This is a genomic window from Moorena sp. SIO4A1, from assembly GCF_010672065.1.
Taxonomy (GTDB): Bacteria; Cyanobacteriota; Cyanobacteriia; order Cyanobacteriales; family Coleofasciculaceae; genus Moorena.
In genome coordinates this window covers 1-57671 of record NZ_JAAHHX010000008.1, presented here as the reverse complement: position 1 = coordinate 57671, position 57671 = coordinate 1, and the positions used below count along the sequence as shown (strand labels likewise).

The window sequence follows — 57671 nt, the reverse complement described above, 5'->3', positions numbered from 1 at the left end:
CGCTATGGCTTGACTGTCCTGGCTATTAAGGGAGATGCTGAATTTGAGATTAACCCTGACCCTAATCAACCTCTGTACAAAGATATGCTTATGGTTATTATTGGCTCCAACCCTGATATTGACCGCTTACCCATTTAAAGCTTAGGAATCCCTCTGTCTGGTTCAGACTTTTCCGGTTCCATCTGTTCAGTTTCAGTGGACTCTACCTTAGGAGTTTCTTGGGATTCTACCTCCAGAATTTCAGGAGACTTCATCTGTGGAATTTTAGGAGAGTCTACCTCAGGAGTTTCTTGAGTATCAACCAACTTGTCTTGTGCTTCTAGCTGCTTGATGTACTCATCAACCTCTGTCACCTTCTCCTCATTACCAGCAAAGGCGAATAACTCTCTAGCTTTGACCAAAGAAGAGAGAGCTTCCTCTCGCTGTTGAGACTTTTCTAAAACTACACCCAAGTTGTAATGACCTTCTGCTAATGCCGGAGACAGGCTAAGAGCTTGCTGATATTCAGCCATGGCTTCCTCATACTGTTCTTGCTGTTGTAGAGCAACACCGAGGTTGTAGTGGGTCAAGGCGTGGTAAGGATCGAGTTGCACAGCTAATTTGAGTGTGGTAACTGCTTCGGCGTACTCACCATTCGCTGTCAGTGCTGCCCCTAGCTGTCGGTAAGCATCCACATTTTCCGGTTCCAGTTCCGTCACCAAGCGAAACCGAGTAATCGCTTCCGCCAACTCCCCTTTCTCAAACAAAATTACCGCTAATTGATACTGAGCCGGGGCCAAGTTCGGGTCAACCTTAACTGCTTCCCTAAAGGATTCCTCTGCCGCTGACTTTTCCCCTTGCTCCACCAGTAATAGTCCCAACTGGTAGTGTGCTTTTACCAATTTAGGTTGAGTGCGAACTGCTTGTCTGAGTGCAGTAGTTGCTGGTCCAATCTGGTCTTGCTCGACTAAAATCAGTCCCATGTTATAGTAGGCTTTGCCATAATCTGGGTCTAGGCGAATGGTGGCTTGGTAGTGTTCGATCGCCTGTTCTTGATTACCCTGAGATTCCAGAGCTAACCCTAAGTTATAATAAATATCGGCTGATTCAGGATTGAAAGACAACGCCTGTCGATAAGCAGCGATCGCACTATCGGGTGCCCCTTCCTTGTAAAAAGCAATGCCTAAGTTGTAATAAGCTTGTGACAAGGTTGGGTCAAGGGCAATAGCAATTTGGTATTGTTCCAATGCCAGCTGGTTCTTACCCTGCTGCAAAAACGTATTCGCCAACAAGTAACGTCCCATGGCCATATAGGGGTCAAACTCAAGGGCTTTACGAAAAGCGCGCTCTGCCCCAGGAAAGTCCCGACGTCCGTACAGTTTCACGCCAACTTGAAAGTATGAAGCCGCATCCAGGTTATTGGAGTATGGACCTTCCATCAACTGCTTGGTTCCTTTATACTCAGGAATCTCTTTACCTTGAGCTTGACCAACACTTGTCAAACCAAAACTGATGATAGTGGCAGCTAGCAGCGGTATCGTTCTCATTCACCCTTTTCCTATATGCTGAGACATTTTTGGTATACTACAGGATAATATTTTTTTACTAGAATAATTCGCCGCTTATCAAGCCCATCCCCACAGGAAATGACCCTAGCTGCTGCTCCGATATGCGATCGCAAAGATCAAGCCCTATCCTTAGTCGATTCAGTCATTGCCCAATCCCAGGCAGAAGGGGTATTCGTCAGTCTCAGCCTTGGTGACGAATTTCTTAGCCGCTTCTCGGAAAATCAGATTACCCAGAATATCAGCCGCCAACGCTGCCAACTTACCATTACCAGTTATTTCGGTAAGCGTTGTGCCTCTGCTACCACAACAGAACTAGACCCAGAGGCAATAGCCCAAACTATCCAACGTTCAGAACAACTGGCTCGCATTGCCCCAGAAGATCCTGAATGGGTACCCCTACTGGAAGCCCAGGATTATGAGCAACGCACCCCAGCCTTCGATCAAGCCACTGCTACCCTTTCCCCCTTGGAACGGGGAGAAATGGTCAAGGGAGTATGTACCTTAACTGCTAAGGCAGGAGTCGAAGGGTCTGGTAAGCTTAGTACTCAAGCCTTTTTACGAGTTGTGGGCAACTCCCAAGGGTTACGAGCGTTAGACCAAGGTACAGAGGCAGATTGTAGCGTTACAGCCCGTATAGACGATGGTTCGAGTTGGAGTCAAAGCACTGCCTTTGCCGTAGAGCAGTTACCGATTTTAGAGAAGTCATCGATAACAGCTCTAATTGAACGAGCTAAAGCCTCACGTCACCCCCGTAAGGTGAATCCAGGTACCTACCCAGTTATATTTGATGGTGCTGCCTTTGCGGAATTGCTGTCTTGGGTAATCTGGAATATGGATGCTCGGGCAGCCGATGAAGGACGCTCCTTTATGTCCCATAGTGATCAAACCGGTAAGCCTACTGGTAACCGCTTGGGTCAGCCAATGTTTAGCCCGATAGTGCAGGTACAACGCCACCCTGCTCATCCCCTACTTCAATTAGGCACTTGCTTTCGGGATGGATTGAGTAATCGCTATACCGAGGTGATTAAGGACGGTATTCCCCAAATCCTTTACTATAGCCGCTATTGGGCAGCTCAGAAAGGCAAAGATCCCACCGGACTATTGTTTCCCATTGTCATGTCCGGTTCTAGCCAAAGTCTAGCTGACCTGATTGCCCAGACAGAGCGAGGTATTTTGGTAAATCGTGCTTGGTATGTGCGCTATGTTAATCCCAAAACCCTAGAAGTCACAGGTATGACCCGTGACGGCACATTCTGGATTGAAGACGGTCAGATTGCCTACCCGATTAAAAACCTGCGCTTTAACCAAAGCCTGCCTCAAATGTTAAAAGAAATCGATGCCCTAAGCCAAGTACAGCGCTACGGTAACATCGTAGTTCCAGGAGTTCGGGTCAAGGCATTTAACTTTGATAGTATCACTGACAGCATTTGAGGCAAATCATGAATGATGAAATATGAAGAATTAAATAAGAAAGCTGTCATGTGAAATGTGAAAGCTCAAATGTGAAAGCTCAAATGTGAAAGCTCAAATGTGAAAACTTTACCTTTTACCTTTTGCCTTCACTTAACCCATTACCCATTTAGCCCTTAGGTGTTTCTGCTTTGGGGTCATTTACTACAGCAGGACAACGGATGGTAAAGCTGGAGCCAACACCAATCTCGCTTTCCACCATAATTTGACAACCCATCATGTCGCAGAAGCGTTGGCTGATGGAAAGACCTAAACCCGTTCCACCATACTTTTTGGTGGTTGAATTATCTGCCTGGGTAAATGGTTGAAATACTTTGTTTAGCTGTTCTGGAGTCATACCAATGCCAGTATCAGCTACTGAGAAGATCAACCAATCATCAGATTCGAGATTCGCTAAGGTATTGGAGGAGGTAGGAATATCGATTGTGGTGTAGGAAGCACTTGAGGATCTCGAATAAGGTTGGGATAACTCCAAGATGAGTTCGTTCTTGCCATTCCTATGGTTACTTCCTTCACGCTTAATGCTAAAAGTAATCGTGCCTGTCTCAGTGAATTTGGCAGCATTACTTAGCAAGTTTAACAGAACCTGCTTGAGCTTAGTCCGGTCAGCCACCATTGTCCCGAGAGAGTCAGCACTGCTGATCTTTAGACTATTGTTCTTTTTCTGCATCAGTGGCTTAGCAAGGCTTTCCAATTCCACTATCAGGGTGGTAACATCAAAGCTCTCTAAGTAGAGGTTCATCTTGCCTGCTTCAATCTTTGAAATGTCTAGAACATCACTGATCAGTGTGAGCAGGTGCGTACCAGAGTTCCAAATCTCCTTTAAGTCAGAGACGAACTCGTCATAGCCTAACTCCTCGGCATCTTCCCAAAGCAACTGACTTAAGCCCAGAATACCGTTCAGGGGTGTCCGTAGCTCATGGCTCATACTAGCCATAAACGCACTCTTGGCATGGTTGGCTTCTTCAGCCGCTTCTTTTGCCTGTTGCAACTCAATCTGAGCCAACTTGTTATCCGTAATATCCCGGACAATGGTCAGCACTTCTTTATCTCCACTGACCACAATCCGTGCTTCAAAATGGCGGCGTTGGCCATTAATAAACCTCTCATGTTCAAAGATTTGGATCTCCCCAGTTTCCAAAGCTTGCTGAACATTGCTGATATAAAGTTGAGCTATCCCTTGTGGTAATACATTATACACCGTTTTACCCAAGACTTGATCTCCAAACCCAAAAGAGCTATGATTCCTTGCCGCTTTATAATCTAGAAATGTACCATCGTGACTAAAGTGCAACATTAAATCCGGGATAGCATTGAGCAAGGCTCGATTTTTCCCTTCACTTTGGCGCAGAGCTTCAGCTCGCTGTTCCAAATTTTCAATGACTTTTCGCAGCCGGGAAGTCATCCGGTTGAAGGAATCTGCCAACATCGCTAGCTCATCCTTGGTGTGAACAGTAATCTTCTGGTTCAAGTCCCCAGCAGCCAAACGCTTGGTTGCAGCAGTCATCTGTTGCAATGGTTCAGTGATTGACCGACTCAGCAGCAGTGCCAACAGGGTACCGGCAGCCGCTGCGGTTACTGCCACCACTAGACCTTGATTACGTACCGCAGCAATTTTATTATTCAGGGGAGCTGTAGACAGTCCGACACTAATCGCTCCCACTGTCTGATTCCCGAGAATCACTGCTTTCCCAACAGTAAGTTGGTCAGCATCCCACTCAACATATATCTTATCAGGTTTTAGCCTTAGCAGCTCCTGGCCAACAGAGTTACTCTCGAGACTATACACCTGACCGTCTACCGAATCGGCTTTGGCTACGATCCGTCCATCTTTTTGGTATATGAAACCCTCCTCCACTAACCCCTGATCCCCCAGCTGCTCCATGACCTGCTCCAAAGCATCAGCATCTGCAAGGTAGAGCGCATCAGCAGTCACTAAGATCAGAGTATTAAGCAATAGATTCGCCTGTTGCTTGAGTTCTTTACGAAAGGTTTGTTGCTCACGGTGCAGAGATAGCATGGTGACACTAGCCACTGCCACAATGACCAAGCTAGTCATAGTCATTGTCAGTTTAGTGGCTAATGGCCATTGTCTCCAGCTAAATCTGCCCATGCAATTTACCGATTCTCAACAATGTTGTATAATTGTTGCATCCTTTCCAACCCCTGTAGAGTTAGGAATTCATCAAACTTAGCAGTCTTCTGGAACTTAGTCAGCACTTCTTTGCCCTTGGGGTCGTTATGCATGGTAGTCAGAATACTCTTGAGCTGAGCCATTAACTCAGGATCCATATTGCCTGGAACCATCACGACTTGCCTAGGCACCTTGTCCGTCTCAGCCAAAATAGTCATGGCGTCCCGGACATCCTCCGGGACTTGCTCGAAAGTCTGGTTATCCACTGCACCAGCGTCTGCCTTTGAGCTAATCACCCATTGGATAGTATTTTCATCATCATCACTGAAGATATACCCCACCTCATTAGCTGCAACTACATCACTGGCTGATCCCTTTTCATTAGGCTTCAAACCTGCTTCAATCAGATAAGCCATAGGTAACATATAGCCAGAGGTCGATTGTCTATCATCAAACGCGACCTTCTTACCCTTTAGATCAGCTAGGGATTTAATCCCTCGGTCTTTCATAGTAAAGATAATCGTGTGGTACTCAGCATCACCCCGTTTCCAACGGCGCAAAATTGGTTGAGCACCAGACTCTTGATTAATCCTCATCGCTGGGTAGAGACTATCGAAGTATAGGTGTACCTCCCCTTCTTTGAGCCAGCTGATCATGGTAGGAAAATCGGAGGCAATTTTTACTTCGCCAGTGTTAATATCGAACTCACTCAACTTCTCAGCCAGGTAATTTGCCAGGGGCTGGAAGCGGCGGATCTTTTTGGCTGGATTCTTTGAAATATCACCTAATACAATCACCTTAGTGTCTTCAGAAATTGTCGATGGCTCTAAGCTAGGGTTTGATTGTTCGGCTGGTTGACTACAGCTCACTAAGGAAGTGAGCATACCAACGAGCAGAACTTTTCCTAACAGCTTGGTTAACATAGTGTCCTACTCTCAATTACAGTTAGAACCGATGTCTTCACAGGTAGATACTAGGATTAGCCATGTCAGGATGGCTACCTTAGCAAACTTAGCAAAGTTTTCAGTGAATCTACCTCAGAATAGCGATTTCCTGCAGGACAATCTACCTCAACACAAAAGCCCATAGGTAAATTCACTGATTCGGTTATCCCCTTGAACTGTAGATGCCTTACTAATTCCTTGGGTTAGGTGAAGATCAATACAGGAAAACTTAATCCTAGAACACCCTAGTGCAGTTGGGCTAGAGCGAGTTACATGCTTACAGGGAATGACACGCTCGCCTGATGGACAAAGGTAAAAGGTATTCCTATTACCCCAAGCCCTTTTCCTTGTCCTTTTGGTGAAGCCTCCGAAAAATCATCTCTTTGAGAGTACCTTAGTTTCACCAGTTTCACCTCCCCATAGACACCCTGTCCTAAAGCAGAACTTGCATAGCTCGAAGCTCCGGTTTCTTGAGAAGTCATAGATTACCTCCCGGTTAGACAATGACTCTTGAGCATCGGAGTAGATGCATTTAGTGTGGTAGAACCTAGGAGCTATTTTATATGGTATCACTTTATGTCGTGACCTAACATTATCTACTTACTAGCAATTGGTTATATATCTTAATATTTATGGGCTCTGAAGGTACACCTTATAGTAGAGTATATCGAATTGCATTATTGTATTTTTTTAGAGTTTATAATTGTTTTTTTTGTTGCTTTAGTTTTAAAAAAAATCTAAGGAATCTATTACCATTAACAATAGGAAGCTAAATATCAAATAATAACGACATAATAAACTTAATATTAAATTGTTTAATATTAAGTTTATTTTTATTCGTTCCAGTATTAAGTTTAAATTGAATAATTCTACTTGGTAGTATAACTAGATCGACGCTATAAATTTGGCGTAACAAGGTTAACTACCCTAACTACTATTGATAATGGCGGCATTTCACACTCTGCTATACATTAATAAGATTTAATATATTGTTTAAAAAAAAATAAACAATAGCTAGTTGGTTATATATAAAACTATAAAAAAAACTAGTAATTATGATTAATATTCAGAGTTATAATAATTTTTTTATATAAAAACTTAATCAGATATCCAAAACTATGGTATGATTTGTTAATCATATTCTGCAAATTCCCGCCAAAATGGCGTGAAACAAAGTTGGATTAGGTTTTAAATTAAAGTGATCCCATCAGGCTTTGGTGATTCCTTATTTAAAGATTGATTAAATACTTTGTGAAGTTTCAGTAAAGATTTGGTGAAGTTTCAGTGAAAATTACTAGAACTACACGAAATTGAGCACTGATTTAAAAAATTTCTCATAATTGCATCATAAATTACATGATAACCATTTCATTTAAAGTATTAGCTAGGTATTCCTATACCTAGACGGGGCAAGGAACACCATGGTAAAAGATCAGAGTCCATCTATTTCTCATAGAAAAATGCCTAATATCATACAAGCAACCATTAACTCAACATTGCTGTTGGGTATACTTACATCACCTGCCGCCGCCTTCTCCCTAAACATCACACCGATTTCTACCTTTTCCACGGGAATCTTCGATGATGGGGCGGCGGAGATATCGACTTTCGATCCACTCAGCCAAAGGTTATTCGTTACCAATGCTAGTAGCAATCAAGTGGATGTCCTGGACTTTGTCGCAGGCAACCTCTCGTTATCCACCACCATTCCCCTGGAATCGTTTGGGGCAACACCAACGAGTATTGCCTCTACCAATGGCTTACTAGCGGTTTCCGTAGCCAATGAAGTGCGAACTGATCCAGGAACAGTGGCTTTCTTTGACACCAACGGTAACTTCAAAACATCGGTCACGGTTGGTGCCTTGCCTGACGCGGTAACCTTTACCCCAGATGGCACAAAGTTACTGGTTGCCAATGAAGGAGAGCCAGCCTTCTCAGAGACTTTAGGTCAGATCGTTAATCCAAAGGGGTCGGTTAGTATTATCGACCTTCTTGACTCGAAGCATCCTACTGTCAGGACTGCAGACTTTAGTTCGTTCTCAAAGCAGTATCTCCAAAACCAGGGAGTTAACCTCTTTGTCGATGCATTGGAAGAACTTGAGGCTTCATCCCAGGAGGAATTCGGTATTGAGGATTTATTCCAGTCCCCGATTACCCCTGATCGGGATCTCCAACCGGAAAACATCACTGTCTCAGACGATGGTAAAACTGCCTGGGTAGCACTCCAGGAAAACAATGCTATTGGTGTTCTCAATCTAGAAACTAATGAGTTCACTAACGTTGTGGGTCTCGGTGTCAAAGATCACAGTCAGCCTAATAATGGCTTAGATACCAGCGATAGAGACGATGCTATCAATATCCAAAACAGGCCAGTGTTTGGGTTATTCCAGCCAGACCAACTTGATGTCTATACCGTTGACGGCATAACTTACTTGGTGACTGCTAACGAAGGCGATTTCCTCCGCATTGAGGGTGACTTAGACGGTGAAGAAGTAAGGTTTTTCCAGGAAGATGATCGGATAGATGACTTAGTCTTAGACCCAACTGCCTTCCCTGATGCGATCGCTCTACAAGAAGATGATGTTCTTGGACGTTTGCAAGTGTCAACGATCAATGGTGACCCTGATGGAGACGGTGACTTTGACGAACTGTTTGCCTTTGGAGGACGCTCCTTCTCAATTTGGAAGGTAATAGAGGATGACTTAGAGCTAGTTTTTGACAGTGGTGATGCTTTTGAACAAATAACTGCTGACCTATTTCCAGATTTCTTCAACGCTGAAGCTGAGGAAAACAACTTTGATACCCGCAGCGACAATAGAGGTCCGGAACCCCAGGGGATAACAGTGGTTGAGTTATTCGGTCGCTCCTTTGCCTTCATCGGTTTTGAGCAGATTGGTGGCTTCATAGTCTATGACGTTAGCGATCCTGAAAATCCATTCTTTGTGAATTACATCAACAACCGCGACTTTCTAGGGGATCCTGAGGCTGGTACAGCAGGGGATCTTGGTCTTGAAGGATTGCTGTTCATATCAGCAGAGGATAGTCCCAACCAAACACCGATGCTAGTTGTTAACAATGAGGTCAGTGGCACAACTACTGTCTACTCAATCGAACAAGTACCAGAACCAAGTTCGATATTGGGTCTGTTTAACGTTATTGCTTTAGGGTGTATGGCTTGGAAGGGAAAGCTTTCAACAACATGTAAAGAGACTAGCCTTTAAAGGGAAGGGAGACTGGGGGAATAATATCTCCTCCAGTTTAATCACTTGCTATGCAGGTAAATCTTTAATTGTTAATTGTTAATTGTTAATTGTTTATGTAATTATTTAGGTGTAGGGGTTGACAAACTCTGTAACGTGTGAATTTGGCAGCAAAAATCAGCAAATTTGGATTGTTTAATACAGTTTGAGTCAGGCCGCTGGCAAAATGCACAAAATAGCTTCACAAACAACCCCAAAACCTGAATAATTACATTTTCAATTTTCAATTTTCAATACACATCACACCCTTTAATCTAATAAATTTAATCTAAATTTAATCTAAATTTAATCTAATCAATGTATTCAAACTGTTTTATTTGGTATTATTCCATCATCCCATCACCCCATCACCCGCTACAAGAATTGTCGATTGAGGGGGCAAAAAGTCATGAATTGGGTTATGAATTAGGTCAAGGCCAAGGAATCTGGGGATTAGCGGCCAACTCGCTAGCCACTGCTGCTGCGCCATATTGATTCAGATGACTGGGATCAGCAAAATACTGATTTTGGTTTAGCCACTGCCTGCCCATATCGATAAAGATAAATCCTTCACCAGTTTGTTTGAGCATCCACTGCTGCAATTTCTGTTCACGATTCAGACGCACTGGATCTAAATAGTCTTTGGTAAGGGGTAAGTTAACCACCACTAAGGGAATATTTTGTTGCCGCAAAAAGCTTTTAATAGCATTGACAGCAGTAGTCTGTTTACCGGCAAAACTGAAGGGCTGATAATCGGCATCATATCTCCCTGACACTCGTGGATGGCTCCGATAGTAAATTTTGGGGTTAAAGGTTCCATTCATAGGGATAAAACCATTAGCATTGATGGCAAAAGTACTATAGCCAGTGTTGGCGGTAGTTGACTGTTTGGAAACCAGTTGCAGGTTGCAGGTTGCAGGGTCTAGGTTGCAGGGTCTAGGTTGCCGATTTGAAGTTAAGGTCGCTGTTGCCCAAAGTCTAGTTTCCGGTGCCCATTTTTGATAAATTTTAGTAGTAACACTGGAAATAGTAGACTCAGAAATAGCTTGGCAAGTATTGGCAGATTCCTTTTGACTTTTAGGAAGTGTGGGGCGATCGCCTGCCAGCAAACGTTTATATCCCTCAGAGGCGACAAGGGATTGATAGGTGCGGTCTACTCGTCCACTATTGAAGGCACGCACCCCATCAGCCCAGATCACTAACCGTGGCAATTGTTCTGGAGTCAGGAGCTGACGGAGTTGGAAGTCAACAAATTGAGCTGTGGCACCATTTACCCCAAAATTGAACACCTTTAGCTCTCCTTTGCCTAATATCCCTAAGGATTTTTGGAGTTGCTGAGGATCAAGCCCTTGCAATGCCCGCGAACTACCTACAATTAGAATGTCAGGCGTACCAACGGCAGCAATATAGGATAGATAAAGCCGCAGCTGCTGATCAAATATTTCGTTATCAAAACTAGAGAAGGGCAAGGATGAAGTGGTTGCTACTGCTTCAAGGTAAGCTAACTCTAGGTTCTTGATATATTCAGCAATTTTTTTTTGAGCAAAAATCCGTTTAGGACTGTCTGCTGGGATAGTTTGCAAATCCTCAATGGCTTGAATCCACTCATTGATCACAAAATCCCAATCTTCTGTTGATCGAGCCAATTGTGCCATAGCAGTTGCTCTTCGTTCTTTTTTCATACCCTTGGTAATCGGATCAATAGAAGAGCAGGCTGGGGGAGAACCCTGAGCGACTACTTGATTCCCAGGGGATACTGCTACTGAGGGGAGTAGTGTGTTTGCTGCATGGTAGAGTGGCGTAGTCTTCCAAAAGCCAGCGGCAAGTAGAAGTGATGCTATGGTAGCGCTACTGTAGAGTCTAAACCAGAATTTCGGCATGGTTGTGATGGGGTACGCTCAACTTACTTCAATCAGTTCAAAGTCGAACTATGTTGACACTCTACCCTTCTTAGAAGGAAGAGGATTCTTAGTGAGAGCGAGTCCAATATTATCTATCTTAGCACAACTTTGATACCAATGTATTAACGGAGTTTGCTCAGCTCATTCTATCTATAATTATCTATAATTAGGATAAGGGTGTTTACTTAAACCGTTCTGCTTCAGCCAATTCCTAGTAAGCTAGTTTTTAGGTTTCACCACATAGTTGAATTAAAACAGTTCTGTCTCTAGGACCATCTAATTCAAGGAATAAAACAGATTGCCAGGTGCCCAAAGCCAATTTGCCATCAATAATAGGAATATATTCGCTGTTGTTTAGCATCATGGCCATTAGGTGAGAGTGGGCATTGATCGGCTCATCAGGAGGTACAATCCTTAAGTGCAGGTCATTATGGAGATATTTACCATCTTTAGGGGCTAGCTTGTCTAGATGGACTTTAATATCTTCGAGTAATCGTTCTTCGTATTCATTAATGGCTAACGCAGTAGTTGTATGTCTGGAAAAAACTAAAGCATGACCGTTTTTAAGCCCAGTAACCTCTAGTAATTTGCTGATGTAATCGGTGATATTGTAGATAGCGATAGGTTCGTGGGTTTTAAGTTCGATTATTTCACTCTTGACCAGCATGACTGCACACCAATAAACTAATAACGTTGACAATTAAACTAAAATACCAGAAATTTTGAAGATGAAAGAGCAATTGCTCCGTTGGCTTAACCAAATTTTAATGCTCGATGTTTTTCTAGTCTTATTGAGCTTTTTTTGGTTTGCGATCGCATTGGTTGGTCGTTCGGTTGGTATTCCCTTGGGACTGGAACTATGGTACAGCCTTTGGGAACCAGTATTTACTCCCGCCATTGGTGTGCTGATGGCTGGGGCTATTGTGAGTGGGCTAATTAACCAGATTTCTAAGCGTTTGACGTCGAATTGAGTAAATAAGTGCGTAAGTGTGTAAATGCGTAAGTGCTTAAAAATCACCAATAACTATATAAATATGGATAGAAGATGGACACTGATTGGTAAGCATTCAGCCGTCAGCCGTCAGCCGTCAGCCGTTGGCCATAGGCCACGCTACGGGAACAGCTTATTTTATTCAAAAGCACTTCAAGTAGCGTGCGCGTAGCCCATAAGCTGAAAGCTGACAGCTGATAGCTGATAGCTGATAGCTGACGGCTGATAGCTGAATACTTACACTGATTCATCCTTAATCCTTGATGCTTCATGGTTTATCCTTAATCCTTGATACTTCATTCGATAATTTTTCTAGGGAAGAGCCATGTTGCTTAAAGCTTTGTTGGTCTTAACCATGATTGTCATAGTCGGTTTGGCGAACCCAAGCACTGCCCAAGCCGCTGACTACCCCAGTCTTTGGGATAAATTAGCAGAACTAAAGTCCCATGAGTTTGTGGATTTAACCCATACCTTTCATCCCCAGATTCCCCACTGGCCAGGCTTTGATCCTGAAACACGCACCACAACCTACTACTACGATGAAATGGTTGGCACCAAGGGGTCTGGATTTTGGGCACAGCGCTATAATATTCCAGGTCAATGGGGTACCCACGTTGATCCGCCAGCTCATTTCGTCAGGGGCAAACGGTTTCAGGATGAAATCCCGGTCACTGAAATGGTGCTACCTCTTGTGGTAATTGATGTCAGCGACAAGGTCAGTCACAACCCCGACTATCAAATTACCCTGGAAGATGTACAAGCTTGGGAACAGAAATACGGTTTAGTGCCAGAAGGGGCATTTGTAGCAATGCGTACGGATTGGTCTAAGGCTTGGCCTAGTATGACCAAAATGCGTAATGCTGACGCTAATGGTATTGCCCATTATCCTGGCTGGAGCGCTGAAGTACTCAAATATCTTTACGAAGAACGCTACATTACTGCTTCCGGTCATGAAACAACTGATACTGACCCTGGAATTGCCACTAGCCAAGGGGACTATTCCCTAGAAAATTATATTCTCAGCCAAGACAAGTATCAGATTGAGTTGCTGACTAACTTGGATCAGGTTCCGGAATATGGTGCGATCGCAATAGTAACTTTTCCTAAGCCCCTGAAGGGTTCTGGTTTCCCAGCAAGGGTGTTCGCAATTATTCCCTAGTAAGGCAAGAGGCAAGAGGCAAGAGGCAAGAGGCAAGAAATTATATAGGAATTTTTGGTGGCGATGCAGCGCGGTCTTGAGGAACTGCCCTGGTTTCCCCCACTCGCGCTTTGCATCAAGACAAGGTCAAAAACTCTAAGCCCTATATATATTTAGGAAGCTTTGGTAGATTCATGTTCTTGATGCAGCGCGGTAAAATAATTCTATGGGAAGAGATTATTGGTGACAATTTAAGTTTGTTTGCTATTTGTAAATCATGTTGTTACAAAGTATTAGTAAATCTCAAAGCGAAGGACACACTAGCCTGAGCTTGGTTTATATTTAGCCTAACAGCGAGACAGTCGGACTATTGAGTGAACCCAAAATAGCCATACCGAAGAAATCAGCTTGGTGCTGCCCCTATTGAGACGCAGCAGCCAAGTTATTGAACAGTTCAAATATTATCTAGAGCGGAAAACAGAAATTAATCGGAGAAAACATGAATATATTTTCCAACCCCTTAAAGTTAAAGTTCATAGGGGTATCTTTGTTGGTAAATCAATTACTGTTGATGGTGTCGTCTATAGCACTAGCTTACGATAATAATGTAGACTCAGACAAATTGCAGGTTATCAAATTAGAACCAGGTATGCAAGTTACCATAAACTATAAACTTGGAATGCCTGGGGGGAATAAGCTAGAAGAGCAAGCTTTTTCAGTTTATAAGCTTTCATCATCTGATAAGTCTGATGGTGATGATGCAGTTCGTCTTTGGCGTAGGAGTGATGAGATGAATTACATTCCATTCTACTATTCTAATGACGAGGATAAACCAAACTATTTAGCCATTGCCTATCATGCTTGGTCACCAAGTGGTTCAAGGTGGTTTAATTTAGCTGCGACAAACAAAAAATTAGTTGGACAAGAAGGGAATAAAAAAACTATCCATATTAGCTATCCCAAAGGTGGAGCAGCGAATCCTTCCCTCACGATAACCCTCGAAAGGGATCCACTCAAGATATATTAATGGGGCTGAGAGGGTTGAACTCTCAGCAATCCGAATGCACTCAAATTGGCTGCGGGCAAACTATATGCTTTTAGGTTCTTGCCGACGAGTTGGCAAGTCCTTTGCCTGTCTGAGTACGGGTAATAACTTTTTGAATACCCTTAAAGAACAACTCAGCCAAAAAAGTCAAGAATATTTTTCCTTAACTTGTCACCAATGGAAGAGGTTATCTACCGAGAGGCAGATCTAACCTAAGAGCAGTAGATCGATTTCTGAATTTAGAGGACACAAAGATGAAAGGAATTTTCGGTGCTCTACTACCAGGACTGATCACAACCGGTTTTGTAGGCGCAACACTACTACCCGCTGCACCGGCAGCTGCTGATGATTTATTAAGAGATATCGGTATTGGTGCTGCTGCTGGTGCGGTAGTTGGAGAATTAAGTGACAACGGCTCACTGATAGGTAATAGTGCCAATGGCGCTGCCGCTGGTGCTGCTGTCAATGCTACTAAGCGCAATAGAACTAGAGCTCGGCGTAACAGTGCTGGGAGTCTAGTTCAAGATGCAGGGTTTGGTGCTGCTGCTAGTGTTGTCACTGGCGTGATCATTGACAATGGTTCAGTGGTAGATAATGCGGTTAAAGGTGCTGCTACTGGTCTAACCATTAACCTTCTAGACCGTTAAGAATTTTCACCCAAAGGAAAAACCAATGGGATGGGCTCTGCCGATCGCATTCGCCTCCTACCGATTAGGATTGACTATCACCACTATCCAAACCAAATCCCCCACCCCCAGGGGTCTCAATCACAAACACATCACCTGCATTCATTTCCACTACCCCAGTACTACCCAACTCTTCAACAGTTCCATCCTTCCGTTCCACATAATTTTTTCCCAAAGCACCCGCTTCACCACCATTTAACCCAAAAGGCTTGACCACTCGACGTCCAGATAGAATTCCTGCGGTCATAGGTTCTAGGAAACGAATCTGGCGAATTACGCCATTACCCCCACAATGAACGCCCTTACCCCCACTATCAGGGCGAATCCCAAACCTTTCCAAAAGTACTGGAAATCGCCATTCCAAAACTTCTGGGTCAGTTAAGCGAGAATTGGTCATGTGAGTATGTACCGCATCTGTGCCATCAAAATCAATCCCTGCCCCAGAGCCTCCACAAATGGTTTCATAGTATTGATAGCGCTCATTGCCAAAGGTAAAATTATTCATAGTACTCTGAGATGCCGCCATCACTCCTAAAGCACCATAGAGCGCATCGGTTATTGCTTGGGATGTTTCCACATTTCCTGCTACCACTGCTGCTGGATAACGGGGATTGAGCATAGAACCTTCCGGAATAATCACCTCCAAAGGCTTCAGACAACCGGCATTGAGGGGAATATCATCATCGACTAGGGTGCGGAAGACGTATAGCACTGCTGCTTTGCATACCGCTGACGGTGCATTAAAATTACTGTCTAACTGACCCGAGGTACCGGTAAAATCAATCTTGGCACTACGGTTGTTCCGGTCAATAGTAATCGTGACCTGAATCTTAGCACCCCCATCTAACTCATAGCTGAAACTGCCATCTGTGAGCACATCAATCACCCGGCGCACTGACTCCTCAGCATTATCTTGGACATAACCCATATAGGCTTGCACTGTCTCTAATCCATAGTGGGCTACCATCTGCTGTAACTCTTGTACACCCTTCTCATTGGCAGCAATCTGTGCTTGTAAATCAGCTATATTCTGAGTCAGATTCCGGACTGGGTATTTACCCCCTAACAGGAGTTGGGTTATTTCATTGTCTCGGAATTTACCATTCTCAACCAGCAGGAAATTGTCAATTAATACCCCTTCTTCCTTGACACTGGTACTATTAGGAGGCATGGAACCGGGAGTGATACCACCGATGTCAGCATGGTGTCCTCGGGAAGCGACAAAGAATAAAGGGGAGAGGGGAGAAGGTTCCTTTAGCCCTAGGGAAGAGTTGAGGAAAACTGGAGTAACAAGGGTGACATCTGGGAGATGAGTGCCACCGTTGTAGGGATTGTTGAGAATATAGACATCCCCAGGTTTGAGACTATCACCATGGGCATCAATCAAGCTGCGGACACTTTCACTCATTGACCCCAAATGCACTGGAATATGGGGGGCATTCGCTACCAATTGCCCTTGTTGGTCAAAAATCGCACAGGAAAAGTCTAGCCGTTCCTTGATATTGACTGAATAACTGGTATTTTCGAGAGTTGTCCCCATTTGCTCTGCTATGGAACGGAATAGATTGTTAAAGATTTCGAGCATGACCGGGTCAGGATGGGGTGAAGCTTGGACGGTATTTGGTGGCAGCTGATCTATAGTGCTATTTGTCAAGCTTTCCAGATTGTCTTGCTGCTCCGCCAAACCAGATTTAACTAAAATCAAATGATTCCGTTCAGTCACCTCTGCCTTCCAACCAGGCTCAATCACATTAGTTCCAGTTGCCTCAATAATTAAAGCCGGACCAAACACCGAATCCCCTGGTTGCCAATCCTCTCGCCTAAACACAGGGGTATCCCACCACCGATTAGCGGTATACATTTGCACTGTGGCAACGGGAGCACACATTTCCCCACTGTGACGAGACCGTATCGGTTCTGTTGGGATAGCCATCCGCTTTACTAACTCTACCGAAACCGCTTCGACCATTAACGTTTTCCCTGGCACGATAAATCCATAGCGTTGTTGATGCAATCCCTCAAACTCTTCCGTGATCTGATCAATCCCACCAAACCCAACAACCAAGGCTGAATCGGTGCCCTCATAGCGCAAATGGACTCGCCGAATCACTTCAACCTCGTTACTATTCCGATCCTGGGTATGGTTGTGTTTCAACTCTTCTATGCCCTGAGCCACCAACTTGGCCAAAATTCCCTCTAACTCCAACCCCTCTACTAACTCAGCTTCAACTGACTGTTCTTTCAATACCCTGATATCGGCTAAACCCATGCCATAAGCGGACAATACTCCAGCAAAGGGATGAATGAACACTCGCTTAATCCCTAAGGCTTCGGCAATTAAACACCCATGCTGGCCACCAGCACCCCCAAAGCAACATAGGGTATACTCGGAAACGTCATAGCCCCGTTGTAGAGAAATCTGTTTAATGGCATTGGCCATCTTCTCGACTGCGATCGCTAAAAATCCTGCTGCTACTTCCTCTGGTTTTCGGTTATCCCCAATCTGTTCGACCAATCCTTCAAACCTCTGCCTTACCACCTCAGCATCCAACGGCAAGTTACCATCCGCTCCAAACACCTTGGGAAAAAACCCTGGCTGCAACTTCCCGACCATCACATTGCAATCGGTCACCGTCAACGGACCCCCCTTACCGTAGGAAGCAGGACCTGGATTTGCCCCAGCTGACTCTGGTCCTACCCGATAACGGGCACCATCAAACTGGACAATGGAGCCACCACCAGCAGCTACTGTATTAATTGCCATCATTGGCGTGCGCAGCCGCACCCCAGCAATCTCAGTTTCAAAGGTACGCTCGTATTCCCCGTTATAATGGGCTACATCTGTAGAGGTGCCACCCATATCAAAGGTAATGATCGTCTCAAAACCAGCAATTCGACTAGTCTGTACTGCTCCGACAATACCCCCAGCCGGTCCTGATAAAATACTATCCTTCCCTTGAAACTGTTGCGCGTCCGCCAGTCCTCCGTTTGACTGCATGAACATCAATAGTCCAGAGGTTTTGCCCTGTAAGCCTTCAGGCTGAGTAGGTTCAAGGTTATTTTCCAAAGCTTCACCGCTCAACCCACCAAGCTGCAACTGTTGTTCTACCTGATCTACATAGCGACGTAGAATCGGTGATAAATAAGCATCAACCACTGTGGTATCCCCCCGACTGACTAATTTCATCAAAGGAGTGACTTGATGAGATACTGAAATTTGGGTAAAACCAATCTCTGATGCGATAGTGGCTATCTCCTGTTCATGAGTGGGATAGCGATAGCCGTGCATTAAGACAATGGCGCAGCTACGAATACCGTCATCATAAGCAGCTTGCAAGGATTGGCGGGTTTCAACCAGATTGATGGGGATTAGCTCTTCACCCTGGGCGCTGTACCGTTCTTCTATCTCAATCACCCGTTCATAGAGCATTTCAGGGAGCACAATTTCACGGGCAAAGATATTGGGGCGATTTTGATAACCGATGCGCAAGGCATCTTGGAAGCCCTTAGTAATCACTAGGACAGTGCGATCGCCCTTCCGTTCCAATAAGGCATTGGTGGCTACTGTCGTTCCCATCTTGATCGCTTCAATGGCATCACTGGGTATCGACTTACCAACAGGGATGTCTAAAATCTCTCGAATTCCCTGTACTCCAGCATCTTGGTACCGTTCAGGATTTTCTGAAAGCAACTTATGAATTATCAACTGCCCATCCGGGCGTTTTGCCACAATGTCAGTAAAGGTACCACCTCGATCAATCCAGAATTGCCAGCGTCCAGTGGAAGTAGTAGTCATATTTGCCCGATTTTTAAGACAACACTAAAGAGATGGGGAAGATGGCGGATAATTTTCCAATAGTTTTCATTGTCGCTCTCGCCCCGTAGGGCATCCATTACCTCCATCCCGTAGGGTGTGTTAGGGGTGGGCTAACCCTAATTTTCCGCCTCTGAGCGCCTAGTTGAAATAGCCCACCCCGTAACGCACCACTTTTTTAATTAATTTCAATAATATACAGTTTAAATGCACAACAGCTTAGAGGTTGTCTGAGAAGTCTAATTTGCTACATCCAAGCCCCCTAAATCCCCCAATTTTGGGGGACTTTCAGAAGCCAATTGACTCTTGTTCCCCCCAAAGTTGGGGGGCTAGGGGGGCAAAATGCAGTATCAAAAAACTTTTCAGATATCCTCTTATAACGGATAAAATGCCATAGGTGAAATCAACAAACGTTTAGACAGCTTTTGGATTTGTCCAATTGTCAATTCTTGTTGACCACTAACAATTAAATTACAGGTTGCTTCGGAACCGAAAATCTCTATTATTTCTTGAGATTGAAGATAATGCTCCTTCAGAATTACTCGCAATAAATCGGTTCCATAAATGTCAGGTATTAACTGATCACTATTGTTGCGGTTGTGTTGAAAAAACCTTTTCAGTCCCTCTTTGGCAATATAACCCAAAAACATAAACCCTAGACGTTTAACAGCTTCAATCAACAATTCATTCCACATAATTTTTATCTCCTGTATAGGGAATAGATAGTAACCAGGAGAAGAACTCTAATTCCTTCTCTTGGTTACACTTAGATTTATCTTGGGAAGAAGGCAGATGGCGAACATTTGAAATAATCTGCCAGTTTCTGGATATGTTCCACGGTTAGATTTCTTTTGCCACTTAATATCATTGAAACAATTGATTTCGTCTTAAAAATGCTAACTAGGTCTTGCTGACGCAATCCATGTTCCTTGATGAGTAACTTGAGTAAGTCAATCCCGTGAATATCTGGAATTAATGGTTTCTTCCTCTGATAGTCGTGCAATAGTACAGTCAAAGTAGCAAGGTAACTATCTTGTTCTTCAGTTAACTCGACCGATGCCTCTAGATCTAGAAGCAAGTTAATGAGATTTTTGGCCGCCTCTTCCTCCGCCTCAGACATAATGGGAAGAAGTGGGTGTTCTTTTACCAAATCAAGATAGCTTTTTGGAATGGTTTCATAGGTTCTGTCTATCATAATCCGCGTTCGCAATAATATTGCGAACAACTATATGCTTGTATTTGAAGTTGATACGAGCTTTAAGGGTATAACGACCGCATCCAATCGTAAATAAAGCGTTACTTTCTTTACCTTCAAGATAGGGAAAAGATTGACCCATTTGCTCAAAGCTAGACCACTGTCCTGTTTCTACAAGCTTGAACCAGGCAGCTATATATTCCTTTGATTCCGGGTGGTTGTGCCAAAACTTAGCGATGTCGAAAGTAATTACAGTATGCATGTCAATATCTCCAATTAAGGATTGAGAGATCCTTGCAGGGAGCATTAAGACACTCATAACATTACAAGCAAGGGCATCACCAGTTGTCGCAGACCACTCGTAATGCCCAATATACAAAGAATTTGAGTATAAGTTTCCATAAACTGACTTCCAATTGACATCCAGTTATGGAAATTTAATACTAAAATCTTTGCTTTCTTGAACATTACGAGTAGTCTCAATGCAGTCCTGTTCATAGATACCTCTCTAGAACTAAATTGAGTAAGTCGTTAAGCAGGTGCAGAAAATTAATTGCACATTTTACAAAACTCAAAGCCCTACAATGTAAGGCTTACAGATTTGTTTACCTGCTTATGTTCGTCAATCTACTTTATACCTCTCTAGAACTAAATTGAGTAAGTCGTTAAGCAGGTGCAGAAAATTAATTGCACATTTTACAAAACTCAAAGCCCTACAATGTAAGGGTTATAGAGATTGAGACTAGGTAATTAATTCTGCGCTCGGTGCTTATGTAAACTAAGTTAGCAAATTGCGAACTTGTTGTCAACCACCCCTTCAAATCCTTGCCCGACTCAAGCAATATCGAGGGTAAGCGACGCGCTACGATAAGCGAGCCTGGGAACTTTAGCGCTCAGCAATTTATCTGGCTGCTGCCCTAATCTGGCTTAATTGATCACATGTCCTAGGAGTAGGATGCTCACTGCTAGCAGAACATCTAGGAAAATCAAATCAGAAAGACAAGCCCAGTTGAAAGCCAATTGAAAAGTTAATTATAATTGCACAATGCTATTATGATCAGGAATATCAAGACCAAATTATGTAAGCATTCAGCGATCAGCGGTCAGTGGTCAGTAGTCAGCGGTCAGCTTATTTTATTCAAAAGCACATCAAGTAGCGTGTGTATAGCGCATAAACTGATGACTAATAGCTGTTCGCGTAGCGTGCGCGTAGCGCATTAGCTGATAACTGATAGCTGAATGCTGATAGCTGAATGCTTACCAAATTATTCACTTACCGATGACTTGAATTAATTAATTCTTATAACTAGAAGTCTCAACAATACATTGCTCTTCGTTTGTATTATAATCCTCCTCATCAAGCCTAAGACTGAGAAGACTAGACTCGTGAAAGCAAAAGCCAAACCCAAGAAACTACTAGGTTTTTTATATACTTGCTTATTCCTTGGTTTAGGAATACTCCCCACAGTAGTCAAACCAAAGCCAGCCAAGAGTGCAGAATACATTTACTTTAACTATGGTCCGTTAAAATTGTCCCTTTCCCGGGAATCCCTGGAGATTTTCGCCAATGAGGGCAGAATTACTAAGGAATTTGAGTTCTACGCCCAAATGCTGAACCCAGAAGCCTTGGAACAGTTGCGGATGCTACTCCAAAAGCGGATTAAAATCAGTCCTGTTGCCATATCTCGCTTAGGTAAATCCCCCATGGGAGAAGCCTTTCTGGAAGGTTTGGGAAAGATGATTAAAACGCACCCTGGTCGCAATGGTTTACATAGTCTTAGGGGAGCGCTGGTTTTGGCAGCAGCTGACTCCGAAGGTCTAACTCTAATGAATATAGTGCGTCAGTTTCCCACCGAGGGGATGTTGATTGATACCGACTATATCTTTAATGTCCAAAAAGAGCTAGCTACCCTATTTCGATATCGAGATGCAGCCGTGAATGCGATCGCAAACCAAGCCACCCGAGAAGCCGCTGCTGAGAATACCATTGATGTCTCCCAGTTAACAGACTTACAACAACCTGGTCCTTATCAATTCACAGACCAAGTCATCACCCTTTCCGGTCGCCGCCGTCAATCCCCTCTAGGGTTATCCGGAGAAACCAAGTTTGAGGTTGCTCTGTACTTACCCAAAGGCAATCCCAAACCAGCCCCCTTAGTAGTCATGTCCCATGGCTTTGCCTCAGATCGCAACCATTTCACCTATTTAGCTTCAACCGCGAGAAGCCTCACAACGAACATGCGTAGCATAAGTGTGAGATGAATCGCGGACAGAGTTTTTTTACCAAGCAGGGAACTCAAAATCGTTTATATCGTCTATAATGAAAGTAGTAGGGTAAATCAAATTAAGAGCTAACCGCCACCTACGTGCCTAAAATAGAACTCATTATATTGTTCCGGTGCGGAGGGGCATCCCGTATCGTTAATAAAGCTTACCGAGTATCCGAACCGTTGGGTGGAGTTGGTAAGAAGCCCACACTATAATCTTTGATTCAGTGTGGGAGTATGTCACATATTCGATATGTGCTCGATGAGCTCGAAGACCTCTCTAAATCTGACCCTAATTTTGCTAATCAGCTGAATCTGGAACAGGTTGGTGTGATTGGTCATTCCTTCGGGGGTTACACAGCGTTAGCCGTAGCAGGTGCAGAAATTAATGATTTAAGACTGCGCCAAGTGTGTCCTGATCAAGACCCAACCTTCAATCTCTCTGTACTGCTCCAATGCCTTGCCAATCGCTTACCCCCGTTTAATTATGACTTGCAGGATCCACGGGTCAAAGCTGTAATCGCTGTTAATCCTATTACCAGCACAGCCCTTGGTCCAGCTAGCTTGGCTAAAATTCAAGTGCCAGTCATGATTATGGCAGGTAGCCACGACATCGTAGCACCCACTGTCCCAGAACAGATTCACCCCTTCATCTGGCTCAATACCCCAGAAAAATATCTGGCAATGATTGTTGATGGCAACCACTTTTCCACTAGTGGTGCATCGGGCGACGATTTTGCCCTGTTTCCTAGAGAATTACTTGGTTCCAATCCTCAGGTCGGACTTGCTTACCTAAAAGCCTTAAGCTTAGCTTTTGTTAATACTCATATTCGGGATTTACCAAACAGAGAATTAACAAGCGAGAGTTAGCTACCTAATTTATTAGGTAGGCGTGGAGCGTACCGGGATTTATCCCGGCTCTCGTGTTATTTGCCCTTCTGGTTTTCAATATACCTTTTCACTGTTTCTGTGTTTGCGTTTCCGGTAGTTGAACAGAAATAACTAGGAGACCAAAGAGTTGGGAGCTTTAGTAATTCAGGGAATTCTCTTCTGAGATGATGAGAAGCTCTTCCTTTTACCCTTTTTATTATTACCGATGGAGCATAAGTAGGGTCAACCTCCAAGAACATGTGGACGTGATCTGGCATTATCTCGCTTTGCGATAAGTCTCCAATTATTATCTTTGCAGAGTTCAAAAATAATTTCTTGCAATCTCATTTTTATGCTTCCGGTTAGTACTGATTTTCTCCTTTTTGGACACCAGACAAAGTGGTAATTTAGTAATGTCAACGAGTGAGGGGTTGTCCTGAAAATATATTGATTTTTACTGGTCATATCCGTTGACAGTAGCTGTATATTAAATATATAATATAAACAATGAGGTGACAATAAGATGTATGGATGCCAGCAGCACTTAATAACTACGACGGTTGAAAATCAGGCAGTTATAGAGTTCATCTGTTCGGAAGCTAATAAGCTAACAAATTGTGGCTTGTATTATTGCCGTCAAATGTTGTTCAAAAACGGCAAATACCTTAAAAACGCGGAACTGGACAAAATAATGAAAACCAACGTCCACTTTAAAGCGATGAGGTCTGCCTGCGCCCAACAGACGTTACACGGAGTTATTGAATCTTTCAAGTCTTACAAAGCCCTCAAGAAACTGTACGACAAAGGGCAGTTAACAAATAAGCCTAGAGTCCCAAAGTATCGCAAAAAGGGAGGTCTAGCTGTAGTTAGCTATCCTGCTCGATGGGTAAAACGCTGTCTAGGTCAACTAAAATTCACCTTAGGGAAACAAATCAAAATCTGGTTCGGGATTGACCATTTTCTGCTACCCATGCCATCCAATATTGACTTCCAATTAATCAAAGAGTATCGATTTGTCCCAAGAAATGGCTGTTTTTATCTGGAATTTGTATATGAAAGACCAAGCCCCGATCCGGTGTTGTCAACCGACAATGTCTTAGGTGTTGATCCAGGTCTCAATAACTGGTTGACTTGCGTTTCCAATATAGGGAAGTCATTCATTGTAGATGGCAGGAAAGTTAAGTCACAAAACCAGTGGTACAACAAGCGTGTAGCTGCGATCAAAAAAGGGAAACCTCAGGGCTATTGGGATGATCGGTTGGCCTCATTGACTGAAAAGCGCAACAGGCAAATGCGCGATAATGTAAATAAAGTCGCTAGATTCATTGTGAACTGGTGCAAAAGAAACCAAGTCAGCACAATCGTGTTTGGCTGGAACAAGCGTAATAAAGATCGTATTAATATTGGCAAAAAGAACAATCAGCAGTTCGTTCAAATCCCTACTGCTAAATTAAAAAATAGGATAGAACAACTGTGCATTGAGTACGGTATTAAATTTGTTGAGACCGAGGAAAGTTACACCAGCAAAGCTAGTTTTTTAGATCGTGACTTCCTACCTGTGCTCGGCGCGAAACCTGTTCGCGTAGCGTGCGCCAAAGCGCAGGGGTGGGCAGCAAGCGGAAAAAGAGTAAAGCGTGGACAATATCTGTCAAGTAAAGGTAATTTGATTAACGCCGATTGCAATGGGGCTGGTAACATCCTCAGAAAAGTAGAGACACAGCTAGGGTTTCCCCTAGCCGAGGTCTGTAGAGCAGTTTTGAACCTGCCACAACGATACAGATTAGACTCTTTATCTAAATCGTATCGTGAAGCAACTTCACGGAGCGCGGTTTTAACCCGCGAAGTGAAATCAGCTTAGAATCCCTGTGTTTTCAAACCAGGGAGAGTTCAATATCGACCTTACCTTAGTGTTACCTATGCCAAATTGCTCTCTGAGAATTCTCTAGAGTTACATTTAGTCAAATCTTTAACTCCAGAACAACTAGAGGAATCCTTTGGCAGTGAAGCTCCCGAAAGTATCATACCACAACTTGCCATTGAGCCAATACCGAAGCGTTCAGAAACGGTTTTAGACCAAATTAAACGAACTGGCACCATAAAAGTTGGTATTAGAAAAGATGCTGCTCCTTTCGGCTACATTGATGCCAACGGAGAGTGGAAAGGGTATTGCTTTGACCTACTCAATTCCTTAAAAGACAAAGTTGCACAACAACTCAATAAACCCATAGAACTAGACGTTGTTGCCATTCAATCAACCTTATAAAATCGCTTTGCTATTGTCCGAGATGAAGCTGTACATTTGGAGTGTGGCCCTAATACGATTAGGAGTGAGATTGATGGAATAAAATTTTCAACACCATTTTTTATTACTGGCACACACTTTTTAGTCGATTCTAAACAACCGAGAGTCTTCAATCGTTACGAAAGCCTTGACAGTTTAAAAATTGGAGTACTTCCTAGTAGCCTCACAGAAAGATTTATTGACCAAACCTATCCTAATGCTCAAAAAATAGTTTTTCCTGGAGACATAGGTAGGTCTCAAGGAGTCAAAGCATTAGTCAATAGGGATATTGATGCCTTTGCCAGCGATGGCATTTTATTAATTGGAGAAGTAGCCAGACAAGGACTCTCCTCATCCCAGTACACCTTATCTCCAGCTCAGCCACTGACCTGTGATTTCTATGGCATGATTCTCCCTAAGCATGATCCGCAATGGCAACGTATTGTCAACTCCTTGATTGAAGGGGAAAAAGCTAAAGAAATTTGGGGGGGATGGTTTACAAATTTGTTTCCCTATGTTTTATTAAATCTAGAGTATTGTATTGATAAGTAAAATGTAAGCCATTAGCTAAGCATTCAGTCGTCAGCGGTCAGCGGTCAGCCTTCGCGTAGCGTGGCCAAATATCTTTGCCTGATAGCACCTCAAGTAGCGTGAGCTTTTAGCTGACGGCACCTCAAGTAGCACCTCAAGTAGCGCATATGCTTACGACTAAATTACAGACAACCTTGCTGAGATACTGTACCATCTGGCATAGTCGCATTACACAAATTAGCCCCAGTCAAATTAGCCCCAGTTAAATTAGCCCCCGTTAAGTTAGCCTCTGTTAAATTAGCCTCTGTTAAATTAGCCCCACTTAGATTAGCATTTTGTAAGTCAGCATAGCTTAATTTGGTTCTATACAAATAGCTATTACTTAAATCAGAGCTAGCCAGGCTCGCACCGGTTAAATCCCCTAAACTTAATGTGGCTCCTTTTAAATTAGCCTCATATAAGAGAACCACAGGAGCAAAAACCTTATCTAATTTAGCATTTTCCAATGTAGCCGATGTTAAGTCAGCATCAAATAAACGAGCAGCTACTAAATTAGCATTTGTCAGGATGGCTCGTTGTAAATTAGCGAGAGTTAAATCTGCTCCCTGGAGATTCGCATTGGTCAGATCAGAACTTACTTCTTCGGTCGCCCGTCGTTGGTAAGATTGAAGTTTAGGGTTCAGTAGAATACTATTTAGATAAGCCCCTGATAAATTAGCCCCTCTTAAATTAATACTTCTCCAATTACAGTTACTAAAATTACCAAAGCTCAAATCACGACCACTTAAGTCATTGCCTAGAACGCAATTGGAAAAAGTGTTCGATTGGGCTTGAACTGGCAACCCTAGACAACCGAGAAATAACAGAGAATAAACTAGAGTTGAAGACACTAGAGTTATCGTTTTAAGCACCATAATCATATTGAGTAGTTAGGGTTGAATCTTGATAACATCAATTAATACAGAGTCAAATCTATAGCCATCCCTGTCGGAGTTGTGAGAGTAGTCAGTTGGAGCAACGGATGGTTAACGGATGTAACCAATGGAAGTATGGAAAAATAGAGAAGTCTCGCAAGATGGCGAAGAGGTTATCCAGAGTAACACGGATTTCTCTGAGGTTTGACTTCGGATTGATATAATAGTATACAGTAATTTCGATGTGACAGTAGTATTGATCGGAACGTCGCACCAGGGAATAGGACACAAGTAGAGTTTTTGAGCTAAATTGTACACTCGTCAACAGTAATTGACCATGAATCCAACTCGCCAACTAATCCAAAACATTTTCAAATGGATAGTAGCCTCTGTCCTAATCCTGAGTCTCTTCGGATGTGCCGCCCTTCTAGACCAGTTAGGAATCGGGAATTACACTGTCAAACGGGTATCTGACGGGGATACCATTCTCGTCGCTGACAGGTTTGGCAAGGATGTCAAAGTTCGGTTTGCCTGTATCGACGCTCCAGAAATTGCCCATTCCAAAAAAGAGAAGCAAAGCCGCAAATTGGTAGACAAAAGTCAATTCAAATGGGGAAATAAAGCCAAGGAGCGACTTCAGGAACTGGTTAAACAAAGCGATAATCAGGTGGTTTTGACCGTTACTGATACTGACCGCTATGGGCGCAGCGTCAGTGAAGTACGCTTAACCGATGGCACCTTTGTCCAGGAAGTCCTAGTTAAAGAAGGACTAGCACAGGTATATCGCCCCTATCTGAAAGATTGCCCCAGTGCGGAAATGGTCGATAGTGCTGAAGCCAATGCCAAACGATATCGGCGAGGGTTGTGGCGAGACCCTAAGTTTGTTCCAGCTTGGGAATATCGTAGTTTAGCAAAAACTAAATCCTCCTCCTCCTGAGTCGGAGAGTTTTTAGTCCTGTGAGTCTTTAGTTCTTAGTAGCTAGCCAATAGCTGTTTAACAGTCTATTGGTAGTTACCACTAACGAAGGAGTAATTTGGTCATAAATGTTGCAAAATGTTAAGTAAGTCCAGACATTGATCAAAACTAAAATTTAAAACTAATGGTACTCTTCGGATTTAAGAAAAAGCTGACTGTGCCTACTGCTGAGGAAGCCTTACCGGGACGCTCAGAACTCATGCCAGTACCCGAGCGTCACTACGTCAACGGCAATCCTCTCAAACCCCCTTACCCTGATGGATTGGAAATGGCGATGTTTGGCATGGGATGTTTTTGGGGAGCAGAACGCCGATTCTGGCAACAGGAGGGAGTGTTCACTACCGCAGTAGGTTACGCTGCTGGAATTACCCCTAACCCTACTTATCAAGAGGTCTGTACAGGCATGACCGGCCACAATGAAGTGGTGCTGGTGGTATTTGACCCAAACGTAATCAGTTACGAAGCACTCTTGAAAGTCTTCTGGGAAAGCCACAATCCCACCCAAGGCATGCGCCAAGGCAATGATACTGGTACTCAGTACCGTTCAGGAATTTATACCTATTCTGAAGACCAAAAGAAGCTAGCCGAAGCCTCACAAAACGCTTTTCAGCAAGCCCTGAAGGTCGCCGGTTATGGTAATATTACCACAGAAATTATAGATGCTCCTGAGTTTTATTACGCAGAGGGCTATCACCAGCAGTACCTGGCTAAAAATCCTAATGGGTATTGTGGTTTAGGTGGCACAAATGTGAATTGCCCTGCAATTTCATAAGTCATCACTGCTGTGGTTAACAGTAATTAGTCATTGGTCATTTGTAAGTACCAAGAGACTTTGGTGGGTGACAAATGACTAATGACTAAATGCAGCAATTTAGTTTTCTGAGGCTAACTGATGCAACAGGGATGGGGGACTGTATGAGGAACAACAAAATGAATCATAAGCTAAAAACGTTGACTATAGGTTTTATAGTCGGTTTAGGATTAATCATTATTCCTAATTTACTATCCCCTTTCCTGTTTAATCCTCCAGTTTCAGCGTCATCTGCCCAGGAAAAGATTGAACGAGTAGAACTAATAGATAATCTTGGGAATTATCATTACCCTATTTCCACTACCTCAGACTTAGCTCAAAAGTATTTTGATCAAGGTTTAATTCTTGCCTACGCTTTTAATCATGCTGAAGCTGCTCGTGCTTTTAAAGAAGCAAGTAGGCTAGATCCTAATTGTGCCATGTGCTACTGGGGATTAGCTTATGTTCAAGGACCAAATATCAATGCACCAATGGCAGATGAACAAGTATCAGAGGCTTGGCAAGCAATTCAACAAGCGATCGCACTAAGTAACAAGGCATCTCCAAAGGAACAGGCTTATATTAAAGCTTTAGCACAGCGTTATTCGGAACAACCAATGGCAGATCGTTCCTCCCTTGATCTAGCTTATGCTCAGGCAATGAAGCAGGTTGTTCAAGATTATCCTGATGATTTAGATGTCGCAACTCTATACGCAGAATCCCTAATGGATACCATGCCTTGGGACTATTGGCAAGATAATGGGGAACTCAAACCAGAAGCCAAGCCAATTTTAGCAACATTAGAATCAGTTTTAGAAAGAAATCCTAAGCATCCGGGAGCTACTCACTTCTATATCCATGCCACTGAGAAAGAACAACCCAAATTAGCCATAGAAGCTGCTGATAATCTCCGCAATCTCGTTCCCGCTTCAGGACATTTAGTCCATATGCCCTCTCACATCTATATTCGAGTCGGACGTTACCAAGATGCTGTTATTGCTAATCAAAAAGCAGTTATGGCGGATCGTAACTATCTGGCATCCCCCCATCCTCAAAGTATTTATACTATTGGTTATGTTCCTCATAACTACCATTTCCTCTGGTTTGCAGCGGTAATGAGTGGACAAAGTGAAATAGCAATGGAAGCAGCACAACAAACAGCAGCAGTTGATTCAAGTCTGATTGGTAATCCAAGTTTATCTGGTATAATACAACATTTTTATGTTGTTCCACTTTATACAGAAGTGCGCTTTGGAAAATGGGATAAAATCCTAGAAACACCTGCACCAACAACTGATATGAAATATGCTACGGGTGTTTGGCATTATGCTAGAGGTATGGCTTTCACGTCTCAAGGTAAGAAAGAAGAAGCTAATCAAGAATTAGCTAAATTACAAGCTTTAATGGCTGATCCTGATTTAGAAGAATTGAAAATCTGGAGTTTTAATTCTACTGCTAGTGTTCTTAAAATTGCCGTTGAAGTCTTAACCGGTTCAATTGCTACTCTTGAGCAAGATTACACGACAGCAACTAGTCACTTAAAAAATGCTATTGCTCTAGAAGATAAGCTGGTTTATACTGAACCACCAGATTGGTATTCTCCTACCCGTAATTTGCTAGGCACAATCCTGCTACAAGGCAATCAGCCAGAGCAAGCAGAACAAGCTTTTCGTGATGATTTAGATATTTATCCCGAAAATGGTTGGTCATTACATGGTTTAGCAAAAAGTTTGCAAGCACAAGGAAAAACAGCAGAAGCAGAAACTATACAACAGCAATATCAACAAGCGTGGCAATATGCTGATATTGCTAAATAACCATAAAATAACCTCAGTTCCATTGCCTCAACTAGAAAGCTTCTCTAATAAATCCTTTAGCACTGGTGGTAACTTGCGCATAATCTTACCCTGCTCTCGGTCAACGGCTACTAGAATCACACGACCGGTTACGTAAAGTTCTTTGCCATCATGGGATTGAATTTTATAATTCCAGTTCATACGGACACCTTTCATTTCGGCGATGCCTGTCTTGACAACTACTGCTGTGCCCATTGGCATTGCCCGGTGATACCGTAAAGAAAGTTCTACTACTGGTAAATCGCATCCTAGCCTGACGAGATCACTATAATCCATACCCATCGAGCGTAAGTACTCCACCCTCGCTTCTTCCATCCAGCGAATGTAGGTACCATGCCAGACTATACCAGCATAGTCAGTGTGGTGGGGATGGACTCGCACTGGATAGTCAAACCATTTTGCCGTGGTGGCGGTTAGCTCATGGCTTTCCATGGTACTACCCAGCTCTATTTGAGCTGAGGTTTGGGGTGTTTCTGACATGGATCAATTTAATCGTTACTGGTATTTCACTAACTTTATAACCATAGCCAGATCAAAGTAGGCGATCGCGTCCGTGTCAAAGAGTCAATCAGTGTTTACCATCATCCTACTGATTGTAATCAGACCCTATCCTTATATCATGTCGGGATAATTACCCTTAAGAAAAATCTCCCTATCTCCCTATCTCCCAATCTCCCCACATTCCCCTCCTGGGAGGGGTTAGGGGTGGGTCCCACCCTCTCCTTAATTATGGGTATTCAACCTGACATGATATTAACCCTGTGTTGGGAGGGTTAGGAGTAACCTGGTCAGGATTTGCTAACCAAGCTGATCACCTGCTGAAAGCGATCGCACTCGGTCCCATTCAGGGTATCTGCTCATTGGTCGCCATGGTTTCTTCTGATGCTACGAGTAGGGTGCATTACTGACGCACCCTACGTTTTAGGCACTTTTCCGGCTTTTTATGCCAAGTCTGACCAGAGCTTTTTTTTTAGTTTTGTAAAGATTAGACAATCCACTGCGTAAAACTTGGATGGGCTTCAGAAATGTAAGTAGAGGTTGAATTCGAGTCAGCCAATGACCGAAACACCTCAGTATTAACATTACAAACTTCAAGGTTCAAACCAGGAGACTGATCATGTTTCGTAGTAAAGTAGCGATCTCGTCTGTAGTTCTATCTTTGGGTGTAATCAGTCACTGTCTACTCGACCCGAGTAAATTATGAAATTCTGGATGATGACGGCAGTGTAATTGGCACCAGCTCCATGTACACCAATCCCCCTAACCTCAGTGCTGGAGAAAGTGCTACTTTCGAGACGGAAATGTGGGGTGGTCGGGAATTAAAAACCACATCCGTTGACTGGGATCGTAAACCGACTCCATGATTTCGATATCAATTCACGCTTTTGAGGCACAAATTGCTGAGCAACTGAACCTAAGTATTTGGTCTTTAACTGAATTATTACCACTGAAACCCACATAATAATGTTATCAATAAATTGAAAATTGAAAGTTTTAAATTAATAACTAACAATTAACTATAGCGGTTTGCATAACTATCAGGTACACAGGATTGTTTTCCCTGTTCCCTGCTCCCTGTTCCCTGCTCCAGAAAAACCCATAACTATGTACTTAAAAAATCGCAAACCGCTATAAAAATTAACTAACAATTAACTAACAATTAACGATTTACCTGACTACGAAGTGATTAACAGTCGGAGATATTATACTCAGATTTGAGTGAACAATCAACCCACCCCTTGAGCGTAAGCAGAAGGGGTGGGTTTTTCTTGACTTTAATTACAATAGTAAGAGAGTAGCCAAAAAATAAAATACCAGTTTTTAGCTTGTAGGGTGGGCAACAACAGCTTGTTTCTTTTGATTATTCTAAATTATATTACTTTGCCCACCCTACTTTAATTGGTATTTTTTTTACACGCAAGTTCCATTAGCTAGCTGCTGACTATCCTAGACGTAGTAGGAGAAGTTGAGATCTGGAACCGTATCGATAACGACAATCTGACCAAGTGAGTCATTCTCGATCGTCCACAGGCCATTTTGTCCAGTGACAGAATTACGGAAGAAGAAATCATCAATACCATCTCGGTTAGCGTCATAGGCACCACGGAATTCCCAAGGACCGTCTGCTGGTCGGGCATCGATCAGCACTGGCTCCTGGAAAACAGTACCATCAAGCTCCCAGTAGGCAAACTGTTGGGTATTCATATTTTGCCAGATAGCATCTGCGTCACCATCGTCATCCATGTCTCCAGCCGCAACTAACTGCCAGGGATCATTAGGTGATATTATTATCTTGTTAAGATTGGTATCCGTAATAAAGGTAGCATTCTGAAATCCGTTTTGATCTATCTCCCAAACAGCAATTTCTCCGCTGGATGTGTTGTACCAGAAAATTTCTTCTGCACCATCACGGTTAACATCTCCGGTGCCACGGATTTCCCAGTTGAGGTCTGATCCTGGTTGACCTGCTGGTGCCTGAGTAATTATTGCATCCTGGAACTCGGAGCGTTCCATGTTCCAAACCCCAACAGCGCCAGTCATCTTATTACGCCACAGAGGATTCCTGATACCATCCCCTAAATCTATAACACCACGGGCTTCAAATCCAGCGTTCTCTGGTACCAACACCTCCTGACCACTTTGATCTGTAATGAACGCTGTCGTCTCAACGCTAGTGCCCTGGCCATTTAGAGTCCACAAAGCAACTTGTGCATTGACAGGATTATGCCAGAACAGATCCACACTGGGGGCTCGGGTAATTTCAATGGCATCAACTCGCCCTCGCTCGAAATTCAATTCAGGATTATTGCTATCTGCCAGTACCGAGATTTGTATTTCATCCCCTGGAGCAAGGTCTATGTTTTGAAAAAGGGGTTTATTTGGATTATCCTCAGCACTTAGGGTGCCGCTTGAATTGCCACCCCTCAGAGGGACATAATTCCTTGGCTCAGCTGTTGGATCAGGTGTATTTGCAGGTATGTTTAGATTAAAAACATATGTACCAACTTCCTGTCCATTAACACTAAATGTCAGTGGAGATTCCCCATCCTCTTCGTCAAAGTAGGCAATACGAATATCATACTTACCAGCCGGTCCATCCTGTGCTGTCCATGTAAATGTCAGCACACCGGGTTCTCCTTGCGGGTTATCAAAGTTTGAGATCTCGACGGCTCGACCCCCTGAAGCAACGAGATCAATATTGTTGAAACCGGTTATGCCGTAGTTTTGTCGCGTAACGCGAGTGCCTTCTGCTTCAATCAGAACCATAAGATAGTTTTTTCCCAAAAGTTAGTTATCTGTGTTTACACTGGTTGGCTTTTCTTTTCAGTCCTGATGCACCAAAAAATTTTTAATTACTCCATCCCAACTAACTAAGTTATGGGATGTGTCACTTACAAAAGCGATGCAGAGGTGCGACCCGTGGCGAATTTAATTACGGGTCAAACGCACCATTACGGTCTTGGGGAGGCAGTGCGGTCTTGGGGGTCTCCCCCACTCGCGGTCTGCCGTGGTTTCCCCCATGAGCGACTGCATCAAGACACTGGAATTACTCAACGTCCCTGCCATGAGATGAGATAAGAGTCTGTGCACTTTATATGTGAACTTTTGGGGAAAAATTTAATCATGCTTATCGATGTATCTAGGGTACAGTAACTTTCTAGATACATGTTTTTAGATACCTATTTCTAGATATATCGATAAGGGTAAAACACCCCCTTTAATAGTTCAAAGATGCCCTGCTCAAATTTATCCAGTGAAACTGGATAAATTTTTTGAAGCCTTTTCTAGATTTTGACTGGCTAACGATACCCTGATAAAATTCCAACCCTAAGAGATGACCTAGTCAAAAAATTAGTTTTGTTCCAGGCTTCATATTTTTTTTTTGGCGTTTTGACTGAAAAAAAATCCTACCACTAGTATAAATGCCATAAAATTCCGTAATTGTCACTATGGAATTAGATATTTTAATTAAAATTTAATAAATATTTATTAAATTTTTACTGAGTTGGTACTAAGCAAAAACTAATTATTATATAACATCAGTGAGCTAAGAATTATGAATGAGTAATTTTCCCCTGCCTCAGAGCAGTTAGGGGTTATACCAAATCCGGGTTAAAGAATTACCTTTTTCATTCAGTCCCTCTTTCATTCAGTCATTGAGGTGTGCACACAAGTTTTTGCCCCAATCAATTTACTGTGGTGCAAAATTTGAGATTAGTAATAAAATTAACTAATTTACCTGGGGGGGTGACATGCAAGCTGAAATCCTTACTGGGTAATAATTTCAGCCCATAAGTTACTTAGCGATGCAGAGGTGCGACCCGTGGCGAATTAAATTCGCCACGGGTCGCACCTAAAAGATACATTCTGTTTTGGGCGCGACCTTGGACTATGTTATAAGGGTTTGAGCTTGCCATTAAATGAAAGGAGGGTTAATTTGGGACTGTATCTTCCCTGAGCTCATTGGCATCAAAGCCTTATATACTAAGCTTTTTAGGGCTCATGTCACCCCCTCAGCTAATTTACAATAAATAATGTTCAAATGTAGCCAGCTAGGTCTTGACTTGACGAAATCTCCAAAAAGCATCTATGGAAATCAGCTCAATCAAAGAATCATCAAAATTTTTCTGACGATTAGATGCGTTTGCCCTAAAACTCGGAGATATTAGACTCAGATTGAAGTGAACAAACAGCCCACCCCTTCTGCTTACGCTCAAGGGGTGGGTTTTTCTTGACTTTAATTACAACAGTAAAGCTAGCTGCTGACTATCCTAAACGTAGAAGGAGAAGTTAGTATCTTCGACCGGAGTGATCCCGACAATATTATCATCACTCACTGAGTTATTCTCGATCATCCAGATGCCATTGTCTCCAGTCATGGAATTACGGAAGAAGAAATCATCAATACCATCGTTGTTAGCGTCATAGGCACCACGGAATTCCCAATCACCGTCTGCTGGTCGGGAATTGATCAGCACTGACTCCTGGTAAACAGTACCATCAAGACCATCAAGCTCCCAGTAGGCAAACTGTTTGGTAGTCATATTTTGCCAGATAGCATCTGCGTCACCATCGCCATCCATGTCTCCAGCCGCAACTAACTGCCAGGGATCATTAGGTGATATGGTCATATGCTGATTATTGCTATCCGTAATAAACCTAGCATTCTGAAACCCGGTTTCATCTATCTCCGAAACAGCAATTTCTCCAGTAGATGTGTTGTACCAGAAGATTTCTTCTCCACCACCACCGTTAACATCTCCCGTGCCACGGATTTCCCACTCAAGGTTTGATCCTGGGCCATCTGCTGGTGGGTCAATAGTTATTGCCTCCTGCAACTCGGAGCCTTCCATCTTCCAAATAGCAAAACCGCCGCTCACCGTATCACGCCACAGAGGACTCCTGTTACCATCGCCTAAATCCACAACACCACGGGCTTCAAATCCAGTGTTCTCTGGTACCAACAACTCTTGACCACTTTGATCGGTAATGAACGCTGCGGTCTCGACGCTAGTGCCCTGTTGATTTAGAGTCCACACACCAACTTGTCCACTGACAGGATTATGCCAGAACAGATCCAAACTGGGGATAATCTCTTCAGCTGGGGTAATTTCAGCTGGGGTAATTTCAGCTGGGGTAATTTCAATGGCATCAAGTCGCCCTAGCTCGAAATTCATTTCAGGATTATTGCTATCTGCCAGTACCGAGATTTCTATTTCATCCCCTGGAACAAGGTCTACGCCCTTAAAAATGGCATTTGGATTAGCCTGAGCAGTTAGTGTGCCACTGGAATTGGCACCGCTTAAAGGGACATAATTCCTTGGCTCAGCTGTAATCCCAGGTAAGTTTAGATTATAAACATAGGTACCAACTTCCTGTCCGTTGACGCTAAATGTTAGTGGAGAGTTACCATCCACTTCGTCAAAGTAGGCAATACTAATATCGTACTTACCAGCCGGTCCATCCTGTGCTGTCCATTCAAATCTAAGTATACCGGGTTCTCCAACCGGGTCATTAAAGTTTGATATCTGGACAGCTTGACCGCCTGAAGCAACGTTCTTAATAATTGTCTGGTAGTTTATTAGCGTTACGCGATCGCTTTCAGCTTCAATCAGAACCATAAGATAGTTTTCTCCCAAAAGTTATCTGTGTTTACAGTGGTTGGCTTTTATTTTCCGTCGTAATGCACCAAAAAATTTTTAATTATTCCATCCCAACTTAGTAAGTCACGGGATGTGTAACTAAACTGGCATTACTCAATGTCCCTAGGATGAGATGAGATAAGAGTCTGTGCACTTTATCTGTGAACTTTTGGGGCAAATTTAATCATGCTTATCGATGTATCTAGACTACAGTACCTTTCTAGATACATGTTTCTAGATATATGGATAAGGGGAAAACACCCCCTTTAATAGTTCAAAGATGCCCTGCTCAAATTTATCCAGTTCCAGTGGATAAATTTTTTGAAGCCTTTTCTAGAGTTTGACTGGCTAACCATTCCCTGATCAAATCTCATCCCTAAAAGATGACCTAGTCAAAAAAGTAGTTTGGTTCTAGGCTTCAGATTTTTTTTTGCGTTTTGACTTAAAAAAAATCCTACCATTAGTATAAATGGCATAAAAATCCGTAAATGTCACTATCAAAATAGGGATTTTCATGGAAATTTCATAAAAATTTATAAAATTTTTACTTACTTGGTACTGATCAAAAACTAATTATTATATAACATCAATCAGCTAATAATTATGAATGAGGAATTTTACCGTGCCTCAGAGCAGTTAGTGGGTAAGCTATCAGCTATCAGCTAATGGGCTACCTCCCAGCGTCGAAGCCTGTGCCACGCACGCTACTTGAGGTGTTTTTGAATAAAAGAGGTAAGCATTCGAATAATGCTGAGTTACGGAAAGCTGAAAAGGTTAACATAAGGGTATTTAATATCAGTTTAAAAATTCACTAATGTACAATAAATAATGTTCAAAAGTAAATCTCAAAACCTAGCCAGCTAGGTCTTTATTGGACGAAATCTCCAAAAACCATCTGTGGAAATGAGCTAAATGAAACAATGATGAAAATTTTTATAGGAATAAAAATCTGTTGCTCTTGAAATCTAGGCTATCCACTATTACCGAGACAGTTACTCATTGGTAACGGCTAATGGGTAATAGGTAACTGGTCGGGGTTTGACCTATTACCTATTACCTATTACCTATTACCTATTACCTATTACCTATTACCTATTACCTTACCTATTACCCGTGTTCCTTTCTTTACCTCAGGTAATTACAGTGGGAACCTCCCGTTCTGTAAACTTCCGAATCTGGGCAATCTCATGAGCAAGGGAAATCAGTGGTTCCAATGCTTGTTGAGTATCCACGTCATGCTTAGTGGAATCTGGCTCATAGCTCTCTAAATAGAGCCGTAGGGTTGCCCCTTTTGTGCCAGTGCCAGATAGGCGGAATACAATCCGAGAGCCATCAGTAAAGCCAATCCGAATCCCCTGCTTTTGGCTGACACTCCCATCTACTGGGTCTGTGTAACTAAAGTCATCACCATACTCTACCTGGTAAGAACCAAATTGCTGTCCTTTCAGGTCTGGGACACTTGAACGCAGACGCTCCATCAGTTCCTGAGCTCGTGCCCCATCTACCTCTTCATAGTCATGGCGGGAATAGAAATTACGACCATAGGTTTGCCAGTGGCTACGGACAATCTGCTCCACTGATTCACCCCGCACTGCCAGGATATTGAGCCAGAATAGCACTGCCCACAGCCCATCTTTTTCCCGTACATGGTTAGAACCAGTGCCAAAACTTTCTTCACCGCACAAAGTGGCTTTACCTGCATCCAATAAATTGCCAAAAAACTTCCAACCTGTTGGGGTTTCATAGCAATCAATACCCAACTGAGCCGCCACTCGGTCTACAGCAGCACTGGTGGGCATGGAACGGGCTACCCCTGCTAAACCTTGACTATAACCAGGTACGAGATGGGCATTGGCGGTTAACACGGCTATGCTATCACTGGGGGTAACGAAGAACGAGCTTCCTAGGATCATATTGCGATCGCCATCCCCATCGGAAGCAGCCCCAAAGTCCGGGGCATTATCACCATAGAGAATATCCACCAAGTCCTTAGCATAGACTAAATTAGGGTCAGGATGACCACCGCCAAAATCTTCTAACGGTATACCATTAAGTACTGTACCTTCTGGTGCCCCTAGGCGTTGTTCAAAAATAGCATGGGCATAGGGACCAGTTACCGCATGTAATGAATCCATACACATCCGGAATTTCCCAGAGGTTAGTAGCTGGTGAATGCGGTCAAAGTCAAATAGGGACTCCATCAATTGAGTATAAGGCTCAACTGGGTCAATCACTTCAACGCTCAAGGTTCCCAGAGTAAATGCACCTGGTCGGTCTAGATTGACATCCGCAGCGTCCAGGATTTTGTAACTATCGATGACTTTACTCCGAGCATAGATAGCTTCCGTCACCTTTTCCGGTGCTGGTCCACCATTATTGGTGTTATATTTGACACCGAAGTCACCCTTTGGACCCCCAGGATTGTGGCTGGCCGAGAGGATAATGCCACCTAATGCCTTATGCTTGCGAATAACACAAGATGCTGCTGGGGTAGACAGAATACCACCACAACCGACTAACAACCGACCTAACCCATTGGCGGCTGCCATTTTGAGAATGGTCTGAATTGCTTGCCGATTGTAGTAGCGACCATCACCCCCTACAACTAGGGTTTGACCTTCACAGCCTTCTAGGGAGTCAAAGATAGACTGGATAAAGTTTTCTAGGTAATGGGGCTCCTGAAAAACGGTGACCGACTTACGAAGTCCGGAAGTACCGGGTTTTTGGTCTGTAAAGGGCTTAGTAGAGACAGTGCGTATGTTCATTACAAGCTAGCTACAGGTTTTACTGCTAATTCTTTATTGTTAACTGTTACCTGTTCATTGTTAATGAAAAATTCAAAAGTCTTTGATAAATGACTCGTGAATTTAGTGATCCCTGGTCTAGCAAAGCACGAACGCACTATCAATCCTTACCTACGCACATTTTTGTTTATTTGTCAATGCTTTACTTTAATCTATCTAACCTACAAGCGATTAGCTTTGCACAAGGTTAGCTAATCGCTGATTAAGAACTAAATTTTCATCTGACCGCTAAACTTATAATCCAACAGCAAGTCACTAGGTTATAGCTAATGAGCCTTGGGCTGAATCCTGACACTAAATTTATCGGTCGAAGCCATATTTTTCGCGGATATGGGTATTAAAATACTGACCGATAGAAGGATTATCTTTCAAACCATTGTAGATCTCCTCTGGTACATCTCGATACTTGTAGATACTACCATTATTAAATTCAAGCCGAAGAATTTTTTTGTCTACATCGTAGTCGAAGGATTTAATCACAGCACTGGTACTTTTCAGCAATGGGAAAGCAATCACATCCCGAATACTCGGTGAATTAGTCAGTAGCATCACTAAACGGTCAATACCAATACCTAAACCACCAGTGGGAGGCATACCATACTCCAGGGCAGCCAGAAAGTCTTCATCAACATCTTGAGCTTCCAAATCTCCTGCTGCTTTCTTGGCTGCTTGTGCTTCTAGTCGTTGCCGTTGATCTATAGGATCAGTTAACTCAGAATAACTGTTTGCTGTTTCTCTTCCCACTATAAACAATTCAAACCGTTCCACTAAACCTGATTTTGAGCGATGGGGTTTAGTGAGGGGAGAGATTTCCACAGGATAATCCAGAACAAAAGTCGGTTGGATTAACGTTTCTTCTACCTTTTGCTCAAAGGCTTCATTGAGCAATTTGCCAATAGAATAGCAATCATTGGGAACCTCCACACCAGCATCTTTGGCTGCTGCTTTTGCCTGCTCAATGTTGGTAAACTTATCAAAATCTAAACCAGTTTGGTCTTTGACTAACTCGTGCATCGTTACTTTACGCCAAGGGGGAGTTAGATCAATTACTTCACCTTGGTAGTTAATGCTTAGTGTACCTAACACTTCCTTAGCAGCATTACTGATCAGATTTTCCGTCAACACCATCATCTGATTATAATCGGCGTAAGCCTGATAGATTTCAATCATGGTGAATTCCGGATTGTGACGAGTGGAAATTCCTTCATTGCGGAAGACACGCCCCAACTCATACACCTTTTCAAAACCACCAACAATTAGTCGCTTCAGATGCAACTCCGTAGCAATACGCAGATACAAGTCCATTTGTAAGGTGTTGTGGTAGGTAATAAAAGGACGGGCATCTGCACCACCAGCCTCACTCTGAAGTACCGGAGTTTCAATTTCAATAAAATCCTGTTGGTTTAAATAGTGCCGAATAGAAGCAGTGATTTTGGCACGACGACGAAAGGTTTCCCGCACATCGGGATTAACAATTAGGTCAACATAACGTTGACGATAGCGCTTTTCTGTATCCGTTAAACCATGCCACTTATCTGGTAAAGGTAACAGAGATTTGGTCAGGATATCATACTCCTTGACATAGATCGAGAGTTCCCCTTTCTCCGTGCGCTTGATGGTTCCTTTTGCCCCAATAATATCGCCAGTATCAGTGAGTTTTTTGAGAATATTGAAAGCATTAGGAAGGTCTGCCATTTTAGCAGTGATTCTCTTTTTATCCAGGTAAAGCTGAATTGTACCGGTCTCATCCTGAATGTTGAAGAAAGCTAATTTACCAAAGACACGACGAGCTATAATCCGACCAGCAACAGCAACTTCGACATCTACTTCTTCGCTATTGCCTAGGTCAGCATAGTTTTGCTGCAATTCGGCAGCCTGAGCTGTAGATTCCCAATTATAGGCATAGGGGATTAATCCTTCTGCTTTGAGTTGTTCAACTTTTTCAAGCCGTGTGGTGCGAATTTCTTCTAGAGTTGAAGTGCTTTGTGGTTCTGGACGGGATTGGTCTGACATAATTTATAGCGACAATCTAGCTAGTGGACAAATAGTGGATAAACTGTAAGTTAGTGCTGCCTGGTGACCCCTTATTATATAGCAATTTATAAGTTAAACGTTAACATCCTCGTTAACATAGGTAACGGGGAACATAAGGGAAGTATAACTAGTTATCAATAAGTTATCAATAATCAGTTAGCACTGCTCTATAACTATAATTATAGCTGATTTTTTAAACCGGATCAAATATAACTATTTTTATAGATAATTTTAATAATTAGTAGTTTATAATCATAATTAATCTGTCAGTTATCATAACGATGATTCCATTAATGCTTCCGATTACATGCTCTAAAATTTACTGACTTGATTGGGGATATTATTGTTATAGATTATCTGCTATCAAGCTCCCTATCAATTTACTTTTATGTTATAATAATTATGAGCATTGCTATAACAATCACCAATTACCCATTCCCGATTACCCATTCCCGATTACTATGGTAAATAACTGACTTTAATGACAAGCTTGGGAAATGACCAAAAAACCAAAAATTATTGTCCTCGATGATGACCCGACTGGCTCCCAGACTGTTCACAGCTGCTTGTTGCTGATGCACTGGGATGTGGATACATTGCGGCTGGGACTAAGGGATAACTCCCCAATCTTTTTTATTCTTACTAATACCAGAGCTCTTAACCCAGAGCAAGCAGCAACTGTGACTCGGGAAGTTTGCCATAACCTCAAAATTGCCATAGACGCTGAAGGAATTAAAGATTTTATGGTAGTCAGTCGCTCTGACTCCACCTTGCGGGGGCATTATCCTGTGGAAACTGATGTAATCGCCCAGGAAGTCGGACCATTTGATGCCCATTTCTTAGTCCCCGCATTCTTTGAGGGCGGACGAGTCACTATCGATAGTGTCCATTACCTAATCATTGATGGTATTAGAACCCCAGTGCATGAGACCGAGTTTGCCCATGATTCGGTATTTGGATATCGCCATAGTTATTTACCCGACTATGTCCAAGAAAAGACCAAAGGTCAGATCAAGGCTGATGCGGTCGAGCGGTTTTTACTAGCAGATATTCGTAACGGTAGCTTGGAGCGCCTTCTCAAACTTACCAATAACCAGTGTGGCGTTGTGGATGGGGAAACCCAAGGGGATTTAGATCAATTTGCGGCAGATGTCCTGAAGGCTGCTGCCCAAGGGAAACGCTTTCTGTTTCGCTCTGCTGCTAGTATTTTAACCTCCCTTGCTAGTCTTGGCCCCCAACCCGTGGCCGCTATGGATATGGCTCAGTATGTCCGAGAGGGGAAACCAGGAGTTGTGATTGTGGGTTCCCACGTTAAAAAGACTACCCAGCAGCTGGAGCAGCTATTGGGAGCATCTGGGATTGGGGGGATTGAGGTAAATGTTGCCAATTTACTAGATGAATCCGAACAGCAACGGGCAAAACTTTTGGCAAGTATTCTCGAGCGGGTTCAGGAAATTCACAGTGCTGGTAAGACACCGGTGGTTTATACCTCTCGTCAGGAATTGGTTTTTGAGGATGTGCAGAAACGGCTGGCCTTTGGAGCAGTAGTTTCAGGCTTATTGATGGATATCGTGAGGGGATTACCTAAAGATATTGGGTTTTTAATCAGTAAAGGGGGTATTACCTCCAATGATGTCTTAAGTACTGGTCTGGCTTTGAGGTCAGCACGACTATTGGGTCAGATCCTTCCTGGATGCTCAATGGTGCGAACCTCTGCTGACCATCCCCAGTTTCCTAATTTACCTGTAGTGCTATTTCCTGGCAATGTGGGAGATGTGAATGGCTTGGTCACGGTTTACCGTCGATTGAGTGGAGAGTAATAATGCTTGACAGGATATCGAGTGTGGGTCTGGGGTGACAGAGCAATAGCACTATTTAAGTATCTTGCCCTTTTGCCCTACACCACCATTAGCTAAAATTCTCAACAGTTATCCAGCAGAACTTGCTGAAGAAGGTATGATCACGGAAGAATCTATCTTCGGTGCGTTAACTAATCTAGCTCCTTGTTGCATGACTTCTGATTCTGCCCAACCATCACCAGTTTCAACGGTTTCCGACGACCGCAACTCGGTAGTTAACTGCCAAGGGCAAGTTCGCTTAAAAAGTGAGGGGAAACGGCTGTTGTTGATCTTGCCACCAGCCACTAAAAACCCTAGTACTGCCAATTGGTCGGACCTATGGGAACAATTCAAGCATCGCCTCAATGCTGGAGAGCGCTTTTGGCAGCCTGAATCCAGTGTCCATATGATGGCTGGGGATCAATTGCTGGATGGGATGAAGCTACAAGCGATCGCTGATGCCCTTGGGGAAGTCCAGTTAAGGCTAAAGCGAGTCTACACCACGCGCCGACAAACTGCTGTGGCTGCTGCAGCTGCTGGGTACTCAGTAGAACAAGAAACCCCTAAGTACTCTTTGAATCAAAAGATTGATCAACCTACTGAATTACTCGCAGAACCTCTGTACTTACAAATGACCGTGCGTTCTGGTATAGAGATTCGTCACCCTGGCACTATTGTTATAATAGGAGACTTGAACCCTGGTGGTGCATTGATTGCAGCTGGGGATATCTTAGTTTGGGGGCATCTACGAGGCATTGCCCACGCCGGTGCGAATGGTAATCGAAAATGTCGGATTATGGCATTAAAAATGGAACCCACCCAGTTGCGGATTGCTGATGCTGTAGCTAGGGCACCGGAGACACCGCCACTTCAGTACTATCCTGAAGTAGCTTACGTGACTTCCCTTGGAATTCGTATTGCTAGAGCTGCTGATGTTGCTAAAACCCACTTGTCGTTGAATTCATGAGTCGAATTATTGTTGTCACCTCTGGCAAAGGAGGGGTGGGTAAAACTACCATTACCGCCAATCTAGGTTTAGCCCTAGCTCGTTTGGGTCGTCGAGTTGCCTTAGTGGATGCAGATTTTGGTTTGAGAAACTTAGACCTGCTGTTGGGACTAGAAAATCGCGTAGTCTACACGGCTATTGAAGTCTTAACAGGTCAGTGCCGCTTAGACCAAGCTTTGGTCAAAGACAAACGGCAGGAAGGACTAGTCCTGTTACCTGCAGCCCAAAGTCGTAACAAAGAAGCCGTTAACCCCAACCAAATGAAAAAGTTGTTGGGGGTGTTAGCCAAGAATTACGAGTACATCTTGGTGGACTGTCCAGCAGGAATCGAAAGTGGGTTTAAAAATGCGGTTACGGCAGCTACTGAAGCCCTAATCGTTGCTACACCAGAGATTACCTCAGTGCGGGATGCTGACCGAGTGATTGGCTTACTGGAAGCGGAAGGAATTAAAAATACCCGCCTAATTGTCAACCGCCTGAAAGCCACAATGGTAAAAGCGGATCAGATGATGTCAGTTCAAGACGTCCAAGAAATTCTTGCTATTCCCCTAATTGGTGTTATCCCCGAAGACGAACGGGTGATTGTCTCCAGTAATCAGGGTGAACCTTTAATCCTATCAGAAAAGAAAACCCTGCCTGGAATTGCCATTGAAAACATTGCTGCACGCTTAGAAGGTGCAAATATTTCCTTCCTCGACCTGATGGCAGAACACGACAACCTAATCAGCCGCTTACGCCGCCTGTTCAGATAAGGTTTTACATTGTGAATTGCCAACAACTAGTTTTGCCAAAGAGCCTCTTCCTTCTCCCCCTGTGTGATTATTCACTACTCCAAAAAGCCCCATGATTATCGAAATTCTAGAACAACTTTTTTCCTGGAGGAGTGCTCAAAGCAGCCGTGAGGAGGCTAAGCGCCGCCTCCAACTGGTAATTGCCCACGATCGCTCTGACCTGAGTCCTAAAATGGTGGAGTCGATGCGGCAAGACATCCTGGAGGTGGTCTCTCGCTACGTTGAGATTGATCCCGATGGGTCAGAGTTTTCCTTAGAAAGCAACCAACGGGCAACAGCACTAATTGCTAATCTACCCATCCGACGAGTTAAGGAAAAACTACTAAAGGAAGAATACCAACGCTTCACTCAAGACGAAGAAGAGTAAGTCTCTAGTAGCTGAAGGGGTGACAAGCTACTTCAAAAGTAGGCCGGTTGTGGGGTAAACCGGTTTGGGGTGTCTAGCTAAATTGAGGCTATTACTTGGCTGAACAATTATCGGATCACCTTTGAAGGTGATTATGAACCAAGGTCTCCTCCTATGGTCACCCCTAAGGGATGGAAGCTAGAGTCGTGTTTATATTTAATTTGGGATCAACTTCCGATACGGTTGAACCCTAACAATGGTAATCTTGAGAGTGGCATTACTAAATGTTAAGACTGTTTTCCAAAATCTGTAACAATAGCTTGACTAAATAAGCGCAATATGGTAGGCACCGCAGAACAAACAAACACGGGCGCTATTGCCCAAATTATCGGTCCGGTTGTTGACGTAGAGTTTCCCAGCGGCAAAATGCCGCAGATTTACAATGCCTTGAGAATTGAAGGCAAAAATGAAGCTGGACAAGATGTTGCTGTGACCTGCGAAGTGCAGCAGCTTCTCGGGGATAACCAAGTGCGCTCTGTTGCCATGAGTGGTACAGACGGTCTGGTGCGGGGTATGGAAGTTATTGATACTGGTGCCCCCATTAGTGTACCCGTCGGCAAGGCTACCTTAGGACGGATTTTCAATGTCTTGGGTGAACCAGTAGATAACAGAGGACCGGCAGAATCTGAGGAGCGCTTCCCAATTCACCGCCCTGCTCCCAAGTTAACCGAGCTGGAAACCAAGCCCTCAGTATTCGAAACGGGTATTAAAGTAATCGACCTGCTGACTCCCTATCGACGCGGTGGTAAGATTGGTCTTTTTGGCGGCGCTGGAGTCGGCAAAACTGTGATCATGATGGAGTTGATCAACAACATCGCCACGAAACACGGTGGAGTATCAGTATTTGGCGGTGTAGGAGAGCGTACCCGTGAAGGGAACGACCTCTACAACGAAATGATGGAATCCAAGGTAATCAACCCGGATGATCTAAACGAGTCGAAAATTGCCCTAGTTTATGGTCAGATGAACGAACCCCCCGGTGCGAGAATGCGGGTGGGTCTGTCAGCTTTGACCATGGCTGAGTACTTCCGGGATGTGAACAAGCAGGACGTGTTGCTGTTTATCGATAACATCTTCCGATTTGTACAAGCCGGTTCGGAAGTGTCTGCTCTTTTGGGAAGAATGCCTTCTGCTGTAGGATATCAACCAACTTTGGGAACAGACGTAGGTGCTCTGCAAGAACGGATTACCTCCACTAACGAGGGTTCAATTACCTCGATTCAGGCAGTATATGTGCCAGCTGACGACTTGACCGACCCAGCCCCAGCAACTACATTTGCTCACTTAGATGGTACAACAGTGTTGTCCCGTGGCCTAGCATCTAAGGGAATTTACCCGGCTGTGGACCCCCTCGATTCTAATTCAACTATGCTGCAACCGAGCATTGTGGGAGAAGACCACTACGGAACAGCTCGTTCTGTGCAGGCAACTCTACAGCGTTACAAGGAACTCCAAGACATTATCGCGATTTTGGGCTTGGATGAATTGTCCGAGGATGACAGACTAACGGTGGCTCGCGCCCGCAAGATTGAGCGCTTCTTGTCTCAACCGTTTTTTGTAGCTGAGGTCTTCACTGGTTCTCCTGGTCAGTATGTTAGCTTGGACGATACTATCAAAGGCTTCCAAATGATTCTGAAGGGCGAATTGGATGACCTTCCCGAGCAAGCCTTCTACATGGTGGGCAGTATTGATCAAGCGATCGCTAAAGCTGAAAAACTAAAGAGTTAAGTCAGGTTTGATGCTAATAAGGTTATCAAGGTTGAAGGTTGAAGGTTATCAAGGTTGAAGGTTGAAGGTTATCAAGGTTGAAGGTTGAAGGTTATCAAGGTTGAAGGTTGAAGGTTATCAAGGTTGAAGGTTGAAGGTTATCAAGGTTGTTCGCGTAGCGTGGCCGAAAGGCCAAGGTTATCAAGGTTGTTCGCGTAGCGTGGCCGAAAGGCCAAGGTTTGGTATTTAAACAGCAACCTAGTAACCAGTAACCAGTAACCAGTAACCAGTAACCAGTAACCAGCAACCTAGTAACCTTCAACCAGTTAACCTGTAACCTGTAACAATTAACCTGTAACAATTAACCTGTAACAATTAACCTTCAACCAGTTAACCTGTAACCTGTAACTTTCAACCTGCTAAACTGCCAAAGTCCAACAAACACAATTGATTCTGCTGATGGCTTTAACTGTTCGTATTATTGCTCCCGACAAAACCGTCTGGGATGACCAAGCACAGGAAATAATTTTACCCAGCACTACCGGTCAGCTTGGGATATTGAGTGATCATGCTCCTCTGTTATCAGCGCTGGATACTGGTGTGATGCGAATTCGTTCAGACAAAGAGTGGATACCAATTGCTCTTATGGGTGGATTTGTGGAAGTTGAAGATAATGAAGTGACGATTCTTGTCAATGGTGCTGAGTCCAAAGATGAAATTGACAAGGATGCTGCAGGTGTTGAGTTCAACGAAGCAAAAGCTCGTCTAGAAGAACTTCAAAACGAGGAGAATACCCAAGAAAAAATCCAAGCAACTCAAGCCTATAAGAAAGCCCGTGCTCGCTTTCAAGCTGCTGGTGGCATGGTGTAGTAACACAAGGGTAAATTCTAACCCCGTAAACGAAGTAAGGAAGGCATGTAAACCTTATAAGCTCCGCGCTCTCCACACCCCCCGAAACAGGGGGGTAGGGGAGCGTCTGGAGTTGGTCAAGGTCAGTCTTTTGCTTGGATTAAGGTAATTGGATTAAGGTAATTGGATTAAGGACGTTGTTCAACTAAGGAATCATCTCAACGATGGTCGGATGAGTGGTCAGTTACCAATTCCCAATTCCCAATTCCCCTCAATCATTAGATTAATCAGCAAGGCTGGATTAAGCACTACCAGTAAAAACGACTTCCGGGAACTTAGCCTGAGCCTCAGACATAGGTCTACGCCTACCTTCCTCTTGCCAGTAGTTAATAACTTCAGTGGCTTTGTTGAGGATTTCAATGCGATCAGCTTCAGTAATCCAGTGTTTGGCTTCCATCTCATCCTTGAGCTGTTCCCAGGCATCGTTCCGGGGCCAGAAAAAGTAACAAGTTAATGGGCTGGTGCCTTTGCCGACAATTTGATCAACTGCCAGGGCTACATTCTCATCTAGCCAGAGAACTTTTAATAGAAATTTTGACAATCAGGCCTCCCTCAGATATCCCAGGTTATCTTTAACTATAATCTATTGTACAATTGATGATTTTAGCGCAAGAAGACTGTTCTTGATCAAGATTCAGGGATAGGTTTGTAGTTAAATAGTTGGTAGTATTGGTGCTGATCAGCAATATTGGCTCAACTAGCCCAAGCGTGCATGATGCCTAGTTCAGAAACATTTATTCCTAACTTTAATGCCATAGTGGTGTTCGACATTGACGGCGTGGTGCGTGACGTTAGTGGTTCTTACCGTAGAGCGATCGCAGATACGGTAGACCATTACACTGGTGGTGCCTATCGACCCACGATGGTAGAGATTGACCAACTCAAATCAGAAGGGCTATGGAATAACGACTGGGATGCATCGCGAGAATTAGTTTATCGCTACTTTGAGGCTCAAGGAAAAACGAGATCCCATTTTTCTCTCGACTATGAAGCCCTTGTTGATTTTTTCAATTCTCGCTATCGAGGAACAGATCCCAACCATTGGACTGGGTACATTTGTGACGAACCGTTATTGTTACAACCCAGTTATTTACAGAGTTTGACAACAGCAGGGATTCCTTGGGGTTTTTTCAGTGGGGCAACACGACAGGAAGCGAACTATGCCCTAGAAGGACGACTTGGTCTCGAACGGCCTGTTTTAATTGCGATGGAAGATGCTCCTGGTAAGCCTGACCCTACAGGACTGTTTGCCGTAGTTCTACAACTAGAACAGAACCACCAAGTTAAGGTGAAATTGCCAGTTATCTACGTTGGTGACACAGTTGCTGACATGTACACTGTTGAAAAAGCCAGAGACTCTCATCCAGAACGAGTTTGGGTTGGGGTAGGGATTTTACCCCCTCATGTGCAGGAGATACCAGAACACCGGGAGGCTTATGGAGAGAGGCTAAAAGCTGCTGGTGCAACAGCGGTTTTTAATAATGTTGAGCAGCTGACTCCTGAACAGATTCAGAAAATAGTACATCAGGGTTAATGGTTGTTAATAGTTGAACGCGCACCCGTGGCCAAAAGGCCAAGGTTGAGAGTCCTTGAGGTTAAAAGTCAAAGTCAATAGTCAATCTTCCAAAAATTCACAGGTTGACGAAAACAAAAGCGAGGTCTTGGGGTTACCCCCAAGACCTCGCTGCATTAAAAGCGGGAAGCTCTTGACCTTGCCATTGGCATATCCGTTTCTCTGTGTGTAGTGGGACTTGACCCTTTACCCTTTCACCAGCTCATCCTTTAGAGCCAGTAAATGTTACCCCAGAGATAAAGTAACGATTGAAGAAGGCGTAAATCCCCAAAGCCGGTATAGTAAAGACCATTGAGGCTGCCATAATGTAGTTCCAATAACTAATGTATTGCCCCTTAAAGGTATTTAAACCTAAGGGAAGCGTAAACATTCCTGGGTCAGAGGTAATCATTAGGGGCATTAAGAAATTATTCCAAGACCCCATAAAAATAAAGATCGCTTGTGCTGCCAAAGCTGGCTTGGCTAAAGGCAGGACAACCTGCCAAAAGGTTTCCCAGCGACTTAATCCATCCAAGGCAGCAGCCTCTTCAAGTTCCTTAGGAAAATTGATAAAGAACTGCCGCATCATAAAAATAAAGGTGGCATTCACTGCACTCGGTACAATCAATCCTTGGTAGGTATTCAGCCATCCCAAAGACTTTAAGATTAAATAACCAGGAATTAGGGTGACTTGTCCAGGAATCATCAAAACTGCCAAGATTATTCCCAACAATAATGAATTACCTGGAAACTTAACTCTGGCTAAGGCATAACCTGCCATTGAGTTAAATATAATATTCAAGCCTGTTACACAAACACCAACCAAGACACTGTTTAAAAACCAGCGCCCAAACAAAGGGGATTCAATGAAAATATTGCGGTAGTTATCGAAGGTAAAATCATGGGGTATAAAATTCAACCCGCCAGCGATAATTTCCTCAAGGGGTTTAAAGGAGGCTGATAAAGCCCAAGCAAAAGGTAAAAACGTAATAATGGCATAGAGGATAAGAATGCCATAAAATATCCCTCTGATCCAACGAAAATTATTCACTCTTCTTTGATCTCCTAATTCGCTTTTTCTTCTCTAAAGAAGCCGCGTTGAATCAGTGTTGTCACTAGAATTACACCAGCTAACATTAATGCCAGTGCAGCGGCGTAACCCATATCCAGACTTCTAAACGCATACTGGTAGATCAGAAGCACAACCGTCAGGGTTGAGTTGTTTGGACCACCGGTGCCACCCGAGAAGATGTAAGACTGGTCGAATAACTGAAACGTGCCAATGATACCCATAACCATAACGAAAAATGTAACTGGTTTGAGTAAAGGCACGGTAATATTTATGAACTGATCGAACTCATTGGCCCCATCAAGTTTTGCCGCTTCATAAACGGACCTAGGTATATCTTGCAGCGCTGCCAGGTAAATCACCATGAAAAACGGTGCTGTAGACCAAATATTCATTATCATAATGGATTTGAGAGCCACACTTGGGTCTCCTAGCCAGTTATAGGTCGGTAAACCAAAGAAGTCTAGTAATCCATTAAGTAGACCATTAGAATTATAAATCCAGATAAATATCAGGGTTAAAACCGCTGATGAAGTGACAGTCGGGAGAAAGAAAATAATCCTGAACCATTTTTTTCCTTTAATTTCTTTATTGAGGACTAGAGCTAAAACCAGAGCAAGGATTGTTTGACAAGGAACAACAATAATGACATACTCAATTGTATTTTTTAGCGCAATCCAAACTCGCTCATCCTCAAAGGTACGGAGGAAATTTTTTAACTCGACAAATCGGTAACTCAGGCCTCCTAAAATCTCAACTTTATGGAAGGAAAGGAAGATTGCATAGATAATTGGTGCAATCAAAAAGGTTCCTAAAACTAGAATAGTAGGAGCCATGAAGAGGTAGCCAGATATAGCTTCCCTAACTTTGGCTTTCTGCCAAAATCTCTTCAATATGACATCCCTCGATTTGACGTTTTGGTCAACTCCAAGTTTAGCTTTAGCTAGTGACATTTGTTAGTAGTTACTCGCTTGAATTTCTTTGTTAGCAGTTTGTTGTGCTTTTTTCATGGCTGACTTCAAGGATTGCTCACCCAGTAAAGCACTAAGAAACTGATTGTCGAAATGGGTCATAAATATTGGCAATTTTTCATCCTCTTGCCAAATCGTGGCGTAGTCAGCACCAGCAATAAAGGGGGTGTAAAGAGGATTTTGTTCATAGCCAAGTTCTGATATGACTGATTTCCGAGCCGGGATTGCCAATCCTCCGTTCGCCCAAGCTTTCATTCCTTCCTTGCCAGTCAAATAAGAAATCAGTTCCCAGGCAGCCTCTTTATTTTTGGCTTGCTTATTCATGACATAAGCAACGGTATAAACCATACTTCCTTTGTGGTTACCAATACTGGGAACTTCCGCAGTGGCAAACTCAATTTTGGGAAATGTCTGTTGTAGGTAAGGAATCGCATAGCTACCTTCAATAACCATTGCTGCCTTCCCTTGGCCAAACATTTCGCTCCCAGAACTAGCTCCAACGTCTGACGGTATGGCAGCAGAATGGTTTTCTCGATACATATCCATCAAAGGTGTTAGACCTGATAGACTTTGCCGAGTCGCGAAGACAGCCTCGCCTTTTTGGTCAACTAACTCACCGCCAAAGGCTTTGATCATGAAGTAGTGACGAGAGAGTTCTGGCGTGATCCCTAATCCATATATGTCAACCCTGCCATTGTGAGTTGTATCCCTGGTCAATTTTTTGGCATAGTCCTCTAACTCTTCCCAGGTTTGGGGAGGGTTGCTTATACTGAGTTGATCGAAATATTTTTGATTGTAGAAAAGGGCAAGGGTTGTAAAATCCTTAGGCAATCCGTAGGTTTTGCCTAAGGATTGGAAGGCTTCCGAGAGATGGGGAGCAAAGTCATCTAAATCTAGGTCCTGGTCCTCAGTGATGTAATCATCAAGAGGCTCCAAAACGCCATGATTCATGAGTAAGGGAGCATCTAGGGCGTCTACATAGAAGACATCAGGAGCAGCATCACCAATCAACCGAGTCTTAATGACATCCATATATTGGTCAGTGATCACTTCAAACTTGACTTTTATGCCAGGATGTGATGCTTCAAACTCCCTCAGTACCTGCTCAAGGAGCTGTTTTTCCTTCGGGCTGCTCTGCCAGCCGCTGAGGGTCACAGTAGAAATGTCACTGGCGATACTGCGGCTACAGCCAGTTAGGAACAGAATTAGAGATAGTAAAATTAGACATCTCGAAAGGATTTGCTTCATGATAAGTAAGGACGGCAAGGGCACCTCCCCTGGAAAACTTATTTCCCGTCTGAGGAGGTGGCTATATACCTAGAAATAATTAGTAAATACAGATGAAGATATGGTTCTTGAGATAACTCGACATCCAAGATGGCTTTCTACAGCTTATTTCTTAAGGTGTCCAAGATGGCTTTCTACAGCTTATTTCTTAAGGTGTCCTTATTTCTTAAGGTGTAAAGCTGTTACTAGCCATATTTATTGGGGTAAAGCTAGCTGTTAGTAGCCAACTTTATTATTGCTTATCCTTATTATACCACCACTTATCTTTAGCTTTAATTATGATTAACCATGATCCCCATCAGGGCTACACTCTTGACTGACTCAACTACGCAAACCGGAGATCAAGACTATGAAGGCGATCCCGCCTTTTTTTTGTCCGTAGCAAGGTAGTGGGAGCTCTTGCGCACGATCTGTCAGATGAAAGATTTCCGTCAATATACTTAATTGTATTTTTGTTGCAATATTTTAATTTTTTTGAGATATTATGTATAAGGTACCCTGTTGCCCCAGGGATAAAAAAGGCAACAGCTGTACCTCGGTCAGTATTGATATGTAGATATTGATATGTAGATATTGATATGTAGATATCGATTCTGGCTACATCGGGATTCCTAAACAAGGGAATAAGGCATTGGCGTGATTTTTCCTCATGATCCATGTCTAGCCCCCTTGCTCCCCCGTTAATTGAATAGCGTAGCCTCCGCTGCTATACCCCGTCATGACCATAGCTCTCCCCGTAGGGCATAGCCCTTAGGAAGTAACCCTTAGGGATGCTCGAAGAGTAATACTTTTCGTATTTCTAAGGGGTTGGGTGAAGGCTAGAGAATAAGTGTTATTGAAAGGTAGCCCTTCTCGAAAAGTAAGGGTTACCGGAGTGTATAGCAGATGTCGCAGGAGCTAGACCTTGCCGGACTCTACCAAGAGTACGGAAGGCTATGGTAGGTCTTCTGCGAGAGTAAGCAAGTCTTACTTCCCTCGTGATTTAAATGGCATAGACTCCTCTTTTAAAACCCCTTTTAGCCGAAGGGGGTTTTAAAAGAGGGTATAGGGGGGATTTAAGAGCAAGCCAAGAGGGTTACGCTATGGGCACGCTACGCCCATCAAGAAGGGGGATGCTGTAGGGAGGATATGGCATAGGAGTTTCGACCTGCCTGCCGATCCAGTACAGGTGCTACCTGAACCAATACGATTTACTCGTCTCCATTTCGCCATTTAAGTCCTCTCTATCTAGCTACCTGAACCGCTATGCTCAGACTCATATCCGATGTCGCCCCAGAAGCTCCGTCTTTGCCGCGATTGCCAGATTTGCTCAAGTCCCTAAACAAGGAAGCACGACCGCCGCTTAGCCCTACTGAAAAAATTCCCAAGGGAGAGATTCGCTCTAGCTTAAGGGCTGCCAACATTGACGGTGTGTTTTCCACCTTCTTTGGCTGTGTCACGGCTGAGGTTTTGCTGACTAACTTCTTGCTGCAACTGGGGGCTAGCAACTTTGAAATCGGTATTCTCACAGGAATACCTCTACTCGCGAATTTTCTACAGCCTATTGGTGCTTATTTATCTGATCGATCCTACAGTCGCCACTGGTTTATCCTGAAAACCTTCGTTCCTTCACGACTACTGTGGTTATTTGTCCTAGCAGGAATTGGGATGTTCTGCACTGGTCTGGCTCCAGCTCATCATCTGGTGTTGTGTACACTGGCGATTAACCTGATCACTCACATTTTTGGAGCTTTGGGTAGTCCCTCTTGGGCTAGCTGGATGGCGGTGTTAGTTCCTGTTCGCCTGCGAGGGCGATATTTTGCACTGCGCAATAGCTTTAATCATTTAACCAACCTACTGTGTGTTCCCCTACTCGGATATATTGTTTCTACCTGGGGAGGTGGCCAAGTTCAAGGCTACGGCGTAATCTTGATTTTGGCTATCATAGCTGGAATACTCAGTTTACTTTTTCAGTTCTTCATGGTAGATGTCACTCCTCAGATACCTTCAAAAAAGACTGCGAAGACTGATGAGACTACTGGTGAAACCTTAGAGTCTGAGGATCAACCCACACCTTCTGATTATGTTGCCTTATTGAAAGATACAAACTTCCTAATCTTTGTACTCTTCTTTGGATTGTGGGTTTTTTCCTTCACCCTCAGCAATCCGTTTTTCAATGTTTATCTGCTCGACAATTTGGGCTTAGATGTTGGTTGGGTAACCCTCTATACGAGTCTGATGGCTGGAGCAAGTTTATTGACACTGATGTACTGGGGTAAGTTGTCTGACCTGATCGGGAATCGCCCAGTACTAATGATTGTTGTGATCATGCTATCTGTGATTCCCTTACTTTGGCTTGGCATCAGCAGCCCAACAACTCTCGCTCTTTGGGTTTGGCTACCCCTTTTATTCTTCGCGACAGGTTCATCTGTGGCAGCCATTGACCTGTGTGCCAATAACATCCAAGTGGAGATCTCACCAGTCCACAAACCCTCCACATATTTTGCGGCGGCTGCAGCATCAGCTGGATTAGGTGGTGCTATAGGTAGTACATTTGGTGGCTTTTTAGCCGAGTTACCTCACTTCGGTGGTTTGCCAACATTATTTGCCCTCTCAGCAGCCCTGCGATTGGCTACCCTTTTACCTTTGGTATTTGTCCAGGAGCCACGGGGTCGGAACCTCAAACAACTGCTTGTTGGTAAGCGTGCTTGAGAATCAATAGTTTAGTCAAGAGTTATGAGTTTAGGGTGCGAACGCACCCTAAACGTAGGTTAAGACTTAACGTTATTGGGTAACTCCTAAAGTATTGACTCTTGAGAAAAGCTAAGGTTGATCAGGTTAATTTCACTTAAGTTAATTTGTAAGCATTCAGCTATCAGTTATCAGTTATCAGCTTTTTAATAAAATAGGTAAAAATTGGTTTAATCTCTGTTACGTCAGCACCTCAAGTAGCGAATGACTGACGGCTGGCGGCACCTCAAGTAGCGTGAGCTTTTAGCTGACGGCTGACGGCTGACGGCTGACGGCTGAATCCTTACGTTAATTTCACTTAAGGTTTAAGAAATTTGCTAACGCCTCAACCATCATTGGTGGCCAACGGCGGACATGCTCTACCCAGTCCAAGTCTTGGTAGCGCTTGTCGAGACCAACGGCTGCCACCCAGTTACTCTCAGCTTCCCCCCGTTTTCCGTTAGCCCACAAAACGGCTGTTAAAGCAGCTCGCAGATCGGCAAATTGGGAGTATTTTCGGATGGTATTGCGCATGATGCCCATGGCTTCTTTGGTTTCACCAATTTGATATAGGGCCAGAGCATAGTTAGCATAGGCAAAGGCAAACTTGGGCGCTAACTCGATGGATTTTTGGTAATTTGCGATCGCTTCTGTCCATTGGCCTAGTCCTGCCTTGGCATTCCCTAAGTTGTTGTAAGCCATGGCATCATTGGGATCAAGTTTTAGCAATCGCTCATAGTCAGCAATGGCATCTTGCCATCGCCCTTGTCCTTCATAGGCAGCACCGCGATTTAGATAAGGGTCAGTGGCTTCTGGTGCTAACTCAATGGCGTGAGTAAAGTCTGCGATCGCATCTTCTAATTTATTCTGGCTGACTCTAAGGTTACCCCGATTACTCCAACCCACGGGATTATCTGGCAACAGCTCAATTAGCTGAGTCCAGTAATTTTCAGCAGTGGGGAATTTCCCCTGATTCGTAGCAGCAAATGCCTTTTTCCTTAACTGGTTAATTTGTTTGATCTGAGCCTTAGTCAATTCTGGGAATTGGGTTTGCGCCATTGCTGGGGGTGTGATGATCGTAGGAGCCGATACAACGACAAGCAGTAAAATCAGTAAAATTCGAATCAAGCGTTTCATATATTATTTCAACTCACACCGCAATCTTGATATTCCTTGCTACTGACTATTAACTAGTGACAGCTCCTACACTGACCTTACAGGTTCAGTGTAGGCTTCCCAGCCAATCCGGGCATCCCTTAGGAGGCGCTGGGCTTTAAGAACGGACTGCCGAGAGACGAAACCTTAGATAGTGGAGCCTTTATTGTTAGTCGGCTATGCATAAAAGGGTTAAAACTTTTTGATTAAGGCTCCACTATCTTACGGTAACTTCAAACCCTGCCGCTCTATTTCGTATATTGATAGCTGCATTATGATCGCGGTCAAGACTGCATCCACAATGGGGACAATCATGCCACCGGACATGCAACTTCTTGGGGACTTTATTGCCACAATTGGAGCAATTCTGTGAAGTATTTTTGGGGCTTACTGGAACCGTTAACAAGCCAGCATTCAAGGCCGTAGGCCACGCTACGCGAACGGCTTTGCTTGCTAGGATTGTCAAGAAGCTTGACCATCCCGCATCCAACACAGATTTAGCCAATCGGGACTTAGCCAGTCCTTTAACATTTAGTTTTTCATGAGCGATTACATCATACTTTGATAGTAGGTGGTTTGTTAGAGTCGATGTCCCCTATTAAGGGGAGCACCTCTCCTTCAGAACCGTGCATGAAGCTTTAACCTCACACGGCTCCTAGATATCCTTTCCTTTCGGAGTGCTCCAATGTATCTGTTGGTGG

At 43.6% G+C, this 57671-nt stretch carries 49 protein-coding genes and 3 pseudogenes (1 of these 52 running past the window's edge); 26 read left to right on the top strand and 26 right to left on the bottom strand.

Going from position 1 to position 57671, the window contains the following annotated elements:
• Window positions 1–138: the end of a TrkA family potassium uptake protein gene (locus tag F6K53_RS08495; RefSeq protein WP_293025826.1), read on the top strand. The gene continues 558 nt to the left of window position 1, outside the view; 138 of the gene's 696 nt are visible here — the last part of the coding sequence; its start codon lies off the left edge, out of view; the stop codon is at window positions 136–138.
• Here the strand turns inward: F6K53_RS08495 and F6K53_RS08490 are convergent.
• On the bottom strand, window positions 135–1526 hold the full coding sequence (locus F6K53_RS08490; protein WP_293064571.1) for a tetratricopeptide repeat protein: 1392 nt from the start codon (window positions 1524–1526) through the stop codon (window positions 135–137). The genes F6K53_RS08495 and F6K53_RS08490 overlap by 4 nt on opposite strands.
• 99 nt (window positions 1527–1625) lie before the next feature.
• On the opposite strand from F6K53_RS08490, the gene F6K53_RS08485 reads away from it, so the two are divergent.
• Window positions 1626–2978, top strand: a complete 1353-nt coding sequence (locus tag F6K53_RS08485; RefSeq protein WP_293064568.1) for a TldD/PmbA family protein — start codon at window positions 1626–1628, stop codon at window positions 2976–2978.
• A 148-nt stretch (window positions 2979–3126) separates the two neighbouring features.
• Here F6K53_RS08485 and F6K53_RS08480 read toward each other — a convergent pair whose 3' ends face one another.
• The 3 genes from F6K53_RS08480 to F6K53_RS08470 form a co-directional block, all read right to left on the bottom strand.
• Window positions 3127–5082 carry an ATP-binding protein gene (locus F6K53_RS08480; protein WP_293064565.1) on the bottom strand — a complete coding sequence of 652 codons (1956 nt, stop codon included), beginning with the start codon at window positions 5080–5082 and terminating at the stop codon, window positions 3127–3129.
• 53 nt (window positions 5083–5135) lie between these two features.
• Complete coding sequence (locus F6K53_RS08475; RefSeq protein WP_293025818.1) at window positions 5136–6074, bottom strand: phosphate/phosphite/phosphonate ABC transporter substrate-binding protein; 939 nt, start codon at window positions 6072–6074, stop codon at window positions 5136–5138.
• Between the two features lie 290 nt (window positions 6075–6364).
• A complete protein-coding gene (locus F6K53_RS08470) occupies window positions 6365–6577 on the bottom strand; it encodes a hypothetical protein (protein ID WP_293025816.1) in 213 nt (70 codons plus the stop codon).
• 978 nt (window positions 6578–7555) lie between these two features.
• On the opposite strand from F6K53_RS08470, the gene F6K53_RS08465 reads away from it, so the two are divergent.
• Window positions 7556–9316 carry a choice-of-anchor I family protein gene (locus F6K53_RS08465; RefSeq protein WP_293064561.1) on the top strand — a complete coding sequence of 587 codons (1761 nt, stop codon included), beginning with the start codon at window positions 7556–7558 and terminating at the stop codon, window positions 9314–9316.
• A 449-nt stretch (window positions 9317–9765) separates the two neighbouring features.
• Here the strand turns inward: F6K53_RS08465 and F6K53_RS08460 are convergent, their stop codons facing one another.
• Both F6K53_RS08460 and F6K53_RS08455 read right to left on the bottom strand, forming a co-directional pair.
• Window positions 9766–11214 (bottom strand): hypothetical protein, encoded by a 1449-nt coding sequence (locus F6K53_RS08460; protein WP_293064558.1) that lies wholly within the window; start codon window positions 11212–11214, stop codon window positions 9766–9768.
• A gap of 247 nt (window positions 11215–11461) precedes the next feature.
• Window positions 11462–11902, bottom strand: coding sequence for a secondary thiamine-phosphate synthase enzyme YjbQ (locus F6K53_RS08455; protein WP_293064555.1), 441 nt, complete (start codon window positions 11900–11902; stop codon window positions 11462–11464).
• Window positions 11903–11963: 61 nt separating this feature from the next.
• Here F6K53_RS08455 and F6K53_RS08450 point away from each other — a divergent pair, with 61 nt between their 5' ends.
• Complete coding sequence (locus F6K53_RS08450) at window positions 11964–12206, top strand: hypothetical protein (RefSeq protein WP_071103904.1); 243 nt, start codon at window positions 11964–11966, stop codon at window positions 12204–12206.
• Window positions 12207–12309: 103 nt separating this feature from the next.
• On the opposite strand, the gene F6K53_RS08445 is transcribed toward F6K53_RS08450, so the two are convergent.
• On the bottom strand, window positions 12310–12498 hold the full coding sequence (locus tag F6K53_RS08445) for a hypothetical protein (protein WP_143727507.1): 189 nt from the start codon (window positions 12496–12498) through the stop codon (window positions 12310–12312).
• Between the two features lie 53 nt (window positions 12499–12551).
• Between F6K53_RS08445 and F6K53_RS08440 the strand changes: the two genes are divergently transcribed.
• The 3 genes from F6K53_RS08440 to F6K53_RS08430 all read left to right on the top strand — a co-directional run bounded on the left by F6K53_RS08440 (window position 12552) and on the right by F6K53_RS08430 (window position 15056).
• Window positions 12552–13385 carry a cyclase family protein gene (locus F6K53_RS08440; protein ID WP_075897776.1) on the top strand — a complete coding sequence of 278 codons (834 nt, stop codon included), beginning with the start codon at window positions 12552–12554 and terminating at the stop codon, window positions 13383–13385.
• A gap of 550 nt (window positions 13386–13935) precedes the next feature.
• Complete coding sequence (locus F6K53_RS08435; protein ID WP_293080365.1) at window positions 13936–14391, top strand: hypothetical protein; 456 nt, start codon at window positions 13936–13938, stop codon at window positions 14389–14391.
• Window positions 14392–14663: 272 nt separating this feature from the next.
• Complete coding sequence (locus tag F6K53_RS08430; RefSeq protein ID WP_293064550.1) at window positions 14664–15056, top strand: hypothetical protein; 393 nt, start codon at window positions 14664–14666, stop codon at window positions 15054–15056.
• Between the two features lie 64 nt (window positions 15057–15120).
• Here F6K53_RS08430 and F6K53_RS08425 read toward each other — a convergent pair whose 3' ends face one another.
• The 4 genes from F6K53_RS08425 to F6K53_RS08410 all read right to left on the bottom strand — a co-directional run bounded on the left by F6K53_RS08425 (window position 15121) and on the right by F6K53_RS08410 (window position 20483).
• The gene (locus tag F6K53_RS08425) at window positions 15121–18891 is read right to left on the bottom strand and encodes a hydantoinase B/oxoprolinase family protein (RefSeq protein WP_293064547.1); all 3771 of its coding nucleotides are present in this window, start codon (window positions 18889–18891) and stop codon (window positions 15121–15123) included.
• A gap of 392 nt (window positions 18892–19283) precedes the next feature.
• Window positions 19284–19604, bottom strand: a complete 321-nt coding sequence (locus F6K53_RS08420; RefSeq protein ID WP_293064544.1) for a hypothetical protein — start codon at window positions 19602–19604, stop codon at window positions 19284–19286.
• Window positions 19605–19681: 77 nt separating this feature from the next.
• Entirely contained in the window at window positions 19682–20104 is a 423-nt protein-coding gene (locus F6K53_RS08415; RefSeq protein WP_070391888.1) for a helix-turn-helix domain-containing protein, read from the bottom strand.
• A complete protein-coding gene (locus tag F6K53_RS08410) occupies window positions 20085–20483 on the bottom strand; it encodes a type II toxin-antitoxin system HigB family toxin (RefSeq protein WP_293064539.1) in 399 nt (132 codons plus the stop codon). The genes F6K53_RS08415 and F6K53_RS08410 overlap by 20 nt, the downstream gene beginning before the upstream one ends.
• A gap of 1007 nt (window positions 20484–21490) precedes the next feature.
• On the opposite strand from F6K53_RS08410, the gene F6K53_RS08405 reads away from it, so the two are divergent.
• Entirely contained in the window at window positions 21491–22366 is an 876-nt protein-coding gene (locus F6K53_RS08405; RefSeq protein ID WP_293025795.1) for an alpha/beta hydrolase, read from the top strand.
• Between the two features lie 242 nt (window positions 22367–22608).
• Entirely contained in the window at window positions 22609–23241 is a 633-nt protein-coding gene (locus F6K53_RS08400) for a hypothetical protein (RefSeq protein WP_293025791.1), read from the top strand.
• A 56-nt stretch (window positions 23242–23297) separates the two neighbouring features.
• Here the strand turns inward: F6K53_RS08400 and tnpA are convergent.
• A pseudogene (gene tnpA / locus F6K53_RS08395) lies at window positions 23298–23706 on the bottom strand (IS200/IS605 family transposase).
• A gap of 58 nt (window positions 23707–23764) precedes the next feature.
• Here tnpA and F6K53_RS08390 point away from each other — a divergent pair.
• The 3 genes from F6K53_RS08390 (at window position 23765) to F6K53_RS45725 (ending at window position 26074) form a co-directional block, all read left to right on the top strand.
• Entirely contained in the window at window positions 23765–25099 is a 1335-nt protein-coding gene (locus F6K53_RS08390; RefSeq protein ID WP_293064536.1) for a transposase, read from the top strand.
• A gap of 66 nt (window positions 25100–25165) precedes the next feature.
• Window positions 25166–25504, top strand: coding sequence for a hypothetical protein (locus F6K53_RS45730; protein WP_364300928.1), 339 nt, complete (start codon window positions 25166–25168; stop codon window positions 25502–25504).
• A gap of 36 nt (window positions 25505–25540) precedes the next feature.
• A complete protein-coding gene (locus F6K53_RS45725) occupies window positions 25541–26074 on the top strand; it encodes a transporter substrate-binding domain-containing protein (protein ID WP_364300925.1) in 534 nt (177 codons plus the stop codon).
• Between the two features lie 161 nt (window positions 26075–26235).
• Here the strand turns inward: F6K53_RS45725 and F6K53_RS08380 are convergent, their stop codons facing one another.
• A complete protein-coding gene (locus tag F6K53_RS08380; protein WP_293080350.1) occupies window positions 26236–26973 on the bottom strand; it encodes a pentapeptide repeat-containing protein in 738 nt (245 codons plus the stop codon).
• An 85-nt stretch (window positions 26974–27058) separates the two neighbouring features.
• Window positions 27059–27292, bottom strand: coding sequence for a hypothetical protein (locus tag F6K53_RS08375; RefSeq protein WP_293028172.1), 234 nt, complete (start codon window positions 27290–27292; stop codon window positions 27059–27061).
• Window positions 27293–27304: 12 nt separating this feature from the next.
• Here F6K53_RS08375 and F6K53_RS08370 point away from each other — a divergent pair, with 12 nt between their 5' ends.
• The 3 genes from F6K53_RS08370 to F6K53_RS08360 all read left to right on the top strand — a co-directional run bounded on the left by F6K53_RS08370 (window position 27305) and on the right by F6K53_RS08360 (window position 30550).
• Window positions 27305–27904 (top strand): thermonuclease family protein, encoded by a 600-nt coding sequence (locus F6K53_RS08370; RefSeq protein WP_293028170.1) that lies wholly within the window; start codon window positions 27305–27307, stop codon window positions 27902–27904.
• 163 nt (window positions 27905–28067) lie between these two features.
• Window positions 28068–28715 (top strand): peptide-methionine (S)-S-oxide reductase MsrA, encoded by a 648-nt coding sequence (gene msrA / locus F6K53_RS08365; protein ID WP_293028168.1) that lies wholly within the window; start codon window positions 28068–28070, stop codon window positions 28713–28715.
• A gap of 158 nt (window positions 28716–28873) precedes the next feature.
• Entirely contained in the window at window positions 28874–30550 is a 1677-nt protein-coding gene (locus F6K53_RS08360; RefSeq protein ID WP_293028166.1) for a hypothetical protein, read from the top strand.
• A gap of 27 nt (window positions 30551–30577) precedes the next feature.
• Here the strand turns inward: F6K53_RS08360 and F6K53_RS08355 are convergent, their stop codons facing one another.
• Window positions 30578–31069 (bottom strand): thioesterase family protein, encoded by a 492-nt coding sequence (locus F6K53_RS08355; protein WP_293028164.1) that lies wholly within the window; start codon window positions 31067–31069, stop codon window positions 30578–30580.
• 51 nt (window positions 31070–31120) lie between these two features.
• Between F6K53_RS08355 and F6K53_RS45720 the strand changes: the two genes are divergently transcribed.
• Together F6K53_RS45720 and F6K53_RS08350 are read left to right on the top strand one after the other, a co-directional pair.
• Entirely contained in the window at window positions 31121–31366 is a 246-nt protein-coding gene (locus tag F6K53_RS45720; RefSeq protein WP_364301172.1) for a ferredoxin-thioredoxin reductase variable chain, read from the top strand.
• 413 nt (window positions 31367–31779) lie between these two features.
• Window positions 31780–31953, top strand: a pseudogene (locus F6K53_RS08350) (FxLYD domain-containing protein); the annotation flags it as partial.
• Window positions 31954–32536: 583 nt separating this feature from the next.
• Here F6K53_RS08350 and F6K53_RS08345 read toward each other — a convergent pair.
• A complete protein-coding gene (locus F6K53_RS08345) occupies window positions 32537–33856 on the bottom strand; it encodes an FG-GAP-like repeat-containing protein (RefSeq protein ID WP_293028162.1) in 1320 nt (439 codons plus the stop codon).
• Between the two features lie 111 nt (window positions 33857–33967).
• Between F6K53_RS08345 and F6K53_RS08340 the strand changes: the two genes are divergently transcribed.
• Window positions 33968–34168: a hypothetical protein gene (locus F6K53_RS08340; RefSeq protein WP_293028160.1), complete on the top strand. Its 201-nt coding sequence runs from the start codon at window positions 33968–33970 to the stop codon at window positions 34166–34168.
• A gap of 1193 nt (window positions 34169–35361) precedes the next feature.
• Here the strand turns inward: F6K53_RS08340 and F6K53_RS08335 are convergent.
• From F6K53_RS08335 to lysS, 3 genes are all read right to left on the bottom strand, one after another.
• Window positions 35362–36711: a hypothetical protein gene (locus F6K53_RS08335; RefSeq protein WP_293064529.1), complete on the bottom strand. Its 1350-nt coding sequence runs from the start codon at window positions 36709–36711 to the stop codon at window positions 35362–35364.
• Between the two features lie 1151 nt (window positions 36712–37862).
• Window positions 37863–39497 (bottom strand): alpha-D-glucose phosphate-specific phosphoglucomutase, encoded by a 1635-nt coding sequence (locus F6K53_RS08330; protein ID WP_293064526.1) that lies wholly within the window; start codon window positions 39495–39497, stop codon window positions 37863–37865.
• A 339-nt stretch (window positions 39498–39836) separates the two neighbouring features.
• Window positions 39837–41549: a lysine--tRNA ligase gene (gene lysS, locus F6K53_RS08325; protein ID WP_293064523.1), complete on the bottom strand. Its 1713-nt coding sequence runs from the start codon at window positions 41547–41549 to the stop codon at window positions 39837–39839.
• A 518-nt stretch (window positions 41550–42067) separates the two neighbouring features.
• On the opposite strand from lysS, the gene F6K53_RS08320 reads away from it, so the two are divergent.
• From F6K53_RS08320 to atpD, 5 genes are all read left to right on the top strand, one after another.
• Window positions 42068–43390, top strand: a complete 1323-nt coding sequence (locus F6K53_RS08320; RefSeq protein WP_293064520.1) for a four-carbon acid sugar kinase family protein — start codon at window positions 42068–42070, stop codon at window positions 43388–43390.
• 64 nt (window positions 43391–43454) lie between these two features.
• Window positions 43455–44375 (top strand): septum site-determining protein MinC, encoded by a 921-nt coding sequence (minC, locus tag F6K53_RS08315; RefSeq protein WP_293023253.1) that lies wholly within the window; start codon window positions 43455–43457, stop codon window positions 44373–44375.
• On the top strand, window positions 44372–45166 hold the full coding sequence (gene minD / locus F6K53_RS08310) for a septum site-determining protein MinD (protein WP_293043306.1): 795 nt from the start codon (window positions 44372–44374) through the stop codon (window positions 45164–45166). The genes minC and minD overlap by 4 nt, the downstream gene beginning before the upstream one ends.
• A 91-nt stretch (window positions 45167–45257) precedes the next feature.
• Window positions 45258–45572, top strand: a complete 315-nt coding sequence (gene minE / locus F6K53_RS08305) for a cell division topological specificity factor MinE (protein WP_293023248.1) — start codon at window positions 45258–45260, stop codon at window positions 45570–45572.
• A 318-nt stretch (window positions 45573–45890) separates the two neighbouring features.
• Window positions 45891–47339, top strand: coding sequence for a F0F1 ATP synthase subunit beta (gene atpD / locus F6K53_RS08300; RefSeq protein WP_293023246.1), 1449 nt, complete (start codon window positions 45891–45893; stop codon window positions 47337–47339).
• 94 nt (window positions 47340–47433) lie between these two features.
• On the opposite strand, the gene F6K53_RS08295 is transcribed toward atpD, so the two are convergent.
• Entirely contained in the window at window positions 47434–47640 is a 207-nt protein-coding gene (locus F6K53_RS08295) for a hypothetical protein (protein WP_293023243.1), read from the bottom strand.
• Between the two features lie 137 nt (window positions 47641–47777).
• On the opposite strand from F6K53_RS08295, the gene atpC reads away from it, so the two are divergent.
• On the top strand, window positions 47778–48188 hold the full coding sequence (atpC, locus tag F6K53_RS08290; protein WP_070391911.1) for an ATP synthase F1 subunit epsilon: 411 nt from the start codon (window positions 47778–47780) through the stop codon (window positions 48186–48188).
• 280 nt (window positions 48189–48468) lie between these two features.
• Here atpC and F6K53_RS08285 read toward each other — a convergent pair whose 3' ends face one another.
• A complete protein-coding gene (locus tag F6K53_RS08285; RefSeq protein WP_075897825.1) occupies window positions 48469–48768 on the bottom strand; it encodes a 30S ribosomal protein PSRP-3 in 300 nt (99 codons plus the stop codon).
• A 174-nt stretch (window positions 48769–48942) separates the two neighbouring features.
• Between F6K53_RS08285 and F6K53_RS08280 the strand changes: the two genes are divergently transcribed.
• On the top strand, window positions 48943–49761 hold the full coding sequence (locus F6K53_RS08280; protein ID WP_293065025.1) for a TIGR01548 family HAD-type hydrolase: 819 nt from the start codon (window positions 48943–48945) through the stop codon (window positions 49759–49761).
• A gap of 241 nt (window positions 49762–50002) precedes the next feature.
• On the opposite strand, the gene F6K53_RS08275 is transcribed toward F6K53_RS08280, so the two are convergent.
• The 3 genes from F6K53_RS08275 to F6K53_RS08265 are packed head-to-tail and all read right to left on the bottom strand — an operon-like array spanning window position 50003 to window position 53067.
• Window positions 50003–50830: a carbohydrate ABC transporter permease gene (locus tag F6K53_RS08275; RefSeq protein WP_293023236.1), complete on the bottom strand. Its 828-nt coding sequence runs from the start codon at window positions 50828–50830 to the stop codon at window positions 50003–50005.
• Between the two features lie 14 nt (window positions 50831–50844).
• A complete protein-coding gene (locus F6K53_RS08270) occupies window positions 50845–51801 on the bottom strand; it encodes a sugar ABC transporter permease (RefSeq protein WP_293043309.1) in 957 nt (318 codons plus the stop codon).
• Between the two features lie 3 nt (window positions 51802–51804).
• Window positions 51805–53067, bottom strand: coding sequence for an ABC transporter substrate-binding protein (locus F6K53_RS08265; protein WP_293064514.1), 1263 nt, complete (start codon window positions 53065–53067; stop codon window positions 51805–51807).
• Between the two features lie 1284 nt (window positions 53068–54351).
• Between F6K53_RS08265 and F6K53_RS08260 the strand changes: the two genes are divergently transcribed.
• A complete protein-coding gene (locus tag F6K53_RS08260; protein ID WP_293023230.1) occupies window positions 54352–55797 on the top strand; it encodes an MFS transporter in 1446 nt (481 codons plus the stop codon).
• Window positions 55798–56130: 333 nt separating this feature from the next.
• On the opposite strand, the gene F6K53_RS08255 is transcribed toward F6K53_RS08260, so the two are convergent.
• A complete protein-coding gene (locus F6K53_RS08255) occupies window positions 56131–56952 on the bottom strand; it encodes a tetratricopeptide repeat protein (RefSeq protein WP_293023228.1) in 822 nt (273 codons plus the stop codon).
• Between the two features lie 235 nt (window positions 56953–57187).
• Window positions 57188–57547 (bottom strand): annotated as a pseudogene (locus F6K53_RS08250) (transposase); the annotation flags it as partial.
• Between the last annotated feature and the right edge of the window lie 124 nt (window positions 57548–57671).

Bases quoted from the DNA above. Each gene is read 5' to 3' on its own strand.
- F6K53_RS08490 (WP_293064571.1), bottom strand. From the start codon at position 1,526: ATGAGAACGATACCGCTGCTAGCTGCCACTATCATCAGTTTTGGTTTG.
- F6K53_RS08345 (WP_293028162.1), bottom strand. From the start codon at position 33,856: ATGGTTCTGATTGAAGCAGAAGGCACTCGCGTTACGCGACAAAACTAC.
- F6K53_RS08470 (WP_293025816.1), bottom strand. From the start codon at position 6,577: ATGACTTCTCAAGAAACCGGAGCTTCGAGCTATGCAAGTTCTGCTTTA.
- F6K53_RS08255 (WP_293023228.1), bottom strand. From the start codon at position 56,952: ATGAAACGCTTGATTCGAATTTTACTGATTTTACTGCTTGTCGTTGTA.
- F6K53_RS08380 (WP_293080350.1), bottom strand. From the start codon at position 26,973: ATGATTATGGTGCTTAAAACGATAACTCTAGTGTCTTCAACTCTAGTT.
- F6K53_RS08425 (WP_293064547.1), bottom strand. From the start codon at position 18,891: ATGACTACTACTTCCACTGGACGCTGGCAATTCTGGATTGATCGAGGT.
- F6K53_RS08485 (WP_293064568.1), top strand. From the start codon at position 1,626: ATGACCCTAGCTGCTGCTCCGATATGCGATCGCAAAGATCAAGCCCTA.
- F6K53_RS08475 (WP_293025818.1), bottom strand. From the start codon at position 6,074: ATGTTAACCAAGCTGTTAGGAAAAGTTCTGCTCGTTGGTATGCTCACT.
- F6K53_RS08465 (WP_293064561.1), top strand. From the start codon at position 7,556: ATGCCTAATATCATACAAGCAACCATTAACTCAACATTGCTGTTGGGT.
- F6K53_RS08335 (WP_293064529.1), bottom strand. From the start codon at position 36,711: ATGGTTCTGATTGAAGCTGAAAGCGATCGCGTAACGCTAATAAACTAC.
- F6K53_RS08270 (WP_293043309.1), bottom strand. From the start codon at position 51,801: ATGTCACTAGCTAAAGCTAAACTTGGAGTTGACCAAAACGTCAAATCG.
- minE (WP_293023248.1), top strand. From the start codon at position 45,258: ATGATTATCGAAATTCTAGAACAACTTTTTTCCTGGAGGAGTGCTCAA.
- msrA (WP_293028168.1), top strand. From the start codon at position 28,068: ATGGTACTCTTCGGATTTAAGAAAAAGCTGACTGTGCCTACTGCTGAG.
- F6K53_RS08280 (WP_293065025.1), top strand. From the start codon at position 48,943: ATGCCTAGTTCAGAAACATTTATTCCTAACTTTAATGCCATAGTGGTG.
- F6K53_RS08445 (WP_143727507.1), bottom strand. From the start codon at position 12,498: ATGAAGCATCAAGGATTAAGGATGAATCAGTGTAAGTATTCAGCTATC.
- F6K53_RS08340 (WP_293028160.1), top strand. From the start codon at position 33,968: ATGGGATGTGTCACTTACAAAAGCGATGCAGAGGTGCGACCCGTGGCG.
- F6K53_RS08360 (WP_293028166.1), top strand. From the start codon at position 28,874: ATGAATCATAAGCTAAAAACGTTGACTATAGGTTTTATAGTCGGTTTA.
- F6K53_RS08370 (WP_293028170.1), top strand. From the start codon at position 27,305: ATGAATCCAACTCGCCAACTAATCCAAAACATTTTCAAATGGATAGTA.
- lysS (WP_293064523.1), bottom strand. From the start codon at position 41,549: ATGTCAGACCAATCCCGTCCAGAACCACAAAGCACTTCAACTCTAGAA.
- atpC (WP_070391911.1), top strand. From the start codon at position 47,778: ATGGCTTTAACTGTTCGTATTATTGCTCCCGACAAAACCGTCTGGGAT.
- F6K53_RS08420 (WP_293064544.1), bottom strand. From the start codon at position 19,604: ATGTGGAATGAATTGTTGATTGAAGCTGTTAAACGTCTAGGGTTTATG.
- F6K53_RS08330 (WP_293064526.1), bottom strand. From the start codon at position 39,497: ATGAACATACGCACTGTCTCTACTAAGCCCTTTACAGACCAAAAACCC.
- F6K53_RS08460 (WP_293064558.1), bottom strand. From the start codon at position 11,214: ATGCCGAAATTCTGGTTTAGACTCTACAGTAGCGCTACCATAGCATCA.
- F6K53_RS08430 (WP_293064550.1), top strand. From the start codon at position 14,664: ATGAAAGGAATTTTCGGTGCTCTACTACCAGGACTGATCACAACCGGT.
- F6K53_RS08450 (WP_071103904.1), top strand. From the start codon at position 11,964: ATGAAAGAGCAATTGCTCCGTTGGCTTAACCAAATTTTAATGCTCGAT.
- F6K53_RS08480 (WP_293064565.1), bottom strand. From the start codon at position 5,082: ATGACTATGACTAGCTTGGTCATTGTGGCAGTGGCTAGTGTCACCATG.
- F6K53_RS08400 (WP_293025791.1), top strand. From the start codon at position 22,609: ATGTCACATATTCGATATGTGCTCGATGAGCTCGAAGACCTCTCTAAA.
- F6K53_RS08260 (WP_293023230.1), top strand. From the start codon at position 54,352: ATGCTCAGACTCATATCCGATGTCGCCCCAGAAGCTCCGTCTTTGCCG.
- minD (WP_293043306.1), top strand. From the start codon at position 44,372: ATGAGTCGAATTATTGTTGTCACCTCTGGCAAAGGAGGGGTGGGTAAA.
- F6K53_RS08320 (WP_293064520.1), top strand. From the start codon at position 42,068: ATGACCAAAAAACCAAAAATTATTGTCCTCGATGATGACCCGACTGGC.
- F6K53_RS08455 (WP_293064555.1), bottom strand. From the start codon at position 11,902: ATGCTGGTCAAGAGTGAAATAATCGAACTTAAAACCCACGAACCTATC.
- F6K53_RS08435 (WP_293080365.1), top strand. From the start codon at position 13,936: ATGGTGTCGTCTATAGCACTAGCTTACGATAATAATGTAGACTCAGAC.
- F6K53_RS08355 (WP_293028164.1), bottom strand. From the start codon at position 31,069: ATGTCAGAAACACCCCAAACCTCAGCTCAAATAGAGCTGGGTAGTACC.
- F6K53_RS08440 (WP_075897776.1), top strand. From the start codon at position 12,552: ATGTTGCTTAAAGCTTTGTTGGTCTTAACCATGATTGTCATAGTCGGT.
- F6K53_RS08415 (WP_070391888.1), bottom strand. From the start codon at position 20,104: ATGATAGACAGAACCTATGAAACCATTCCAAAAAGCTATCTTGATTTG.
- atpD (WP_293023246.1), top strand. From the start codon at position 45,891: ATGGTAGGCACCGCAGAACAAACAAACACGGGCGCTATTGCCCAAATT.
- F6K53_RS08390 (WP_293064536.1), top strand. From the start codon at position 23,765: ATGTATGGATGCCAGCAGCACTTAATAACTACGACGGTTGAAAATCAG.
- F6K53_RS08265 (WP_293064514.1), bottom strand. From the start codon at position 53,067: ATGAAGCAAATCCTTTCGAGATGTCTAATTTTACTATCTCTAATTCTG.